49 protein-coding genes and 1 tRNA gene (1 of these 50 cut by a window edge) are annotated in these 55753 nt (G+C 71.6%); 16 read left to right on the top strand and 34 right to left on the bottom strand.

The features are described 5' to 3' along the window. Window positions 1–829 carry the 5' portion of an aspartate aminotransferase family protein gene (locus NON00_RS10945; RefSeq protein ID WP_256020634.1) on the bottom strand. The gene continues 494 nt to the left of window position 1, outside the view, so 829 of the gene's 1323 nt are visible here — the first part of the coding sequence; the start codon lies at window positions 827–829; its stop codon lies beyond the left edge, outside the window. Continuing rightward, window positions 826–1905 carry a phosphotransferase gene (locus tag NON00_RS10940; protein WP_256020632.1) on the bottom strand — a complete coding sequence of 360 codons (1080 nt, stop codon included), beginning with the start codon at window positions 1903–1905 and terminating at the stop codon, window positions 826–828. Before NON00_RS10940 ends, NON00_RS10945 begins: the two co-directional genes overlap by 4 nt. 196 nt (window positions 1906–2101) lie before the next feature. Here NON00_RS10940 and nhaA point away from each other — a divergent pair, with 196 nt between their 5' ends. Then, complete coding sequence (gene nhaA, locus NON00_RS10935) at window positions 2102–3310, top strand: Na+/H+ antiporter NhaA (protein ID WP_256020630.1); 1209 nt, start codon at window positions 2102–2104, stop codon at window positions 3308–3310. Window positions 3311–3400: 90 nt separating this feature from the next. On the opposite strand, the gene NON00_RS10930 is transcribed toward nhaA, so the two are convergent. The 8 genes from NON00_RS10930 to NON00_RS10895 all read right to left on the bottom strand — a co-directional run bounded on the left by NON00_RS10930 (window position 3401) and on the right by NON00_RS10895 (window position 12689). Continuing rightward, window positions 3401–4990: a PhoX family phosphatase gene (locus NON00_RS10930; protein ID WP_256020627.1), complete on the bottom strand. Its 1590-nt coding sequence runs from the start codon at window positions 4988–4990 to the stop codon at window positions 3401–3403. A gap of 167 nt (window positions 4991–5157) precedes the next feature. Next, on the bottom strand, window positions 5158–7452 hold the full coding sequence (locus tag NON00_RS10925; protein WP_256020625.1) for a molybdopterin-dependent oxidoreductase: 2295 nt from the start codon (window positions 7450–7452) through the stop codon (window positions 5158–5160). 219 nt (window positions 7453–7671) lie between these two features. Then, the gene (locus NON00_RS10920; protein ID WP_256020622.1) at window positions 7672–8292 is read right to left on the bottom strand and encodes a CHAP domain-containing protein; all 621 of its coding nucleotides are present in this window, start codon (window positions 8290–8292) and stop codon (window positions 7672–7674) included. A 444-nt stretch (window positions 8293–8736) separates the two neighbouring features. Further along, window positions 8737–9087: a RidA family protein gene (locus NON00_RS10915; protein ID WP_256020620.1), complete on the bottom strand. Its 351-nt coding sequence runs from the start codon at window positions 9085–9087 to the stop codon at window positions 8737–8739. 269 nt (window positions 9088–9356) lie between these two features. Beyond that, window positions 9357–10610 (bottom strand): MFS transporter, encoded by a 1254-nt coding sequence (locus NON00_RS10910; RefSeq protein ID WP_256020617.1) that lies wholly within the window; start codon window positions 10608–10610, stop codon window positions 9357–9359. A 4-nt stretch (window positions 10611–10614) separates the two neighbouring features. Beyond that, window positions 10615–11001, bottom strand: coding sequence for a hypothetical protein (locus NON00_RS10905; protein WP_256020615.1), 387 nt, complete (start codon window positions 10999–11001; stop codon window positions 10615–10617). Between the two features lie 64 nt (window positions 11002–11065). Then, window positions 11066–11608 carry a hypothetical protein gene (locus NON00_RS10900; protein ID WP_256020613.1) on the bottom strand — a complete coding sequence of 181 codons (543 nt, stop codon included), beginning with the start codon at window positions 11606–11608 and terminating at the stop codon, window positions 11066–11068. A 232-nt stretch (window positions 11609–11840) separates the two neighbouring features. Continuing rightward, on the bottom strand, window positions 11841–12689 hold the full coding sequence (locus NON00_RS10895; protein WP_256020611.1) for a LysR family transcriptional regulator: 849 nt from the start codon (window positions 12687–12689) through the stop codon (window positions 11841–11843). A gap of 109 nt (window positions 12690–12798) precedes the next feature. Between NON00_RS10895 and NON00_RS10890 the strand changes: the two genes are divergently transcribed. After that, complete coding sequence (locus NON00_RS10890) at window positions 12799–13860, top strand: bile acid:sodium symporter family protein (protein ID WP_256020608.1); 1062 nt, start codon at window positions 12799–12801, stop codon at window positions 13858–13860. Between the two features lie 47 nt (window positions 13861–13907). Here the strand turns inward: NON00_RS10890 and NON00_RS10885 are convergent, their stop codons facing one another. Next, a complete protein-coding gene (locus NON00_RS10885; RefSeq protein ID WP_256020606.1) occupies window positions 13908–14291 on the bottom strand; it encodes a nuclear transport factor 2 family protein in 384 nt (127 codons plus the stop codon). A 346-nt stretch (window positions 14292–14637) separates the two neighbouring features. Here NON00_RS10885 and NON00_RS10880 point away from each other — a divergent pair, with 346 nt between their 5' ends. Continuing rightward, window positions 14638–15900: an amidase gene (locus tag NON00_RS10880; protein ID WP_256020604.1), complete on the top strand. Its 1263-nt coding sequence runs from the start codon at window positions 14638–14640 to the stop codon at window positions 15898–15900. Window positions 15901–16014: 114 nt separating this feature from the next. Here NON00_RS10880 and NON00_RS10875 read toward each other — a convergent pair whose 3' ends face one another. The 5 genes from NON00_RS10875 to NON00_RS10855 all read right to left on the bottom strand — a co-directional run bounded on the left by NON00_RS10875 (window position 16015) and on the right by NON00_RS10855 (window position 21318). Continuing rightward, window positions 16015–17073, bottom strand: coding sequence for an alcohol dehydrogenase (locus NON00_RS10875; RefSeq protein ID WP_256020601.1), 1059 nt, complete (start codon window positions 17071–17073; stop codon window positions 16015–16017). 125 nt (window positions 17074–17198) lie between these two features. Then, window positions 17199–18263: a toxic anion resistance protein gene (locus NON00_RS10870; protein ID WP_256020597.1), complete on the bottom strand. Its 1065-nt coding sequence runs from the start codon at window positions 18261–18263 to the stop codon at window positions 17199–17201. Continuing rightward, window positions 18260–19027, bottom strand: a complete 768-nt coding sequence (locus NON00_RS10865; protein ID WP_256020594.1) for a hypothetical protein — start codon at window positions 19025–19027, stop codon at window positions 18260–18262. Before NON00_RS10865 ends, NON00_RS10870 begins: the two co-directional genes overlap by 4 nt. Beyond that, entirely contained in the window at window positions 19027–19197 is a 171-nt protein-coding gene (locus NON00_RS10860; RefSeq protein WP_256020591.1) for a hypothetical protein, read from the bottom strand. The genes NON00_RS10865 and NON00_RS10860 overlap by 1 nt, the downstream gene beginning before the upstream one ends. A 138-nt stretch (window positions 19198–19335) precedes the next feature. Further along, window positions 19336–21318 (bottom strand): PhoX family phosphatase, encoded by a 1983-nt coding sequence (locus NON00_RS10855; RefSeq protein WP_256020588.1) that lies wholly within the window; start codon window positions 21316–21318, stop codon window positions 19336–19338. Window positions 21319–21583: 265 nt separating this feature from the next. On the opposite strand from NON00_RS10855, the gene NON00_RS10850 reads away from it, so the two are divergent. Continuing rightward, window positions 21584–22756, top strand: coding sequence for a benzoate/H(+) symporter BenE family transporter (locus NON00_RS10850; protein ID WP_256020586.1), 1173 nt, complete (start codon window positions 21584–21586; stop codon window positions 22754–22756). Between the two features lie 123 nt (window positions 22757–22879). On the opposite strand, the gene NON00_RS10845 is transcribed toward NON00_RS10850, so the two are convergent. From NON00_RS10845 to NON00_RS10810, 8 genes are all read right to left on the bottom strand, one after another. Further along, window positions 22880–22955: transfer RNA gene (locus tag NON00_RS10845), tRNA-His, on the bottom strand. Window positions 22956–23048: 93 nt separating this feature from the next. Beyond that, complete coding sequence (locus NON00_RS10840; protein ID WP_256020583.1) at window positions 23049–23222, bottom strand: DUF1328 domain-containing protein; 174 nt, start codon at window positions 23220–23222, stop codon at window positions 23049–23051. A gap of 151 nt (window positions 23223–23373) precedes the next feature. Further along, window positions 23374–24957, bottom strand: coding sequence for a cisplatin damage response ATP-dependent DNA ligase (locus tag NON00_RS10835; RefSeq protein ID WP_256020581.1), 1584 nt, complete (start codon window positions 24955–24957; stop codon window positions 23374–23376). Beyond that, on the bottom strand, window positions 24954–26033 hold the full coding sequence (locus NON00_RS10830) for a ligase-associated DNA damage response exonuclease (RefSeq protein ID WP_256020578.1): 1080 nt from the start codon (window positions 26031–26033) through the stop codon (window positions 24954–24956). Before NON00_RS10830 ends, NON00_RS10835 begins: the two co-directional genes overlap by 4 nt. Before the next feature lie 78 nt (window positions 26034–26111). After that, on the bottom strand, window positions 26112–27065 hold the full coding sequence (locus NON00_RS10825; protein WP_256020576.1) for a hypothetical protein: 954 nt from the start codon (window positions 27063–27065) through the stop codon (window positions 26112–26114). 192 nt (window positions 27066–27257) lie between these two features. Beyond that, complete coding sequence (locus tag NON00_RS10820) at window positions 27258–27989, bottom strand: peptidase (RefSeq protein WP_256020573.1); 732 nt, start codon at window positions 27987–27989, stop codon at window positions 27258–27260. After that, window positions 27986–28936 carry an alpha-E domain-containing protein gene (locus NON00_RS10815; protein ID WP_256020570.1) on the bottom strand — a complete coding sequence of 317 codons (951 nt, stop codon included), beginning with the start codon at window positions 28934–28936 and terminating at the stop codon, window positions 27986–27988. Before NON00_RS10815 ends, NON00_RS10820 begins: the two co-directional genes overlap by 4 nt. A gap of 5 nt (window positions 28937–28941) precedes the next feature. Then, the gene (locus NON00_RS10810) at window positions 28942–30462 is read right to left on the bottom strand and encodes a circularly permuted type 2 ATP-grasp protein (protein ID WP_256020647.1); all 1521 of its coding nucleotides are present in this window, start codon (window positions 30460–30462) and stop codon (window positions 28942–28944) included. A gap of 317 nt (window positions 30463–30779) precedes the next feature. Between NON00_RS10810 and NON00_RS10805 the strand changes: the two genes are divergently transcribed. Together NON00_RS10805 and NON00_RS10800 are read left to right on the top strand one after the other, a co-directional pair. After that, the gene (locus NON00_RS10805; protein ID WP_256020566.1) at window positions 30780–31517 is read left to right on the top strand and encodes a DUF1194 domain-containing protein; all 738 of its coding nucleotides are present in this window, start codon (window positions 30780–30782) and stop codon (window positions 31515–31517) included. 251 nt (window positions 31518–31768) lie between these two features. Next, window positions 31769–32350: a transglycosylase SLT domain-containing protein gene (locus tag NON00_RS10800; RefSeq protein WP_256020564.1), complete on the top strand. Its 582-nt coding sequence runs from the start codon at window positions 31769–31771 to the stop codon at window positions 32348–32350. Between the two features lie 172 nt (window positions 32351–32522). Here NON00_RS10800 and NON00_RS10795 read toward each other — a convergent pair whose 3' ends face one another. Continuing rightward, window positions 32523–33812, bottom strand: coding sequence for an NCS2 family permease (locus NON00_RS10795; protein WP_256020561.1), 1290 nt, complete (start codon window positions 33810–33812; stop codon window positions 32523–32525). A gap of 229 nt (window positions 33813–34041) precedes the next feature. Between NON00_RS10795 and NON00_RS10790 the strand changes: the two genes are divergently transcribed. From NON00_RS10790 to NON00_RS10775, 4 genes are read left to right on the top strand one after another with little or no spacing between them, the layout of a single operon-like run. Next, window positions 34042–34884 carry a transporter substrate-binding domain-containing protein gene (locus NON00_RS10790; protein ID WP_256020559.1) on the top strand — a complete coding sequence of 281 codons (843 nt, stop codon included), beginning with the start codon at window positions 34042–34044 and terminating at the stop codon, window positions 34882–34884. Between the two features lie 59 nt (window positions 34885–34943). After that, window positions 34944–35606, top strand: a complete 663-nt coding sequence (locus tag NON00_RS10785; protein WP_256020556.1) for an amino acid ABC transporter permease — start codon at window positions 34944–34946, stop codon at window positions 35604–35606. Between the two features lie 18 nt (window positions 35607–35624). After that, window positions 35625–36395: an amino acid ABC transporter ATP-binding protein gene (locus NON00_RS10780; RefSeq protein ID WP_305123304.1), complete on the top strand. Its 771-nt coding sequence runs from the start codon at window positions 35625–35627 to the stop codon at window positions 36393–36395. A 3-nt stretch (window positions 36396–36398) separates the two neighbouring features. Next, window positions 36399–37529: an enolase C-terminal domain-like protein gene (locus tag NON00_RS10775; RefSeq protein WP_256020554.1), complete on the top strand. Its 1131-nt coding sequence runs from the start codon at window positions 36399–36401 to the stop codon at window positions 37527–37529. A gap of 255 nt (window positions 37530–37784) precedes the next feature. Here NON00_RS10775 and glnA read toward each other — a convergent pair whose 3' ends face one another. Further along, complete coding sequence (gene glnA, locus NON00_RS10770; protein ID WP_256020551.1) at window positions 37785–39215, bottom strand: type I glutamate--ammonia ligase; 1431 nt, start codon at window positions 39213–39215, stop codon at window positions 37785–37787. Window positions 39216–39375: 160 nt separating this feature from the next. After that, entirely contained in the window at window positions 39376–39714 is a 339-nt protein-coding gene (locus NON00_RS10765; RefSeq protein ID WP_256020549.1) for a P-II family nitrogen regulator, read from the bottom strand. A 371-nt stretch (window positions 39715–40085) separates the two neighbouring features. On the opposite strand from NON00_RS10765, the gene NON00_RS10760 reads away from it, so the two are divergent. Together NON00_RS10760 and NON00_RS10755 are read left to right on the top strand one after the other, a co-directional pair. Next, window positions 40086–41279, top strand: a complete 1194-nt coding sequence (locus NON00_RS10760; RefSeq protein ID WP_256020546.1) for an aminotransferase — start codon at window positions 40086–40088, stop codon at window positions 41277–41279. 170 nt (window positions 41280–41449) lie between these two features. Then, window positions 41450–41719 carry an HU family DNA-binding protein gene (locus NON00_RS10755; RefSeq protein ID WP_256020545.1) on the top strand — a complete coding sequence of 90 codons (270 nt, stop codon included), beginning with the start codon at window positions 41450–41452 and terminating at the stop codon, window positions 41717–41719. A gap of 139 nt (window positions 41720–41858) precedes the next feature. On the opposite strand, the gene NON00_RS10750 is transcribed toward NON00_RS10755, so the two are convergent. The 3 genes from NON00_RS10750 to NON00_RS10740 all read right to left on the bottom strand — a co-directional run bounded on the left by NON00_RS10750 (window position 41859) and on the right by NON00_RS10740 (window position 44497). Beyond that, window positions 41859–42872 carry a tripartite tricarboxylate transporter substrate binding protein gene (locus NON00_RS10750; RefSeq protein WP_256020544.1) on the bottom strand — a complete coding sequence of 338 codons (1014 nt, stop codon included), beginning with the start codon at window positions 42870–42872 and terminating at the stop codon, window positions 41859–41861. Window positions 42873–42965: 93 nt separating this feature from the next. Continuing rightward, window positions 42966–43688: a ribonuclease activity regulator RraA gene (locus NON00_RS10745; RefSeq protein WP_256020543.1), complete on the bottom strand. Its 723-nt coding sequence runs from the start codon at window positions 43686–43688 to the stop codon at window positions 42966–42968. A gap of 23 nt (window positions 43689–43711) precedes the next feature. Next, on the bottom strand, window positions 43712–44497 hold the full coding sequence (locus tag NON00_RS10740; protein WP_256020540.1) for an SDR family oxidoreductase: 786 nt from the start codon (window positions 44495–44497) through the stop codon (window positions 43712–43714). Window positions 44498–44628: 131 nt separating this feature from the next. Between NON00_RS10740 and NON00_RS10735 the strand changes: the two genes are divergently transcribed. Then, window positions 44629–45486, top strand: coding sequence for a LysR family transcriptional regulator (locus NON00_RS10735; RefSeq protein WP_256020538.1), 858 nt, complete (start codon window positions 44629–44631; stop codon window positions 45484–45486). Between the two features lie 99 nt (window positions 45487–45585). Here the strand turns inward: NON00_RS10735 and NON00_RS10730 are convergent, their stop codons facing one another. From NON00_RS10730 to NON00_RS10720, 3 genes are all read right to left on the bottom strand, one after another. Next, the gene (locus NON00_RS10730; protein ID WP_256020536.1) at window positions 45586–45888 is read right to left on the bottom strand and encodes an alkylphosphonate utilization protein; all 303 of its coding nucleotides are present in this window, start codon (window positions 45886–45888) and stop codon (window positions 45586–45588) included. A gap of 138 nt (window positions 45889–46026) precedes the next feature. Continuing rightward, window positions 46027–49074, bottom strand: coding sequence for an FAD-binding and (Fe-S)-binding domain-containing protein (locus tag NON00_RS10725; protein WP_256020535.1), 3048 nt, complete (start codon window positions 49072–49074; stop codon window positions 46027–46029). 13 nt (window positions 49075–49087) lie between these two features. Continuing rightward, window positions 49088–49930, bottom strand: a complete 843-nt coding sequence (locus NON00_RS10720; protein WP_256020534.1) for an enoyl-CoA hydratase — start codon at window positions 49928–49930, stop codon at window positions 49088–49090. Between the two features lie 169 nt (window positions 49931–50099). Between NON00_RS10720 and NON00_RS10715 the strand changes: the two genes are divergently transcribed. The 3 genes from NON00_RS10715 to NON00_RS10705 all read left to right on the top strand — a co-directional run bounded on the left by NON00_RS10715 (window position 50100) and on the right by NON00_RS10705 (window position 53507). Further along, window positions 50100–51119, top strand: coding sequence for an ABC transporter substrate-binding protein (locus NON00_RS10715; protein ID WP_370688702.1), 1020 nt, complete (start codon window positions 50100–50102; stop codon window positions 51117–51119). A gap of 278 nt (window positions 51120–51397) precedes the next feature. After that, window positions 51398–53044, top strand: a complete 1647-nt coding sequence (locus NON00_RS10710) for an iron ABC transporter permease (protein WP_256020532.1) — start codon at window positions 51398–51400, stop codon at window positions 53042–53044. 79 nt (window positions 53045–53123) lie between these two features. Further along, complete coding sequence (locus NON00_RS10705; RefSeq protein WP_256020531.1) at window positions 53124–53507, top strand: DoxX family protein; 384 nt, start codon at window positions 53124–53126, stop codon at window positions 53505–53507. Window positions 53508–53685: 178 nt separating this feature from the next. Here NON00_RS10705 and NON00_RS10700 read toward each other — a convergent pair. Further along, on the bottom strand, window positions 53686–55753 hold a 2068-nt coding region (locus NON00_RS10700), incomplete at its 5' end, for a chemotaxis protein CheA (RefSeq protein ID WP_256020530.1).

The following is a 55753-nucleotide window of genomic DNA, read 5'->3' as shown; positions in this document are numbered from 1 at the left end:
TGACGATGTCCGGCACCAGCCCGTGGCGCTGGAAGCCCCACATCGCCTCGCCCGTGCGGCCGAAGCCGGGCTGCACCTCGTCGGCGATGAACAGCCCGCCCGCCTCGCGGATGGCCGCCACCGCCGGCGCCAGGAAGCCGGCGGGGTCGGCGAAGACGCCGTCACTGGAGAAGATGGTATCGACCAGCAGCGCGGCGGGGGTGATGCCGGCGGCCCGGAGATCGGCGATGGCGGCGCGCACATCGGCGGCGAAGCGCTCCGCCACCCCCGGCCCGCCGCGGTAGAGATCAGGCGCCGGCACGGTGCGGACATTCTTCCCCAGCGTGATGTGCTGGCCGAGCGAGGGCGACATCTCCGAGATCGCCACCGTCACCCCGTGATAGGCGAGGCGGGTGACGATGAAGCCCTCCCCCCCCGTGTAGCTGCGCGCCACGCGGTAGGCGAGGTCATTGGCCTCGCTGCCCGTGCAGGTGAACATGACGTGGCAGAGCTCAGGCGGGAAATGGCCCAGCAGCGCCTCGGCGTAGTCGAGGATGATGGGGTTGAGGTAGCGCGTATGGGTGTTCAGCACCGCCGCCTGCCGGGCGAGGGCGGCCACCACATGCGGGTGGCAATGCCCGACGCTGGCGACGTTGTTGTAGACATCGAGATAGGCGTTGCCATCGGGGTCGTAGAGCCACACCCCCTCGCCGCGCACCAGATGCACGGGGTTGGCGTAGAACAGCCGGTAGGCGGGGCCGAGCAGCTTCTGCCGCCGGGCGATCATCGCCTGCTCGCGGCTGCCGACGCCATTGGTGGCCTTCGGGTCGAAGGCATTGATCATGCTCATGCGTGGAGGGCCTTCCGCAGGTAAGCCTGGGCCTCGGCGCGCGGCAGGGCGCCCAGGCGGCGCAGCCCGGCGAGGCTGCGGGGATAGTTGCGCAGGATATAGGGGGCGTTCTCCGGCTGCCGCGCCGCGCGCCAGCCGCTGATCGTCACCGCCACCGCCAGCCGCGTGGCGATGAGGTCGGCCAGGATCTCCACCTCCTCCGGCCAAAGCGGGCAGACGGCATGGAAGGCGGCGGCCAGCTCCGCCGGGCCTTCCAGCGGGTGCCCCTCGGGCAGGATCTGGTAGGCGGCGGCGGTGGCGAGGTCCTGCACCATCGGCGCCCGCACCATGTCACCAAAGTCGATGATACCGCTGATCCGCCGGTCATCCGCCGGGTCGGTCAGGATGTTGTGCGGGTTGAAGTCGTTATGGATCACCTGCGGGCGCAGCCCGGGCAGCAGTGGCAGGGCGTGCCGTTCGAAGCGCTCCAGCATGGCGGTGGCCAGGGCGCGGTCCGCCGCCTCGGGCAGATGCGCCAGCAGCGGGCGCAGCCGCAGGGCGCGCTGGATGTCCCACATCAGCACATGCCCTTCCGACGGATGCCGGAAGCCCGAAAGCGCCCGGTCCAGCCGCGCCAGGCAGCCGCCGAGCATGGCGCGCTGCGCGCCGCTCGGCGCGGCGAGGTGCAGCGGCTTGCCGGGCAGGTAGTCGAGCAGCCGCACGCGGCAGGGCGTGCCGCCACCCTCGGGCTGCCACAGCGCCTCGGGCGCCGCGCCGGAAAGCGGGCGGTGCAGGCGCGGCACCGGCAGGTCCGGCCCCGCCTCGCCCAGATGCAGCAGGGCGCGGCTCTGGAAATCGGAGACACCGGGTTCCTCGGCCGGGTTGATCACCCGCAGCGCGTAGTCCCGCCCATCGGCGCCGCGCAGGTGGAAATTGCGGTCGCGCTCGCCGGTCAGGGGGTGGACCTCGCCGGTGATGCCGAAGGCCTCCCGCGCCAGCCGCGCGGCCTCCTCCAGGCTGACCGCCGGGGCCGGGGTATCGAGCACCGCCCCCACTTCCACACCGGTTTCCACACCGCTTGCCTCTGTCGCCGTCACGCCGCCTCCTGTCGCAGCCAAGGGGCGCGCATCATGCGCCGGGGCTGGCCGCGCGGCCATATGGGCAACCCGCCGGCCACGGCCGTTTTCCGGCCCTGGATGGCCGATTCCGGGTTGCCCCGGTGCGGCGCAGCCGGCAAAGGACATGAAAAAAATTTCATGATGGCCGCACATGGCCCAGCCAGGAGGTCCCGGCATGTCGCAGACACTTCGCCGCGGGCGCATCGCATCGGCGATGCGGCGCTTCATCGACAACGAGGCCGCCAGCGGGCTGCTGCTGATGGGGGTAGCGGCGCTGGCCATCCTCACCGCCAATTCCCCCCTGGCACCCGCCTATTTCGGGGCGCTGCACGCCTATCTCGGGCCGCTCAGCCTGCAGCACTGGATCAATGACGCGCTGATGGCCGTCTTCTTCCTGATGGTCGGGCTGGAGATCAAGCGGGAGATGCTGGATGGCCAGCTTTCCACCTGGGGCCGGCGGCTGCTGCCCGGGGCGGCGGCGGCGGGCGGCATGGCGGCGCCGGCGCTGATCTACATCGCCTTCAATGCCGGGGATGCGGCGGCGCTGCGCGGCTGGGCCATCCCAGCCGCCACGGACATCGCCTTCGCGCTCGGCGTGCTGTCGCTGCTCGGGCCGCGCGTGCCGGTGTCGCTGAAGGTCTTCCTGGCGGCGCTGGCGATCCTCGACGACCTCGGGGCGGTGGTCATCATCGCGCTGTTCTACACCAGCGGCCTGTCCCTGCCGGCGCTGGGCGGGGCGGCGGCGGTGCTGGCGCTGCTCTTCACGCTGAACCGGCGCGGGGTGCAGTCGCTCACCCCCTATCTGGTGCTGGGGTTCGGGCTGTGGGTGCTGGTGCTGCAATCGGGCGTGCATGCCACGCTGGCGGGGGTGCTGCTGGCGCTGGCCATCCCCATCCGCCTGACGCCCGGCGCGCCCGAGGCCTCGCCCGAGGAATCCCCCCTGCACCGGCTGGAGCATGCGCTGCACCGCCCGGTCTCCTTCGTCATCGTGCCCGTCTTCGGCTTCGCCAATGCCGGGGTGTCCTTCGCCGGGCTGGGCCCTGGCGCGCTGCTGGAACCGCTGACGCTGGGCGTCGCCGCCGGGCTGGTGCTGGGCAAGCTGGCGGGCGTCTTCGGCAGCGCCGCGCTGATGATCCGCCTCGGCGCCGCGCAACTGCCGGCCGGGGCCAGCTGGGGGCAGCTTTTCGGCGTCGCCCTGCTCTGCGGCATCGGCTTCACCATGAGCCTGTTCATCGGCCTGCTCGCCTTCGCCGAGGCGGCGGAGATGCAGGAACGGGTGAAGCTCGGCATCCTGGCCGGGTCGCTGGTGGCCGGGCTGGCGGGCTATGCCGTGCTGCGGGTGGCCCGGCGCGAAGGCAAGGCACCGGGGACGAAAGGAGCGTGAAGCACGTTCTTTTTTGAAAAAAAGAACCAAAAAACTTTTTTCAGGCAGCGTCCCGCCTCCGGCATGAAGCGGGACGCCAAACTGAAAAAATTATCCGCCGACCCGGCCACCGGCCTCCCGCGTGAAGGTGACGAGCGTGCTGCGCGGCGGCAAGGCGGGGTCGAAGGCGGGCCAGCGGGTGCCGGGGCGCTCATAGCTGGCGCCCGGCTCCGCCCCCGGGGTGCGCACCAGGGCGAAGAGAGACAGCCCGTCCGGGCTCATCGCCGCGCCGCCGATCGCGGCGCCGCGCGGGGCGCCATAGAGCGGCAGGGCAAAGCCACGGCCCGGCCCCTGGGCGTCGCAGCCGAACAACCCGTCCGGCGCCGCCCCCACCTGCCCGTCATGGTCGGTGCCGATCCACAGCCGCCCGGCGCTGTCGAGTTCCAGCGTCGCCGGGCAGTCAGGCCAGGCGCGCACGGAGGCAGCGAAGCGCGGCCCCGGCGCGCCACCCACCAGCAGCAGCCCTGCCTCGGCCGTCTCGGCGGCGTGGTCGCCCCCGGCGGGGATGATCTCGACGATATGCCCGCCCCCGCTGCCGGCGCGCGGATTCAGCGCGTCCACCTGGTCCGGCCGGCGGGCGGCATTGCCCTTGCAGGCGAGGTAGAGGCGGCCGCCGCGCGGGTCCACCGCCAGCCCGGCAGGCAGGTCGAAGGCCAGGGCGCCCGCCTGGGCGGCCGCGGCGATGGGGTCGAACGCCGTGCCCGCCCCCTGCGGCAGGGCCACCCAGCGCAGGCGCCGCCCTTCCAGCCGCGCCACGGAGAGGGTGCCCTGGTCCAGCGCATCCGCCGCGCTGGCCGGGCCGGCGGAGATGAAGCGGAAGAGATGACCGAAGGCGCGGTGGTCCGAGAGATAGACCACCGCCCGGCCATCCTGGGTGAGCGCCGCCGCCACATCGCCGCGCGGGAAGCGGGCCAGGGCGGTGCGCTTGGCGGGGACGGAGGCCGGGTCCAGCGGGTCCAGCTCCACCACCCAGCCGAAGCGGGTGCCCTCGGTGAAACGGGCATCGAGGCTGGCGAGGCGCGCCACCCAGGGGGCCGGGTCGTCCTCGGCGAGCAGCAGCGTGCCCCAGGGCGTGGTGCAGCCGCCAGCGAGGCCGAGCACCCCCTGCACCGAACCGCCCAGCGGATCGGCGGCGGGGCCGGTGATGCGGCAGAGGGTTTCCGCCGTCAGCCGGCGGGATTGATAGCCGCCATCGACGATGATCCAGCGCCCCGCCTGAAGCTCGATATTGAGCAGGGAGGCGCCCTGCATCATGGCCGCCACCGCCGGGCGGTCCTGCCCGCCGGGAAAGGCCATGGCGGGGTCCACGGTGGGGTGGGCCACGGCCAGCACGCCGCGCGCCACGCCATCCGCCCCGGCGGGCGGCAGGGCAATGCCGCAGATCCGCCCATCCCAGCCGAACTGGGTGGCGGCGGCCTCGGGGGTCGGGCGGCGCGGGTTCCAGGGCTGGGCGTCGAAGGTCACGCGGTCCCCCCAGCGGACCAGCACATCCCGGCGATAACCGGGGGCCACGCTGTCATCCAGCTTCAACGGCAGGGCGAGCGGCGGCATGTCGAGGGTGACGACCTGCGCCCGCGCCGCGGCGGCGGCCAGCGGCAGGGCGGCGCAGGAACCCAGCAGGGCGCGGCGGGTGAGGGTCATGCGGGAGCCTCCTTCCCAGAAACTGTTTGAAAACGCGGGCCATGAGGGGGCTTTGCCCTCTCAAACACCCCCAGCAGGGGACAGGGTCCCCTGCACCCGCCTTCAGAAAGGGTTTCCAAAGGCCTCAGGCCTTTGGTGGGGAGAGTTTGAGAGGGGCGAAGCCCCTCTCAAGCGGCGGCGGGGCGTGGCGCATGCAGCACGCTCACCGGGGGCAGCTCCCCCACGAAGCGCTCCACCTGCACGAGGCAGGACTGCGCGGCGCAGCCCTGGCCCAGCGGCGAGGTGCCGATATCCTGGGTGAGCACATTGGGGTTGCCATGGCGGTCCAGCCCCGTCTCCGGGTCCGGGTCCCACCAGGCGCCGGTGGCCATGGCGACGACGCCGGGGCGGATCTCCTCCGTCACGCAGAGGCCGGCGAGGCAGGCGCCGCGGTCGTTGAAGACGCGCAGGATATCGCCATCGGCGAGGCCGCGCGCGGCGGCATCGGCGGGGTGCATGCGCAGCGGCTCGCGGCCCTGGATCTTGCTCGCCGCCGCCACCGGGCCGGGGTCGAGCTGGCCATGCAGCCGCGTCACCGGCTGGTAGGAGAGCAGGTGCAGCGGGTAGCGCGCGGCCAGCGGCGCGCCGAGATACTCGGCCGGCGGCACCCAATGCGGATGCCCGGCGACGCCGGCATAGCCGAAGCCGGCGATCGTCTCGGAATACAGCTCCACCTTGCCGGAGGGCGTGGCGAGCGGGTGGGCCACCGGGTCGCGGTGGAACTCGGCGAAGAGGACGTGCTCCTCCTCCGGCGGCGGCACCTCGACATGGCCGGCGGCCCAGAATTCCTCATAGCCCGGCGCCGCGAAGCCCATGCGTTCGCAGGCGGAGCGCCAGCGCTCATAGAGGTGGCGCAGCCAGGCGGCCTCGTCACGCTGCTCGGTGAAGCGGTCGCGGAAGCCCAGATGCTCGGCCATGTCGGCCAGCATGTCGTGGTCGTTGCGCGCCTGGCCCTGCGGCGGGATGGCCCGGTGCATGGCGCGCAGGAAGCGGTCATTGGAGGAGGAGGCGATATCGTTGCGCTCCAGCGTCGTCGTCGCCGGCAGGACGATATCGGCATGGCGGGCGGCGGCGGTCCACCACGGCTCCTGCACCACGATGGTCTCCGCCCGGCACCAGCCGCGCAGCAGGCGGTTGAGATCCTGGTGGTGGTGGAAGGGGTTGCCGCCGGCCCACCAGATCATGCGGATATCGGGCAGGGTGATCTGGCGGCCATTATAGTCCAGCACCGCACCCGGGCGCTCCAGCAGTTCGGTGACGCGGGCGACGGGGATGGCGGGGCCCGCCGGGTTGCGCGTGGCGGGGAGCGAGACGGAAGGCAGGCGGCGGCGCGGCGTGCCCATGCCGTTCAGCGAGCCATAGCCGAAGGCCACGCCCTCCCCCGGCCGGCCGATGCCCCCCAGCGCGGCGGCCAGGGCGACCAGCGCCCACCAGGGCTGTTCCCCGTGCTCGGCGCGCTGGAGGGACCAGGTGGCGGTCAGCATGGTGGGCTGGCGCGCGGCCTCCAGCGCCAGGGCGCGGATGGTCTCCGCCGGCACCTCGGTGATGGCGGCGGCCCAGGCGGCGCTTTTCGGCGTGCCATCCGCCTCGCCCAGCAGATAGGCGCGCAGCCGCTCCCACCCCGTGCAGTGGGTGGCGAGGAAGCCGCGATCCTCCAGCCCCGCCTCCACCAGCGTGTGCAGCAGGGCGAGGATCAGCGCCGCATCGGTGTTGGGGCGGATGGGCACCCATTCGGCACCCAGGAAATCCGGCGCATCGCCGCGGAAGGGCGAGATATTGACGAAGCGCACCCCCGCCGCCGCCACCTGCCGCAGCCAGGGGACATATTCATGCGCCCCGGCGCCGCCGGCGGTGACCAGCGTGTTCTTCAGCGGCAGGCCCCCCAGGCAGAGCATCAGCTTCGTGTGGCGGGCGATGCTGGGCCAGTCCGTCACCGGCCCCTGCAGCACCTCGTTGGTGCCGAGGATATGCGGCATCAGCGTCATGCCGGCGCCGTAGGAGTAGTTCGTCACCTGGGTGGTGAAGCCGCCGCCCAGGCCGAGGAAGCGTTGCAGCTGGCTGCGCGCATGGTGGAAGCGCCCGGCCGAGGACCAGCCATAGGAGCCGCCCAGGATGGCGCTATGGCCATGCGCGGCGCGGATGCGGGCGCTTTCCTCCGCCACCAGGCGGATGGCCTCGTCCCAGGGGACGGGAATGAAGTCGCGGTCGCCGCGCACCGCGCCGCGCCGCTCGCCGCGCAGCCAGCCGGCGCGGATATAGGGGCGGTCGATGCGGCTCGGCGCGTGGACGGCGGCGGGGACGGAGTCGATCAGATGGCCCGGCTGCGGATCCCGCGCGAAGGGACGCACCCCTACCACGCGCCCGTCTTCCACCACCGCGTCGAAATAGCCCCAATGGGCGGCGTGCGGGGTGAGGACGGGCATGCGTGTGTCTCCTGAAGGCCAGCGGGGCGGAGAATGCGCCGCCCCGGCGTGGCGCGCAAATCGGCGCCGCGGGCCGCGCCGTCCAGGGGGGAGCGGCGGGTGGGCCTGAAAAAAGCCGCCCATCCGGCGGGGCGGCGGCGCGGCCACGAAAAAGGCCGCCCTGATGGCAGGGCGGCCTCCGGCAGAGGGTCCGGGGAGAAGATCGGGCCGGCGCGGGGCTCAGCGCGCGTTGAGGTTCAGTTCCTGGAGGGCGCCGGCCATGTGGTCGGCATGGGCGCGGGCGGGGGACGGCGCCTCGGCCACTTCCTCGAAGCCGCCATTGTCGGCGGTGCGCATGGAGCCGGCCGGGCGGTTGTGGATGAAGCCGTTGGTCGGATAGGGGCGGCCGTAATCGCCGCCATGGCCGACCTGCACGCGCACCAGCGTCCAGTCATTGCGGTCGGACACGTCGATGACCGAGACGCCGCGCATGACGGTGCCCTTGCGGATGCCCGGGCCTTCCCAATTGGCGTGGTCGATCAGGATCTCGCGGCTGTTCACCACGCGGGAGACGACAGCGACATGGCCGGAGCGCATGCCGCCCGAGGCGCGGAAGCTGAGCACGGAGCCGCGCTCCGGGCGCTGGCCACGCGCATAGCTGCCGGCGGCATTGGCCCACCAGAGATGGGCATTGCCGCTGATGTCCATGCCGGTGACGGAGCGGACATAGGGCACGCAGGAAATGCCGGAGATGGCGGCCGGGACGCTGGCGAGGCGGCGGTTGCCCGGCTGCGGCTTGACGGTGTGCGGCTTGGCGCTGGCGGTGCGCGCGGCCTGCTGCGTCACGCGGGGCTGCTTCACGGTTTCCCGCGCATTCCGTGTCGTGGCCGCTTCCGCAACCGGAACGGCGCAGAAAGCTCCAAACAGGACGGCGAACGCCACCGCTGTGCTCTTACCCCGCATACGACCCCCGAACCCTGTCTCTCGCTACCCGGCTTTCACCGTGGCTCTCCACCCGGCCATCGCCGTGGTGCATTGCGGGTAGCAAGGCGCTGCATGGGGGGGCAATCCCGGGCGGTGTTACAGCGGGAAATGCGGCGTGATTCGCAATTTCGCGCCTTCTGAGACGCGCGTGAATGAGAGATTAATCCTAGATGCGCCCCGTAACACTTTGAAAGACACAGTGTTGCGGCAAAAATACAACAGTTCGTGCAAGCCTCTGACAAAGCCAACAAAAACGGCGCCGCGAGGGTCTCTCGCGGCGCCGAATCGGGTCATTTTGCTCGCGAAAGCGTGAGTTCGCGCTTAGCGGCAGGCTGTGATCATAATCTCAACCAGGTGGCGAGGATCGGCCATGTTGGCCTGCACGCAGGCGCGCACCGGCGCGCCGCCTTCCGGCAGCCACTCGATCCACAGCTTGTTCATGGCGTCACGGTCCCGGATGTCCTTCAGCCAGACCTGGGCCTGGAGCAGGCGGGTCTTGTCGGTGCCGTGGCCTTCCAGCGCGGCATCGATCTTGGCCAGGACCTGCTTGGTCTGGCCGACCACGTCCTGGCTGAGATCGTCGGCGGTCATGCCCGCCAGGAAGACGAAGCCATGATACTCGACGGCGCCGGAAAGGACCGGGTTCACGTCGTGGCGGGTGATCTTGCTCATCGGGTCTTCGCGCTCCCTGGGTGAGGCCGCGCCGGACAGGCTTTTCCGGCCGCGACATGAGGCCCGCCGCTTCTACGGCGCCCCCGGAAGAGCCGCAAGGTGGCGGCCGCCGGGTTTCCGCCACCCTCTCTTGAGAGGGGCTTCGCCCCTCTCAAACTCTCCCGACCAAAGGCCTGAGGCCTTTGGAAACCCATCCGTTGGTTCCCAACTGAAGGCGGGTGCAGGGGACCCCGTCCCCTGCTGGGGGAGTTTGAGGGGGCAAAGCCCCCTCAAGCCGGCGGCGCCTGCTCCAGCACGGCGGCGATGCGCCCCTGGCGGGCCCGCGCCCAGCCATAGGCCAGCAATGCCAGCGCCACCGCCACCAGGGTGGGCCAGCGCAGCCCGAAGGCCTCGCCCGCCGCGCCGAGCAGCAGGGCCCCCAGCGCCGGGCAGGCGCGGGTGATCATGCCCCAGAGTGCCAGCACCCGGCCGCGCATGGCCGGGTCCGCCGCCGTCTGGGCGAGCTGCTGCACCGAGATGCCATGCAGCGAGGCGGTGCCGCCGATCAGCGCCGCGCTGGCCAGGCCGAGGGGAAACCACCCCGTGGCGGCGAAGCCGGCGGTGGCCAGGGCCTGCAGCGCGGTGGCGCGGATGGCGATGGCCGTGGCCCCCTGCACCCGCCCGCGCGCCGCCAGCCAGAAGCCCGTCACCAGCGCCCCGGCGCCGAAGCAGGTGGTGAGCAGCGCCAGGGATTCCGCGCCGCGGCCGAAATTGCGCTCGACGAAGGGCGGCAGCAATTCCTGCACGCAGCGCAACAGCACGCCGATACAGGCGGCATGCAGCAGCAGCGGCCCGAGCCCCGGATGGCGCGCGATGTAGCGCAGGCCCTCCACCACCTCGCCGAAGAGGCTGCCGGTGGCCGGGTGGCCGCGGCGGTGCGCCGGGTCCACCCGCAGCATCGGCATGGTGATGACGGCACTGCCATAGGCCAGGGCGTTGCAGGCGATGGCGGGCGCCACGCCGAAGGCGGCGATCACCGGCCCCGCCAGGGCCGGGCCGATGAAGCGCGCCACGTTGAAGACCAGGGAATTGCAGGCCACCGCCGCCGGCAGGTCCGCCTTCGGCACGATGCCGGACATCAGCGTCTGCCGCGCCGGCTGGGCGAAGCTGGCGGCGGTGCCGCTCAGCAGTTCCAGCGCCACGAGGTATTCGACGCAGATCAGGTCCGTGGCCACCAGGGTGGCGACCAGCGCCGCCTCCAGCCCGATCACCACCTGGGAGAGGGTGGCGAGCCGCAGGCGGTCCAGCCGGTCCGCCACCGCCCCGGCGATGGGGCTGATCACCGCCGCCGGGGCGAGGTCGCTGAAGGCGACGAGGCCGACCCAGAGGGCGCTTTCCGTCATCTCCCAGGCCAGCCAGGAGACGGCGATGCGGTGCATCCACAGGCCGGTCCAGGAGGTCAGGCTGGCGCCGAAGAAAATGCGGGCATTCCGGGTGGCCAGCGCGCGGGAGAGCGCGCCGAAGGGCGACCGGAAGACCGGCACCGGATCAGGAGCCCCGCCCGCTCCCCGCCGGCGGCGTGGTGGCCGGGCGCGCCGCCCCCGGCTGCGTCCCGCTGCCCTGGCCTGCGCCGTTCTGGGCCTGATTGCCGCGGATGCAGTCCTGGATCATCTGGTCACGCTCGAAACGGGCGCCGAGCTGGCTGCGCTCGATCGGGTTGCCGATGAAGGCCCCGGCGCCGAGGCGCGACTCGGCCTCGTCCACGCGCATGGTCTGGCCGCGCTCGCGGTAGCGCATCTGGCGTTCGGCATCGGCGCGGCAGGCGGCGGCCACGGCGTCGTTCTGCCGGTCCTCAGCGCTGCGGGGGGCGCTGCGGGGGTCCGCGCCGGCGCAGGCGGCCGTCAGCAGCATCAGGGGAAGGACTAGGCGTTTCATGGCGCGCTCCGGCGGGTCATCAGAAGGGGCAAGGCCGGCGCGGCGCGCCGGCGGGAGGAGAGGATCAGCCGGGTTCCCGCTGTCCCTGCCCCATCCTGGCGGGTGCCGCGCCGGCCGTGCCGGCAATGCGGTGGGACAATAGCCGCTTCATGGCGGTTTCGTCGAACCGGGCTCCGGCATCCAGCGGTTCGCTGGCCGCGGCGCCCAGCAGGGCCGGGTGCAGCTCGATCCCCTCCGGCCCGATGGCGAAGAGGCCCCGCATCCAGCCGGCGCGCCCGAGCAGGTCCACCAGCGCCAGCAGGCGCAGGCAGAGGGCGAGGCCGGCGAGGCTGTGCAGCCCCACGGCGCGGTCCACCGCCTCGGCCCAGCAGGCGGCATCGGCATCGGCCAGGGCGAGGACAGGCCCGCCCTCGAAGACCAGGGTGCGGTGGGGGCCCCAGGCCTCGGCGGCGGCGGCGGCGCGGGCGGCGTCCCAGGCGAGGCTCAGCGCCTGGGGCGTGACGGCGGGCAACGCCTCGGGCCGCCCGGGAATGGCGTAGTGCAGGGCGCCATCCCCGGAGACGGCGACGCGGATGGCCTCGGCCTTGGCCTGAGAAGAGCGGGGCATCCGCCCAGGATGACCTCCCGCGCCGCGCAATGCCAGCGCGGGCGTGCCACAAGACGATAGGCCATTGAGGGGGCTTTGCCCCCTCAACCCCCAGCAGGGGACGGGGTCCCCTGCACCCGCCTTCAATTGGCTCTGACAAATGGGTTTCCAAAGGCCTCAGGCCTTTGGTGGGGAGAGTTTGAGAGGGGCGAAGCCCCTCTCAACAACGCGGGGCAGGTTTGCGGGCCGCCTCTCAGACCTGTTCGCGCGTCCCCGCCAGCAGCGCCTCGATGAGGGCAGCGGCCAGGGGATGCTGCGGTCCCGGCCCAATCACCACGAATTCGATGGCGCCAAGCGGCGGCAGGCCCCGCCGCGGCGGCAGCAGGGCGAGCCCGGGCGGCAGCAGCCGCGCCGAATGCGGCGCCACCCCCAGCCCGGCCATGGCGGCGGCGCGCAGCCCGCTCAGGCTGCCGCTGGTGCAGGCCACGCGCCAGCTTCGCCCCGCCTCTTCCAGCGCGGCGAGGGCCAGGGCGCGGGTGATGCTGGGCGGCGGGTAGAGCACCAGCGGCAAAGGCTGGCCGGGATCCGGCTGCCAGCCGGGGCGGCCGACCCAGGCCACATCCTCCCGCCAGGCGACCTGCCCGCGCGGATCGCCGCCGCGCCGCTTGGCGACGATGACATCCAGTTCCCCGGCATCGAAGCGCTCATAGAGCACGCCGCTGAGGCCGACCGTCAGTTCCAGGTCCACCGCGCTGTGGGTGGCGGTGAAATCGGCCAGGATCTCGGCCAGCCGGGCGGAGACGAAATCCTCCGAGGCGCCGAGGCGGATGCGCCCGCGCAGCGGCGTGGCGTCGAGGAAGCGGCGCATGCGCTCCCCCGCCTCCAGCACCTGCCGGGCGAAGGGCAGCAGGGCATCGCCTTCCGGCGTCAGCCGCACGGCATGGGTATCGCGTGCCAGCAGGGAGCGGCGCAGCTGCGCCTCCAGCTTGCGGATATGCTGGCTGACGGTGGATTGCCGCAGGCCCAGCCGCTCCGCCGCGCGGGTGAAGCTGCGGGTCTCGGCGACCGTGAGGAAGGAGCGCAGGAGGGTGGGCGAAACCATGATACCCCGCCTGTTATCACAAAACGCACTGGCTGATATCGGGTGCCTCCGCCTCGCCGCCACGGGGGCCGGGGCCTAGTCTGGCGCCATTCCGCTGGAGCCTGATCCCATGTCCGCGCTGTTCCGCCGCCTCGATCCCTTCATGCTGCAATTGCTGACGGTGGTCAGCTTCGCCGCGCTGCTGCCCGCCCGGGGCGAGGCGGCGGAGTGGGTGGGCTACGGCACCTCGGCCGGCGTCGCGCTGCTGTTCTTCCTGCATGGCGCCAAGCTGGCGCCGCGCGCCGTGCTGGGCGGGCTGCTGCACTGGCGGCTGCAGGGGCTGGTGGTGCTCGCCACCTACGGCCTCTTCCCGCTCTTCGGCCTGGGCATCACCACGCTGCTCGGCGGCTGGCTGCCGCCGGCGCTGACGCTCGGGCTGCTCTATGTCTGCGTGCTGCCCTCCACGGTGCAATCCTCCATCGCCTTCACCTCAGTGGCGGGGGGCAATGTGCCGGCGGCGCTCTGCGCGGCCACGCTGTCCAACCTCGCCGGCATGCTGCTGACGCCGCTGATGGTGGCGCTGCTGCTGAACAGCCAGGGGGCGGGCGGCTTCAGCGGGCAGGCGGTGATCGATATCTGCCTTCACCTGCTGCTGCCCTTCGCGCTGGGGCAGGCGGCGCGGCCGCTGATCGGCGCCTTCCTGACGCGCCACAAGCCGGTGGTCTCGCTGGTGGACCGCGGCTCCATCCTGCTCGCCGTCTATTCGGCCTTCTCGGAAGGCATGGTGGCGGGCATCTGGCACCAGATGAGCACCGGTACGCTGGCGCTGGTGATGGCGCTCTGCGCGGTGCTGCTGGCGGGCGTCATGCTCTGCACCTGGGGGGCCAGCCGGGCGCTGGGCTTCCGCCAGCCGGACGAGGTGGTGGCGGTGTTCTGCGGCTCCAAGAAGAGCCTGGCCAGCGGCATCCCGATGGCGAACATCCTCTTCCCCGCCGCCAGCCTCGGCATGATCGTGCTGCCGCTGATGCTGTTCCACCAGATCCAGCTTTTTCTCTGTGCCTGGCTGGCGCGGCGCTATGCCAGCCGCGCCGAGGCGATGGCCAAGGCCGCCGAAGCCCCAGCCAACCAAGCCCCAGCCAACCAAGCCCCAGCCAACCAAGTCCCGGCCACCGCGCAGCCAGGGATGGCCTGAAGCGGCCAGGGAAAGGCGGGGTTTCCCCCGCCACCCAGCCCTTTCCCTCAGGCCGTGGGCGGGTCCAGACGGCGCTCGCCCATCCTGAACCAGGCGCGGGCGATCTTCCCGCCCTCCACCTCATAGAGGCAGATCACATCCACCTCGCCCGGTCCTTCGGGGAAGCTGCGGCGGACGGTCTCGTGATCCACCACCAGATTGCCGACCACGGCGCGCGACAGCAGCCGGCCGAACAGCCCCGGCTCGCGGAAGCGCTCGATATGCCGCGCGCGGATCTCGGCCGCGCCCTCGGCCAGCAGCGTGTCCGGGAAGGCGTAGCAGCGGCAGTCCTCCGCCCACCACGCCATGAAGGCGTCGATGTCGCGGGCATTATAGGCCTCCAGCTGCATCCGCACGGGGTAGGCGGGGTCCTGCATCGGGGCTTCGTTCATCGGGTCACCTCGGCAACAAAAAAGCCCCGCGACGGCTGTCACGGGGCGTTCCAGTCTCCCGGAGGGAGGGCGGGGCGAGCGGGAGGCTATCCCTCTCCTTCCCTTCCTCCGCGCACCGGGCACAGGGCCACGCCACCGCGGATCCCGCGGCGTCGGGTGGTGCGTCGGGCGTGCGGGGCGCGGCTCGGGGTCATGGCGCGCAGAGCCTGCCGCGCCACGCGCCGGATGGTCAAGCAGGCCGATCGGGCAGGCGCACCGGGCCAGCGCGCCGGGCAAGCGGGGCGCCCCCACTCTCCTCCGCCCCGCCATCTATGCCCCACCCGCCACGCGGTCTAGCATCCCCGGCATGACCGATCCCGCCGATCTCCCCGCCACCGAGGCCGCGCGGCGCATCGCCGCCGGCAGCCTCTCCCCCGCCGCCCTCGCCGAGGCCTGCCTGGCGCGCATCGCCGCGCGCGAGGCCACGGTCCGGGCCTTCGTGACGCTGGAGCCGGAGCGCGTGCGCCAGGATGCCACCAGCCCCGCCCTGCGGCCCGGCCCGCTGCACGGCCTGCCCCTCGGCGTGAAGGACGTGCTGGACACGGCGGAGCAGCCGGCGGAATACGGCTCGCCCATCTGGGCCGGGCACCGCCCGCGCGCCGATGCCGCCGCCGTCGCCCTCGCCCGCGCCGCCGGGGCGGTGGTGATGGGCAAGACTGTCACCACCGAATTCGCCACCCGCCAGCCCGGCCCCACCACCAACCCGCATGACCCGGCGCGCACCCCCGGCGGCTCAAGCCAGGGCTCGGCGGCGGGGGTGGCGGCGGGCTTCTTCCCCCTTGCCTTCGGCACGCAGACGGCGGGCTCCATCCTGCGCCCGGCGGCCTATTGCGGCGTCACCGGCTTCAAGCCCGGCTTCGGCCTGATCCACCGCGCCGGCATGAAGGTGATGAGCGAAAGCCTCGACACCATCGGCGTCTTCGGGCGCGGGGTGGCCGATTGCGCCCTCTTCGCCGGGGCGCTGACGGGGCTGGATTTCTCCGCCCTGCCGGAAGGCGCGCCGCGCATCGCCTTCTGCCCCGGCCCGGCCGAGGACCGGCTGAGCCCCGACACCCTGGCCCTGCTGGAGCGCGTGGCCGCCGCCCTGGCCCGCGCCGGGGCACGGGTGGAAAGCTTCACCCTGCCCCCCGCCCTGCGCGCCGCCGATGCCGCCCATGCCCTGGTGATGAATGGCGAGAGCGCCCAGGCACTGGCCTGGGAACGCATGGCGGCCCGCGGCCAGATCTCCGCCACGCTGAATGAGCGGCTGGACTGGGCCGAAAGCCACCCCGCCACGGCGCTCCAGGAGGCGCGCGCGGCCTTCGCCACCGCCCGCGCCACCTTCGCCAGCGCCATGAGCGGCTTCGACCTCCTGCTGACGGCCTCCGCCCCCGGCGAGGCACCGCCCGGGCTGTCCTCCACCGGCGAGCCGGTGTGCAACGCGCTGTGGACGGCGCTGCATGGCCCCTGCATCAGCCTGCCCGCCGGTACCGGGGCGGCGGGCATGCCGCTCGGCGTGCAGCTCGTCGCGCCGCAGGGGAAGGATGCGGCGCTGCTCGGCTGGGCGCGCTGGGTGGAGAAGCTTTTGTAGAAAGATTCTTCTTTTTCTGAAGAAAAAGAAGCAAAAAGACTTTTCCGGTCTGGCGTCCCACTTCAGGGATGAAGCGGGACGCCTATGGGAAGGCGAGCGTTTTGCAGGAAAAACTCAGGCGGCGGTCAGCACCACCCGGCCCTGCACCTTGCCATCGCGCAGGCGGTTCAGCACGAGATTGACCTGCTCCACCGGCTCGGTGCTCACCGGCAGCGGGGAAAGCTTGCCCTGCTGCGCCAGTTCCACCACCTCGCGCAGTTCCTGCGGATTGCCGACATAACTGCCGCGCACCGTCAGCGCCTTGGTGGCCATCAGCGGCAGGGGCAGGTTCAGCTCGCCGCCGAACAGGCCGACCTGGATCAGCTTGCCGCCCTTGGCCAGCGCGTCGAAGGCGAAGCGCGCCGTGCTGGTGCCGTTGACAAGGTCGATCACCGCCTCCACCGGCCCGCCACAGGCGGCGATGAGGCGCGCCGTGGTGTCGTCACCGCCCGCCTGCACGATGTCCGAGGCGCCGGCGCGCTGGGCCAGTTCCAGCTTCTCGGCGGAGATATCGACGACGACGATGCGCTTGTGGCCCAGCGCCTTCAGCATCTCGATCGCGTTCAGGCCAAGGCCGCCCGCGCCCACCACCACCACCGGCGCCTCCGGCGGCATCGGCATCACCTTGCGGATGGCGGAATAGACGGTGATGCCGGAACAGGCATAGGTGGCGGCCACCGCCGGGTCCAGCCCGTCAAAGGCCACGAGGTGGCGCGGGCTGCGCGCCATCACATGCGTCGCATAACCACCATGCTGGAAGACGCCCAGGCTGCGCGCCGCCACGGCGCACATATTGTCCTCGCCCGCCTGGCAGCGCGCGCATTTGCCGCAGCCCAGCCAGGGGAAGACAATCCGCAGGTCGCCCACCGCCACGCCCTTCGCCTCCGGGCCCAGCCTGACGACGCGGCCCACCACCTCATGGCCCATCGCCAGCGGCAGCACCACGCCACGGTCCTTCAGCGACATCTTGCCCCGGCTGCCCAGGTCGTAGCTGCCCTCCCAGATATGCAGGTCGGAATGGCAGACGCCGCAATGCGTCACCTCGACCAGCACCTCCTCGCCCACCGGGTCGGGCATGGAAAGCTCGACATTCTGCAGCGGTTCCCCGCACTCGATCACGGCCCAGCCACGCATCGGGTTGCTCCCCCCTGTTTCTTGGACGGAAGGAATGGGAGACCCGCAGGGCAGCGCGGTCAAGGGGGGAGAGAAGAAGCGTTCTTTTTTGGAAAAAAGAACCAAAAAACTTTTCCCGGGCGGCGCTATGTCCGGGGCGCGGGGCGGGCGGCGGAGAGGGCGCGGCGGATCTCGGCCTCGGCCTTGACCAGTTCCTCCGTCGCCTGGCGGCGGGCGGCGCGGCCCTCCTCGGCGATGCGCAGGCTGTCCTCCAGGGTGGCCACCAGGGCGGCATTGGCCTGCTTCACGGCGGCGATGTCGAAGACGCCGCGCTCCAGCTCCACACGCGCCTCGGCATTGCCCTGGCGCAGCGTCTCCGCATTGGCGGTGAGCAGGCGGTTGGTCAGGTCCGTCGCGGCGCGCACCGCCTGCCCGGCCTCGCGCATGGTCTGGATGGCCAGCGCCTGCGCCAGCTGCGTCCGCCACAGCGGCACGGTATTGGCCAGGACGGAATGGATCTTGGCGGCCAGCGCCTTGTCATTCTCCTGGATCAGCCGCAGCCCGGGCAGGGATTGCATCGCCACCTGCCGCGTCAGGCGCAGGTCGTGCACGCGGCGGTCCAGCTCATCCCGCGCGGCGCGCAGGTCGCGCAGCCGCTGCGGCGCCAGGGTATCGGCCGGGTCGGCGGCGGCGCGCTCGGCGGCGGGAATGGCCTCGGCATCGGTGCGGGCCAGCACCGCCTCGCCCGCGGCGATATGCTCGGCCAGGGCGTGGAACCACTCCAGCGTGGCGCCATAGAGGCGCTCCAGCCGCTCCACATCCTCCAGCAGCCGGGTGCGGTGGCCATCGAGCCGGTCGCCGATCACCTCGATCTGGCTGCGCACCGTCTCATAGCGCTGGAGGATCGCCACCGCCTCGGCCTTGCCGCGCTGGAAGAGGCGGGCGAGCCAGGAGGGTTTTTCCCCGAGCTGCGTCACATCGAAGCCGCGCAGCGTGGCGAGCAGGCCGGAGAGGGCATCCCCCGCCTCCCCCGTCGCCTGGTTGCGCGCGGCGCCGAGCATGGCATCCGCCGCCGCCGCCGCGCGGTTCTGCGCCTCCGCGCCGAAGCGCAGGATGGTCGAGGGGTCGCGCAGATCAATCCCGGCGGCGAGTTCCTCAACGCGCGCGGGCGGAATGGTGGCCGCCGCCTCCCGGGTCATGTCGCCGCTCATGATGCATAGCCCTCCTGGCGCAGGCGGTCGGCCAGCACCTTCACCTGGATTTCCAGCGCCTCGGTCTCGGCGGCGCGCAGGCGGTCGCGCATCTGCAGGCTGCCGCGCGCCATGTCCTCCACCAGCAGGGGCAGGCTCTCCGGCGGCTCGGCCCCGGCGCGCAGGCGGGTGTCGATGCGCTCCAGCCCGTCCAGTTGCAGGTTGAGGAAGCGCCGCGCCTCATGCAGCTGCGCCGGGCGCAGGGCCAGCTCGGCCAGCAGGTCGCGCAGCGCCGCCACGGCCGGGCGCAGCCGCGCATCGGCGGCGGCCAGTCCGGCGAGGCGCGCGCGCGGCACCTCCAGCAGGTCCGGCGGCGGCGGGGCGGCGGCTTCGGGCGGCGGGGGCTCGGCCCGCGCGGCCTCCTCCTCCGCCTCCTCCTCCTTCGGCCGGACATAGAGCAGGCGGGCGCCGAAGCCGGCGATCAGGCCGAAGCCGATGCCACCGGGCACAGGCACCCCGGCCACCATCACGGCGAGCAGCGCCGTGGCCACCCCCACCATGACGGCCGCGCGCCGCCCATGCCGCCGCTTCAGGCTGCGCCGCAGGGTGCGGATCGCGGTGGCCAGCAGCAGCAGCCCCAGCAGCAGCCCGGTGATCTGCCGCCCGGACCCCTGGATGAGCGCGAGCAGGAGGGTGGGCAGCAGCGGCAGGGCGAGGAGGATGAGCAGCCCGCCCCGCAGGCGCCGCGCCTCGTCGCGCAGGCGGGACAGCGTCTCGGCCGGCATCAGGAGAAGAACCGCATGATGACGCGGAACAGCGCCAGCACCGAGACCAGCCAGAGCGACAGGCCGAGCAGGGCGAAGCCCGCCACCCGGCGCAGCGTGGTGTGGCTGGAGGGGATGAGGTCCGGCAGGGCCGCGCGCGGCCGCTGCCGGGGGGGGAAGGCCCGGTTCATGCCGGTCAGATTGCCTCAGCGCGCCGCAAAAAAAAGTCCCCCCCCGATTCGCCCGCGGATTTCGGCCGCGAGGTCCAGGAGGCTCAGCCTCCTGGCGGGGGTCCAGGGGGCAGCGCCCCCTGGTCTTCTACCGCCGCCTCAGCTCCCGATCACCCCGCCCCCCTTGCGGGTGATGGCGATGACGCTGGGCCGCGGCGGCATGGCCGGGTTGAAATCCGGCCAGCGGGTGGAGGGGCTGGCGAAGTTGCTGCCCTTGTCATCCCCCGGATGCTGGATGGAGAGGAAGACCGTCTCATCATCCGGGGTGAAGCAGGGCCCGCAGACCTCAGCCCCGGTCGGGGCCTGGTAGAACAGCTTCGTCAGCCCGCGCCCGGGGCCGGAGGTATCGGCGGCATAGAGGCCATCGGCCACCTTGGAGGTGCCGGGGGCGCCGTCGGTGGCGATCCAGATGCGGCCCTTGGCATCGAAGGCGCAGTTGTCGGGGCAGGAGAGCCAGCCCTCGGCGCTGGTCCCCTGGTGATACTGCGCGCCCGCATCGACGCCGGGCCGGCCGGCGATGAGGAAGATCTCCCACCGCCCCTCGGTGGCGGCGTGGTCCACCCTGTCCGTGCCGGCGCCGGGCGGGATCATCTCGATCACGTGGCCATGCGCGTTGCTCGGGCGCGGGTTGATCCTGTCCACCTGTTCCGGCTTGCGGCGGGTGTTGTTGGTCAGCATCGCATAGACGCGGCCATTGGCCGGGTTGGGCTGCACATCCTCCGGCCGGTCCATGGGCGTGGCCTTCAGCAGGTCGGCGGCGCGGCGCGTCTCGATCAGCACATCCGCCTGGCTGGCGAAGCCATTGGCCTCGGTCAGCGGGCCCTGGCCATGCACCAGCGGCAGCCACTCCATCCGCCCGTCATCCAGGAAGCGGGCGACGTAGAGCGTGCCCTCGTCCATCAGGTCGCGGTTGGCGGCGGGGTCGTTCGGGTTCCAGGGCCGGGCGGTGACGAACTTGTAGACATAGTCAAACCGCTCATCATCGCCCGAGTAGAACACCACGCGCCCATCGGCGGAGATGGCGTAGGTGCAGCCCTCATGCTTGAAGCGGCCGAGGGCGGTGCGCTTCACCGGCACGCTGTCGGGATCATACGGGTCGTATTCGACGATCCAGCCGAAGCGGTTCGGCTCATTCGGCTCGATGTCGAGGTTGAAGCGCCCGACATGCTGGCCCCAGCCATAGCCGGCCTTGGCGACGATGCCGTAGCGCTTGTAGGCGGCGGCCTGCGCGCCCGTCTCGGCGGCGGCGCCTCCGAAATACTGGTTGAAGTTCTCCTCCGCCGTCAGCACCGTGCCCCAGGGGGTGCTGCCGCCGGCGCAGTTGTTGAGGGTGCCGAGCACCTGGCGCCCGCTGGGGTCGGCCTGGGTGCGCAGGCGGGGGTGGCCGGCGGCCGGGCCGCTGATGCGGATCGGCGTTTCGGCGGTGATGCGGCGGTTCAGGCGGCTTTCGCGCACCGGCGCCCAGCGGCCATTCTCGCGCCGGATCTCCACCACCGACATGCCATGCGCCGCCATCTCGGTCAGCGCCTGCTCGCGCGTCGGCTTCTGGCGGGCGGCTTCCTCATCGGTCAGGCCGGGGAACATCAGGTGCGGATCGGTGTATTCGTGGTTCACCGCCAGCAGGCCGTGGGTGCCGCTGCGGCTGCCGCGCGGCAGCGGGAAGAACTCGATGAAATCGTTGTTGTAGCCGAACTGCGTCGCCTGGGCGGCGGCGCTCTGCCGCTGCGGGTCGAAGGCCGGGGCGTCGGGCAGCACGGCGTCGCCCCAGCGGATCACGGGCTGGATCTCGTAGCCTTCCGGCACCGCGTCGCGCTCGGTGAGCTGGTGGGCGATCTCGCGGAAGCCGAGGCTGGAGGGCGAGGCGGCCGGGGCCGGCGCCTGGGCGGCGGCCGGCGTGGCGGAGGCCAGGAGCTGATCGGCGAAGGTCAACCCGGCGGCGCTGCCCATCAACCCGCGCAGTGCCGCGCGGCGGGAGAGGCGGCGGGCGATCAGGCTGCCGATGGTCTGCTCCGGGCTGGGATTGCTGCCGATATCCTCAAGCTCGATGCGCTCGCGCGCGGCAGGCTGGTTGGTGTCGCTCATGGTGATGTCTCGTCCCGCTCAGGCAGCGGCGCCCCGGGGTGAGCGCCACGGGCGCATGAACACCGCGCAACGCGACGAGCCGATGACGGTTCGATGATGCTTCCATGACGCTTCCTCAACAGAAAAAAGTTTTTTGGTTCTTTTTTCCAAAAAAGAACATTTCTCCTCTCTTTCTTTCACCCCAGCCCCCCGCAAACCGCCCGTTGATCGAATCCCGGATGGCGATAGCTTCCCCCGCCCAACGCCAGACCAGGACAAGACCCGTATGACGACCGAGCCCGCGCCAAAGACGGGCCTTCTGCAACCCGTGGTGGCCGGCACGCTGGCGGCCATTGTGGGCTTCGCCAGTTCCTTCACCATCGTGCTGCAGGGCTTCCGCGCCATGGGCGCGACGCCGGGGCAGGCGGCTTCCGGCCTGCTGGCCCTCTGCGTCGTGCAGGGCCTTGTGGCGCCCTGGCTGAGCTGGCGGCGGCGCATGCCCATCATCACCGCCTGGTCCACGCCGGGGGCGGCGCTGCTGGTGGCCACCGGCCTGCCGGAGGGCGGCTTCGCCACGGCGGCTGGCGCCTTCGTGGTGGCGGCGCTGCTGATCATCCTGGCCGGGCTGTGGAAGCCCTTCGGCCGCACCGTCTCGGCCATTCCGCCGAGCCTCGCCAATGCCATGCTGGCCGGCATCCTGCTGGAGATCTGCCTTGCCCCCATGCGGGCGGTGGGCGCCATGCCGATGCTGGCGCTGCCGGTGATCCTGGCCTGGGCGCTGGCCTGGCGCTTCGCCCGGCTCTATGCCGTGCCGGTCGCCGTGGCGGTGGCCGCGGTGCTGATCGTGCTGGCCACGCCGCTGCCGCAGGGCGCGCTGGCCGATATCCTGCCCCGGCTGGAATGGGTGACGCCGCATTTCTCGGCCAGCGCCGCCATCAGCATCGGGCTGCCGCTCTTCCTGGTCACCATGGCCTCGCAGAACGTGCCGGGCCTCGCCGTGCTGCATGCCAATGGCTACCGGCCGGAGCCGGGGCCGATCTTCACCGCCACGGGGCTGGCCAGCCTGGTGATCGCCCCCTTCGGCGGGCATTCGCTGAACCTCGCCGCCATCACCGCCGCGCTCTGCGCCGGGCCGGACTCGCACCCGGATCGCGGGCGGCGCTGGGTCTCGGCCGTGGCGGGCGGGGCCTGCTATGTGGTGCTGGGGCTGGGGGCGAGCTTCGCGGTGGCCTTCATCGCCGCCTCGCCGCCGCTGCTGATCCAGACGGTGGCGGGGCTGGCGCTGCTGGCCAGCCTGGGCGGCGCGCTGACCGGCGCCCTGGCCGATGAGCGCAACCGCCTGCCGGCCATCCTCACTTTCACCACCACGGCCTCGGGGCTGGCGCTGTTCGGCATTGGCGCTGCCTTCTGGGGGCTGGTGGCGGGCGGCATCGTCATGCTGCTGGACCGGGTGCGGTAAGCGGGTGCGGTAAGCGGGCGGCCAGTGGGGGGGGTGGGGCGCGCCCCGCCCGCCGGGCCGGCGGGGATGTGACAGCCGCAACAAAAAAGGCCCTCCGCGGGGCGGAGGGCCTTTTTGAAAGAGTGGGGCGACCTACGGGACTCGAACCCGTGACATCCAAGACCACAACCTGGCGCTCTACCAACTGAGCTAAGGCCGCCACAGTCTCTTACCCCTCACCGTCCGGTGCGGGGTGGCGCGGGAAATAATCCGGCGCGGCGCCGCCGTCAACAGGCGGAGACACAGGATTTTTTCAGAAGATCAGCTCGCCGGCCATCACCGCCATCACCAGCACGATGACGAAGAGCAGCAGGAAGATCCCGAAGATGATCTTCGCCACACGGCCCGCCACCGCCGAGACGCCGGTGAAACCCAGGGCACCGGCCACCACCGAGATCACCAGGAAGATCAGGGCCCATTTCAGCATCGCGCTCTCTCCTGCCGCCGCATGGACAGGGGAACGCGCCGGACAGGCGCGGGTTGAGGGAAAAAAGCCGGGGCCGCGCCTTGTCGCCCGGCAGGAAGAAAGCGCTGGGGTGGCAGGGCCACCCCAGACCCCGCCTTCAGTGTTCCCCGCCTCAGTGTTCCACCAGGGCCAGCAGGGTCTCCAGGCGGTCCGCCTCGGCCGCCGGCTTGTCCGGGCGCAGCCGCGCGATGCGGGGGAAGCGCAGGGCCACACCGGATTTGTGGCGGGAGGAGAATTGCGCGGCATCGAAGGCCACTTCCAGCACCAGCGCCTTCTCCACCTCGCGCACCGGGCCGAAGCGCGCGGTGGTATGGGCGCGGATCCAGCGGTCCAGCCAGACCAGTTCCCGGTCCGTGTAGCCGGAGTATGCCTTGCCCACCGGCACCAGCTCCCCATCCGCACGCCACAGGCCGAAGGTGTAGTCGCTGTAGCTGCTGCTGCGCCGGCCATGGCCGCGCTGGGCATACATCAGCACGGCATCCACCGTGAGCGGGGCACGCTTCCACTTCCACCACAGCCCCTTCGGCCGGCCGGCGAGATAGGGGGCATCGGCGCGCTTCAGCATCAGCCCCTCGATGCCCGCCGCGCGGGCGCCCTCGCGCAGCGCCCGCAGCTGCGGCACAGAGGCAAAGGCCAGCTGGGGGGAAAGATCCATCCGCGCCGGATGCGTGCGGGCGAACCATGCCTCCAGCCGCGCCCGGCGGGTGTCGAAGGGCAAGGGGCGCAGATCCTCCCCCGCCTCGAACAGCATGTCGTAGAGCCGCAGCGCCACCGGGAAGTCCCGCAGCATCCGGGCGCTGACCAGCTTGCGGTTCAGCCGCTGCTGGAGATCGGCGAAGGGGGCCACCACGCCTTCCCGCACCACCAGCAGCTCGCCATCCAGCACGGCGTGGAAGTCCATGGCCTCCAGGATCTCGGGGAAGGCCGGGGAGATATCCTCGCCGCTGCGCGACCACAGGCGGCGCCCGCCCGGGCCGGCGGCGGCCTGCACGCGGATGCCATCCCATTTCCACTCGGCGCGGAAGGCGGCGGGGTCCAGCGCGGCGGCCTCCGCCTCCTCCAGCGGCTGCGCCAGCATGGGGGAGCGGAAGACCGGCGCGTCCCGCGGGTCCGGGCGCGGCCCCTGCCCTTCCAGCCAGGCGAAGAGCGGGCGGTAAGGCGGCGCCAGGCCGTGCCAGACTTCTTCCAGCTCCTCGATGGGCTGGCCGGACCATTCGGCCAGCGCCTGCCGCGCCAGCCGGCCGGAGGCACCGACGCGCAGCCCCCCCGTCACCAGCTTGATCAGCGCCAGCCGGCCGCCGGGCTCCAGCACGTCCAGCCAGCCCTCCAGCAGCGCCGGCACCCCGGCGCGCGGCGCCAGTTCCAGCGCCTCCACCACCTCGGACAGCGCGGGGGGCGGGCGGTTGGGGCGCTCCGGCGGCTCGGGCCAGATCAGCGCCACCGTCTCGGCGAAATCGCCCACATAGTCATGGCTCCAGGCCAGCAGCACCGGGTCCACCCGCGTCGCCACCAAGTCCCGCACCAGGGCGGGCCTGGCGGTGCTGAAGGACAATTCGCCGGCGAGGGCGGCGAGACCCAGGCCGCGCTCCGGGTCCGGCTGGGTGGCGAACCAGCGGCGCAGCAGGGCCAGCTTGGCGTTGCGGCCAGGGGAGAAGAGCAGGCGCTCCAGCAATTCGGCGAAGGCGGGCAGGCTCATGCCAGCCCCATGGCGGCGGGGGCCTCCGCCTCGGGCGCCTCGGGCGGCGGCGCCTCCTCCTCCTCCTCGCGGCCGATCAGGTGCAGGGCGCGGCCGCGCACGCCGCGCGCCGCCAGAGCGTGGATCAGCGCCTCCTCCCGCCCATGCGTCACCCAGACCTCGGGGGCGGCGGTCTCGGCGATGGTGTGGAGCAGGTCATCCCAATCCGCGTGGTCGCTGAGCACGAGGGGCAGTTCCACCCCGCGCGCCCTGGCGCGCTGCCGCACGCGCATCCAGCCGGAGGCCAGCGCCGTCACCGGCTCCGCCAGGCGGCGCGCCCAGGGGGTGGCGGCGGCCGAGGGCGGGGCCAGCACGATCTCCCCGGCCAGCACGCCCTCCCCCCGGCGCTCCGGCCGCGGCACGGGGCGGAGCTCGCCCAGCGCCACGCCGAAGCGCGCATAGAGCGCGCACATCGCCGCCTGGGCGCCATGCAGGTGGATCGGCCGCTCCCACCCCGCCGCGCGCAGCAGGGCGATCAGCCGCTGGCACTTGCCGAGGGCATAGCAGCCGACGAGATGCGCCCGCCCCGGAAACAGCGCCACGCTGTCCAGCAGCCGCCGCACCTCCTGCCCGGCCGGCGGGTGGCGGAAGACCGGCAGGGCGAAGGTCGCCTCGGTGACGAAGACGTCGCAGGCCACCGGCTCGAAGGGCGCGCAGGTGGGGTCCGGCTGGCGCTTGTAGTCGCCCGAGACGACGATGCGGCTGCCCTGCCACTCCAGCACCACCTGCGCCGAGCCGAGCACATGCCCGGCCGGCACCAGGGTGACGCGCACCCCGTTCTGCACCAGCGGCTGGCGGTAGCCGAGCGGCATGGGCCGCCGCCCCGCGCCCCCCTCGCCCAGCCGCGCGGCCATGATGGCCAGCGTCTCCGGCGTGGCCAGCACCGCGTCATGCCCCGGCCGGGCATGATCCGCATGGCCGTGGCTGATGATGGCGCGCGCCACCGGCCGCGCCGGGTCGATATGGAAATCCCCCGGCTCGCAATAGAGCCCCTCGGGGGTGACACGGATCCAGCTCTCAGGGTGCGGCGCGGCCATGATGGACTGACAGCTGGGGCCGGGGGAAGGTTGCACAAGGGCGCCCCGCCCCTCCCGGCGCCTCGCGGGCCCGCGCGGTCAGGCCGTCGTCTGGCGCAGGCTGTCCAGCACCATCTGGATGCCCTTGTTCTGCGGCGCCAGGGCCTGCCCCTCGGTGGCGCAGGCCAGGGCCTCGCGCTCGCGCCCCTGGGCCAGGAAGGCCCGGGCGATGGCCGCGAGAATGACCGCCCCCTGGCCATGGCCGAAATCCGCCCGCCAGTGCCGGAAATAGGACAGGCCAACCTCCGGCCCCCGCCGCTGCAGCAGGCGCTTGGTCAGGTAGCGCCGCCGCACCGGCGAGTTCACGGACAACTCGGCGGCGAAGCGCAGCATCCCGGCATGGTCCTCCGCCAGCGCCAGCTCGAAGAGGCGCGCGGTCTTCTCGGTGCCGGCGAAGAGTTCCAGCGTGGAATGGCCCGTCGTGCGGGCCGGGACCATTTGCAGGCGCGGTGCCCGCGCCCGGATCATCTCGACGTTGCGGCGGTCCATGCGGAAATTGGGGTCGAGGAAGACATAGGCGTTGCGCGCCACATCCGCTTCCTCGATGCGCATGCCGTCATGCCGGGCGGGCTCGTAGTGGCTGAGGAAGCGGCGGTCGAAAGCCCCGACATCGGCCGGCGCGATCGAGTATTGCGGCACGAAGGAGAGCACGCTGCTGGCCCCGACCGCCGCGCTGAACTTGAGGGCGGCATATCCGCCCATCGAGGAGCCGAAGCTGATGACCTTGCGGAAGCCCGCCAGCCGCGCGCGCGCCGCGGCCAGGATGGCCGGCATGTCGGGGTTGCAGAACCAGTCATTCCGCCGGGCGACGATGCCCACCGTGGTCAGGTCCAGATTATCCGCCAGGCGCCGCCCCCAGTAGTCCAGCCTCTCCCCCGTCCAGTTGGAATGGGAGAAGGTCACCAGCGCGTAGTCCGTCTTTCCCGGCCGGTAGAGCACCTTCATGTTCTCGGACGAGAAAACCAGCTTGGCTTGCCACACAGGCAGGGACATTGCGCGTAACCTTTCAGGGCCAGGGCGTGAAGCGGCGGCGAGGGTGCCAGCCTGCGGTGGAGGCCTGCCACCGCCGCGTCCTTACCCGCTCCGCCCCCCGCCAGGCCATGCACTCCGCGGCGCCGGGGGCGGCGCCGGGGGAGGATTGCCCGCACGCCGGGCCATCCCCCCCCGCGCGGCCACGCGGCGGCCTCAGAACCAGTCCGGCCCCGGCATCCGCCGATAGGCCTCGCGCAGGGCGGTGGACCAGTCCTCGCGCAGGGCGCGGAAATAGGGGTCTTCCTCGGTGATGCGGCGTTGCAGGCGGATCTCCTGCGTCCCCGCCTCATAGACCAGCAGGTCCAGCGGCAGCCCGACGGTGAGGTTGGAACGCAGCGTGCTGTCCATGCTGACGAGGGTCAGCTTCACGCCATCCTCCAGGCCCGTCTGGTGCGTCAGGGCACGGTCGAGGATGGGCTTGCCGTATTTGTGCTCGCCGATCTGGAGGAAGGGCGTGTCGACCGTCGCCTCGATGAAATTGCCGGCGGCATAGACGAGGTAGAGCCGCACCGGCCCGCCCGCGATCTGCCCGCCCAGCATGATCGAGACATCGAAGCCCACGCCCTGCGCCTTCAGCACCGGCCCGTCCGCCTCGAAGACCGAGCGGATGGCGGCGCCCACCAGCTGCGCCGCGCGGAACATGCTGGGGACGGTGAGCAGCGTGTGCCGCTCCCCCTCCAGCATGACGCCCTCGGCCAGGCGGTTCCACACCGCCTGGGTGATGGCCAGGTTGCCGGCGGAGAGCAGGCAGAGCATGCGCTCCCCCGGCACGGTCGCCGTGTACATCTTGGAGAAGGTGGAGATGTGGTCGACCCCCGCATTGGTGCGGGTGTCGGACAGCATCACCAGCCCGCGCTCCAGCCACAGGCCGACGCAGTAGGTCACGGCTGGCGGCCATTCAGGTAGAAGCGCGCGATCTCCTGGCCCAGCACCATGTTCTGGTCGATGACGCCGGTGAGGAAGTCATGCAGCCCCCCCTCCAGCACGGCATCGATGCGGCCATAGCGCAGCCGCGCATGCAGCGCGCCGGCCATGCGGTGGCACTCGCCGCGCCCGCCGCCATTGGCCTTGGCGATGGATTCCAGCGTCTGCTCCACGCGGCTGTAGCAGGCGAGCAGGGAGCGCGGCAGTTCGGGGCGCAGGATCAGCAGTTCGGCCACCGGCGCCGGGCTGAGCCGCGCGTGATAGACATGCTGGAAGGCGCGCAGCGCGGAGATGGAGCGCAGCACCGCCTGCCACTGGGCGTAGTTGGCGGCATCGGCGGCGGCATCGCTGGCGAAGGCGGCGTGGCGCACATCGAGCAGCCGCGCCGTGTTGTCCGCCCGCTCCAGCATGGTGCCGAGATGGCAGAAGCGCCAGGCATCGTCGCGCAGCATGGTGTCCGCCGCGGCGCCGTTGAACAGCAGCGTGCGGGACTTCACCCAGTCCAGGAAGCCCGGCAGGCGGTCGCCCTTGATGGCGCTGGAGTCGAGGCGGCGGAACTCGATCCAGGTGTCGTTGATCGCCTCCCACATATCCACCGTGAGCGCGGTGCGGACGGCGCGGGCGTTGCGGCGCGCGGCCTCGACACAGGCGGCGATGCCGGAGGGGTTCTCCGGGTCCAGCGCCAGCCACTGCACGGCCGCGTCCTGCGACAGCACGGGGTGGCGCTGGCGGAAGCCCGGCTCGCAGCCGGTGGCGATCATCAGCGCGCGCCATTCCTCATCAGCGGCGCTGAGCGGGTTGGCGAGCAGCGCCATGCGCAGGGTGGCGGCGAGGCCGCGCGCCACATTGCCGGCGCGCTCGGAGTAACGGCCGAGCCAGAACAGGCAATCGGCGGTGCTGGAGAGCATTTTTTTCAGTTCTCCCCGGGGCCGGGCAGGGGGCCGGGCACGGCGCCGGCCGGCTGGGTCTGTGTCTGTGTCTGTGTCTGCGTCTGCGTCTGGGAGGACTTCCCGCGGGCGGCCGCGCCCTGGAGGCAGCGCGGCGCGTCGTCGAGCACCCAGGTGTCCTTGGTGCCGCCGCCCTGGCTGGAATTGACCACCAGCGAGCCCTCGCGCAGCGCCACGCGCGTCAGCCCGCCCGGGACCATGCGCACGCTCTTGCCGAACAGCACGAAGGGCCGCAGGTCGACATGGCGCGGGCCGATGCCGCTTTCGCACAGCGTCGGCACGGTGGAGAGGGCGAGCGTCGGCTGCGCGATATAGTCGCCGGGCCGGGCCTGGATGCGGGCGGCGAAATCGGCGCGCTGCTCCTGCGTCGCGTGCGGGCCGACGAGCATGCCATAGCCGCCCGAGCCGCGCGCCAGCTTCACCACCAGCTTGTCCAGATTGGCCAGGACGTAGTCGCGATCCGCCTCGCGCTCGCACATGAAGGTGGGCACGTTGGAGAGGATCGGCTCCTCGCCCAGGTAGAAGCGCACCATCTCGGGCACGAAGGGATAGACCGCCTTGTCATCGGCGATGCCGGCGCCCGGCGCATTGGCCAGGGCGACATTGCCGGCCTTGTAGGCCGCCATCAGGCCCGGCACGCCCAGCACGCTGTCAGGGCGGAAGGCCTCGGGGTCGAGGAAGTCGTCATCGATGCGACGGTAGATGACATCGACGCGCTGCGGCCCGGCGGTGGTGCGCATATAGACCACATGGTCGCGCACGAAGAGGTCCGCGCCCTCCACCAGCTCCACGCCCATTTCGTCGGCGAGGAAGGAATGCTCGTAATAGGCGCTGTTGTAGGGGCCGGGGGTCAGCACCACCACCTTCGGGTCACCCTGGCAGGTGGCGGGGGCAATGCTCTTCAGCGTCTCCAGCAATTCCTCCGGGTAGTGGTTGACCGGGGCGATGCGGTGCGCGGTGAAGAGATCGGGGAAGAGGCGCAGCATCGCCTCGCGGTTCTCCAGCATGTAGGAAACGCCGGAGGGTGTGCGGCAATTGTCTTCCAGCACATAGAATTCATCCGGCCCGGTGCGCACGAGGTCGATGCCGGAGATGACGGTATAGACCCCGCCCGGCGGGGTGAAGCCCTCCATCTGCTTCAGGTAGCCCTCATTCTCCAGCACCAGTTCGGCGGGGATGCGGCCGGCCTTGAGGATCTCCTTCGGGCCATAGACATCGGCCAGGAAGGCGTTCAGCGCGCGCACGCGCTGTTCCAGCCCCTTCGACAGGCGCTCCCATTCCTCGCGCGAGAGGATGCGCGGGATGACATCGAAGGGGATCAGCCGTTCCGGGTCACCACCCTCGGTATAGACGGCGAAGGTGACGCCGATGCGCCGGAACAGCACTTCCGCCTCGCGGCGCTTCTGGTCCAGGGCAGCCTGACCCGTGGCTTCCAGGAAGCGGGCCATTTCGGCATAGGGGGGACGGATGCCGCCATCGGCACGCATCTCGTCGAAAGCAGAGGCAGGGCGTTCGGCCACGTTGTTTCCGGCGTCCTTGGTCATTGCGCGGCGTGCCGGTCGGCGCGGTGGGTCCTGGTCCCGCAAGCGCCGGGCCGGACCGGCACGTTAGGAATTGAGCAAGGCATTGCCCCTTCGCGCAAGCCACCAAGCCGCGGCTTCGTGCCGGATTGCGACACAAGCCCCACCCTTGTGCCCAAGCCCAGGGCAGCATTGCCCGCCAGAGGGGCGTTCCGCCCTTCGGGCTTGACCGCCCCCCCGCCGGGCGTGGACGATTCGCTCCCCCACCGACAGGGAGCGACAGGATGTTGCGCCGCCATCTGCTCGCCTTGCCCCGCCTTGCCCTTCCCAGCCTTGCCCTGCCCCGCCTTGCCCTTCCCAGCCTGATCCTGCCCAGCCTCGCCACGCCCCCCGCCCTCGCCCAGTCCGCCCCCGCCCCCATTCCCGTCGATGTGGCGCTGGTGCTGGCGGTGGATGCCTCGGGCAGCATCGGGCCGGAGGAATTCCGCCTCCAGCGCGAGGGCTGCGCCGAGGCCGTGACCCACCCCGCCGTGCAGGCGGCGATCCGCGGCGGGGCGCTCGGCCGGGTGGCCATCGCCATGGTGGAATGGGGCAGCCCCGGCGGGGCGGCCACGGTGGTGCCCTGGCAGGTGGTGGGCAGCCCGGCCGAGGCCGAGGCCCTGGCCGGTGCCTTCCTGGCCGCGCCGCGCTCGCCGCAGAGCTGGAACGCCATTGGCGACGCCATCGACCACGCCGCCGCCCTGCTGGCCGCCGCCCCGGTGGAGGCGGCGCGGCAGGTGATCGACGTCTCAGGCGATGGGCCGGATCTCCGCGGCCTGCGCCCCGCCCCGCTGGCGCGCGATTCGGCGGTGGAGGCGGGGGTGGTGATCAACGCCCTGGCCATCCTGCGCGGCCGGCCGGACCTGGCGGAGCGCTATGCCCGCGAGGTCATCGGCGGCCCCGGCGCTTTCGTGCAAGTGGCGGAAGGCAGAGGAGATTTTGCCCGCGCGCTGCGCGCAAAGCTGGTTCGTGAGATCGCCTGAAGCGTCTCATAAAGACATTTTTATATCTATATGAACCAACTGGTTGCCGAATCGCAGCGAGTTTTTCTTTTGTCAGCCTGCCGCGCTGTGGTAGCGACAATGTCATGACGTCCGCGATTAGCAGGCCAGTGCCCCCGCACCGGCCACGCCCCGCGGCGTTCCCGGGCCATGAGGCCCGGAGCGCCTTCACGCCTCGCCACAGAGGCAACCTGCAACACCCCCGCAAGGTGCCACCAAGAAGGTGGTCGGGGATGATCCTGGGAGCGCTGGTCCTCGCCGCTCCTGTTGTGTCAACCCGTCCGGCCGAGGCCGGGCCGCGCAATGCCTGCCTGGCGGCCGTGCGCACCGCCGAACTGAAATACGACCTGCCGGAGGGGCTGCTGGTTGCGGTTGCCCTGGCGGAGTCCGGGCTTCATGCCCATGCGTTGAACATCGGTGGGCGCGCCTACTACCCGCAGAGCCGGGCTGAGGCGCGTGCGATCCTGGCCCGGGCTCCGGCCAAGGCCTCCGTGATGGCGGGATGCGTGCAGGTGAATGCCCGCGTGCATGCCCGTAACGGCAATGACTGGCCGCTGGACCCGGAGCGGTCGGCGGATTGGGCGGCGCGCTATCTGCGCATGCACTATGACGCCGCGGGCAACTGGGCCGTGGCGCTGCGGCGGTGGAACGGGGGCGGCCATGCCGCCGTGCTGGTCTGCCGTGTCGATGCGAAGCTCCAGGTGGTCAAGCCTGGCAGCGGCGCCCTGGGCCATCCGGCCTGTGGCGGCGCGCGCATCGCCCAGGTCCGGCGCGACGGCGCCGCCCTGCTGGAACTGGCCGAGGCCGGTGAATGAGCCTCCGGGCGCCACCCCCGGCGCCCGGTCCCGTCACACGCAAAAAAGAGAGCCAAGGGAGTCCCCTCCCTTGGCTTTTTTCTTTCCGGCTGCCGCCGTCTCCCGTCCAAGCGGGAGGCTGCACCGGAAAAAGTTTTTTGGTTCTTTTTTTCCAAAAAAGAACGCTGCTTTTTCAGCCCTGAAGATAGAACTTCACCGCCGAGGCCGCCGCGATCACCCAGACGGCGCCGCCCACCTCGGCCGCGCGCCCGGCCACCACCTTGACCAGCGCGTAGCAGATGAAGCCGAGGCCGATGCCCGTGGCGATCGAGAAGCTGAAGGGCATGGCCAGCGCCGTGACGATGGCGGGCAGGTATTCGGTGGGTTCCTCCCAGGCGATGTCGCGCAGGCCCTGGGCCATCAGGCAGGCGACGAGCACGAGCGCCGGCGCCGTGGCGAAGCCGGGGATGCTGGTGGCGAGCGGCGCCAGGAACAGCGTCAGCAGGAAGAGCCCGGCGACGGTCAGCGCCGTCAGCCCGGTGCGGCCGCCGGCCTGCACGCCGGCCGCGCTTTCGATGTAGCTGACGGTGGTGGAGGTGCCGAGCACGGCGCCGATCATCGCGCCGCCGGAATCGGCCATCAGCGCGCGGCCGAGGCGCGGCAGGGAGCCATCCTTGTTCATCAGCCCGGCGCGGTGCGTCGTGGCGATCAGCGTGCCCGCATTGTCGAGCAGGTCGACGATGAAAAAGGTGAAAACGATCCCGGTGATGCCGAGGCTGAGGGCGCCGGCGATGTCCATCTGTAGGAAGGTCGGCGCCAGGGAGGGCGGCAGGGCGAAGATGCCGTTGAACTTCGTCAGGCCGAAGGGCACGCCGAGCAGCGCCGTCACCAGGATGCCGATGACGATGCCGCCGGTGACGCCGCGCGCCACCAGCCCGGCGATCAGCACGAAGCCGATGCAGGAGAGGATGGTGGAGACTTCATGGAAGGAGCCGAGCCCCACCAGCGTCGCCGGGTTGGCGACGACGAGGCCCATGCCGCGCAGCCCGATCAGCCCCAGGAAGAAGCCGATGCCGGCGGCGATGCCGAGCTTGAGGGAGAGCGGGATGGAATTGATGAGCCACTCGCGGAAACCCGCCAGCGAGACGGCGAAGAAGATCAGGCCGGAGATGAAGACGGCGCCCAGCGCCACCGGCCAGGGCACGCCCATGCCGCCCACGACGGCGAAGGCGAAATAGGCGTTCAGCCCCATGCCCGGGGCCAGCGCCACCGGGTAATTGGCCAGCAGCGCCATCAGCGCCGAGCCGATGGCCGCGGCCAGGCAGGTGGCGACGAAGGCGGCGCCCGGGTCGATGCCGGCGGCGGCCATGATGCCGGGGTTGACCACGACGATATAGGCCATGGTCAGGAAGGTGGCGAGGCCGGCCAGGACCTCCCGGCGCGGCGTGGTGCCGCGCTCGGCCAGCTTGAAGAATTGTTCCAAGGGGGCATGCTCCGCGCGTGCTGTGATGCAGCATGATACAGGCTGCAAGCATCTCTTAACAATTGTCCGGCTTGCACAAGGCGTCTCTCCCCCCAGGGGCTCCCGCCAGGGGCCAGGGGCGGCTATGAAGGGGAAAAGCCGCGTCGCGACGGCACACGCCAGAACCGAACGGGAAGCATCACCCACCGGCCGGGGGCACACGCCCCGGGCCGCCGCAGGAGACAGGATCATGGTTTCTCGCCGTATGATGGGCACCGCCGCCGGCCTCGCGCTGGCGATGGGCGCGAGCCTCGCCACCCCGGCCCTCGCCCAGGGCCCGGCCAATGAATCCACCTTCGACCGCATCCGCCGCACCAAGAAGCTGCGCAGCGCCGCGGTGGTGGGTGGCGCCCCCTATTACCACAAGGACCTGGCCACCGGTCAGTGGCGCGGCTTCTACATCGACCTGCTGAAGATGCTGGCCGAGGAGCTGGAGGCCGAGCTGGAACTGACGGAGACCACCTGGGGCAACTCGGTGCTCGACCTGCAGTCGAACAAGATCGATATCTTCTTTGGCCTGAACCCGACGCCGAAGCGCGCGCTGGTGGTGGATTTCTCCGTCCCCTGCTTCAGCAACGCCTTCAGCTTCCTGGCCAAGCGCGGCTTCTCCCCCAAGACCTGGGACGAGCTGAACGACCCGGCGGTGAAGATCGCCGTCGACAGCGGCTCCTCGCAGGACCAGGTGGTGACGCGGCTTTGCCCCAAGGCGCAGATCAGCCGCTTCAAGACCGCCGACGAGGCGACGATGGCGGTGCAGTCCGGCCGCGCCGATGCGCAGTGCCTCGTGCTGCTGCTGGCGCTGACGGCGACGAAGAAGAACGCGAATGTCGGCCATGTCGTGGTGCCGACGCCGCTCTTCGCCACCACCTCCAACGCCGGCTTCCGGCGCGAGGCGGACAAGACCTGGCGCGACTTCGTCAACACCTGGATCGACTTCAACAAGGGCCTCGGCGCGGTGCGCGGCGCCATCCTGAAGAACATGGAGCTGGTGGGCCTCTCCGAGGCCGACTTCCCGCCGGGCGTCACGCTCTGAGGTGGCCGCCGGGGCGCGCAGCCCGTGCCCCGGCCCCGCCCGCTTCCGGGAATCCATAGATGTATCAATGGGATTTCGCCGTTGTCTGGAGCTATCGCTGGCTCTTCGTCAACGGCCTCTGGGTGACGCTCGCCTTCACCGCGGCCATCGTCGCGCTCGGCCTCGCGGTCGGGCTGCTGTCGGGGCTGATGCGGCTGTCGCGCCTCGCGCCGCTGCGCTGGACCAGCCAGGGCTATGTCGAGGTGTTCCGCTGCACGCCGGTGCTGGTGCAGCTCGTCTGGTTCTACTATGCCATGCCGATCCTGACCGGCGTGGAGATGAGCGCGACGACGGCCGGCGTGCTCTCCCTCGCCCTCTATGGCGGCGCCTTCTATTCCGAGATCGTGCGCGGCGGCATCGCCTCGATCGAGACGGGGCAGAGCGAGGCGGCGCTGGCGCTTGGCATGACGCCGGCGCAGTCGATGCGCCGCATCATCCTGCCGCAGGCGCTGAAGCGCATGGTGCCGCCGCTGATGAACCAGTCCATCATCCAGCTCAAGAACACCTCGCTGGTGTCGGTGCTGGCGGTGCCGGACCTGCTCTACCAGGGCCAGGCGGCGGCGCATGACAGCTACCGGCCGCTCGAGATCTACACCATCGTGGCCGTCATCTATTTCGCCGTGCTCTTCCCGCTGACCCTGCTGGTCGGCCGGCTGGAGCGCCGCCTCGCGCGGTCGGACTGAGGGGAAGGCGCGATGTCCATGACACAGCCGATGATCGAGGTCGCCGCGCTGCGGAAGACTTTCGGCGCCAATACCGTGCTGCGCGACGTGAACCTGCAGGTGCGGAAGGGCGAGGTGGTGGCGCTGATCGGCCCCTCCGGCTCGGGCAAGTCCACCCTGCTGCGCTGCCTGAACCTGCTGGTGGTGCCCGATGGCGGCCGCGTGCGGGTGGGGGAGCAGAGCTTCGCCTTCGGCGGCGCCTTCTCCCTGCCCGGCACGGCGGCGATGGCGCGCTTCCGCGCCGCCACGGGCATGGTGTTCCAGCAGTTCAATCTCTTTCCGCACATGACGGTGCTGGCCAATGTGATGGAAGGCCCGCTGACCGTCCGCCGCCTGCCGCGCGCGCGCGCCGAGGAACTGGCGCGCGGGCTGCTGGCCAAGGTCGGCCTGGCGGAGAAGGCGGAGCAATACCCCGCCCGCCTCTCCGGCGGCCAGAAGCAGCGCGTGGCGATCGCCCGCGCCCTCGCCATGGAACCCGCCGTCATGCTCTTCGACGAGGCGACCAGCGCCCTCGACCCGGAGCTGGTGGGCGAGGTCCTGGCCGTCATGCAGTCCCTCGCCGCGGAGGGCATGACGATGGTCACCGTCACGCATGAGATCGCCTTCGCGCGTGAGGTGGCGCACCGCGTCGTCTTCCTGCGGGATGGCGTGATCGTCGAGGACGGCCCCGCGCGGCAGGTGATCGACACACCGCGGGAGGAGGCGACACGCGCCTTCCTCGCCCATTTCCACCGCCAGCGGGAGGGCTGAAGGATGAGCACCGGACCGGTCATCGAGCGCATGCGGGTTTTCCTGGTGGAAAGCCCGATCAAAATGGCCCGCGCCCAGGGTGTGGGCTCGGTCAGGGGCAGCGTGCGCCGCGTGCTGCTGGAACTCACCGCCAGCGACGGCACGGTGGGCTGGGGCGAGGCGGCGCCGTGGGAGGTCTTCACCGGCACGCCGGAGGGCGCCTTCCTCGCGCTCGACGCCTATCTGCGCCCGCTGGTGCTGGGCGCGCCGGTGCGCCGCCTGCGCAGCCTGATGGCGGCGATGGACCGCGCCCTGGTCGGCCACCCGGAGAGCAAGGTGGCGGTCGAGATGGCGATGCTCGACATCCTCGGCCACCAGACGGGCCTGCCCGTCTCCGAGCTGCTCGGCGGCCGGGTGCGCGACACCATCCCCCTCTCCTTCTCCATCGCCGACCCCGATTTCAGCGCCGATATGGAGCGGATGCGGGAGATGGTCGCGCAGGGCCACCGCCTCTTCAAGGTCAAGACCGGCGTGAAGAGCCATGCCGAGGACATGGCGCATCTGGAGGCCATCCGCGGTGCCTTCGGCGACGCCATCGACCTGCGGCTGGACTACAACCAGGCGCTGGAGCCCTTCGCCGCCATGACGGTGCTGCGGGATGTGGACCGCTTCCGCCCCACCTTCATCGAACAGCCGGTGCCGCGCCGCCACCTGGACGCCATGGCGGCCTTCTGCACCGCGCTGGACACGCCGGTGCTGGCCGATGAAAGCTGTTTCGACGCCACGGATCTTCTTGAAGTGGTGCGCCGGCAGGCGGCGGACGCCATCAGCGTGAAGCTGATGAAATGCGGCGGCCTGCTGAAGGCGCAGGCGCTCATGGCCATCGCCGACACCGCCGGCATCCCCGGCTATGGCGGCACGCTGTGGGAAGGCGGCATCGCGCTCGCCGCCGGCACGCAGCTCATCGCCGCGACGCCGGGCATCTCCCTGGGCTGCGAATTCTACATGCCCCACCACGTGCTGACCGAGGACGTGCTGGAAGAGCGCATCCCGCAGGAGAAGGGCGAAGTCGTCGTCCCCACCACCCCGGGCCTCGGCATCCGCATCAGCGAAGCCTCCCTCCGCGACGGCGCCCGCACCCTCGCCGAGGCTTAATTTTCTTTCAGGCTGCCGCTCCAGCGTTTCTTTCAGGCTGCCGCTCCAGCATTGGCAGGTGGGGCGCGGCACTTGGCCGGGGAGCACCCCCGGCCAAGTGGCAGGGGGCTGCGCCGCTGGGCCGGAGCGCCTTGGCCCGAGTGCAGCACCCGCCGTCCCGGCCCTGACCGGCAGCTGACAAAAAACCGGCAGCTGACAAAAAAACCCAGGCGCACGGGGCGCCTGGGCTCTTTGTGTCGGCTGATCCGGGAGGGATCAGACGGAGTAGTACATCTCGAACTCGACCGGGTGCGGGGTGTGCTCGAAGCGATACACATCCTGCCACTTGAGTTCCATGTAGGACTCGATCTGGTCCTTGGAGAACACGTCGCCGGCGAGCAGGAACTCGTGGTCGGCGGCGAGGGACTCCAGCGCCTCGCGCAGCGAGCCGCACACCGTCGGGATGCCCTTCAGCTCTTCCGGCGGCAGGTCGTACAGATCCTTGTCCATGGCTTCGCCCGGATGGATCTTGTTCTTGATGCCGTCGAGGCCGGCCATCAGCATGGCGGCGAAGGCCAGGTAGGGGTTGGCGGTCGGGTCGGGGAAGCGGACCTCGACGCGCTTGGCCTTCGGGTTCGTCGCATACGGGATGCGGCAGGAGGCCGAGCGGTTGCGGGCCGAGTAGGCCAGCAGCACGGGGGCCTCGAAGCCCGGGATCAGGCGCTTGTAGGAGTTGGTCGACGGGTTCGTGAAGGCGTTCAGCGCCTTCGCGTGCTTGATGATGCCGCCGATGTACCACAGCGCGTAGTCGGACAGGTCGGCATAGCCATTGCCGGCGAAGAGCGGCTTGCCATCCTTCCAGATCGACTGGTGCACGTGCATGCCCGAGCCGTTGTCGCCATAGATCGGCTTCGGCATGAACGTCGCGGTCTTGCCGTAGCTGTGCGCGACGTTGTGGATGACGTACTTGTAGATCTGCATGTGGTCGGCCTGCATGACCAGCGGGCCGAACTTGGTGCCGAGCTCATGCTGCGACTGCGCCACCTCGTGGTGGTGCTTCTCGCCGACGACGCCCATCTCGATCATGGTCGAGAGCATCTCGGCGCGCAGGTCGACTTCGCTGTCAACCGGGTTGACCGGGAAGTAGCCGCCCTTCACGCCCGGGCGGTGGCCCATATTGCCTTCCGGATAGTCCTTCAGGCTGGCGCCGGGGCCCTCGATGCTCTCGAGCTGGTAGATGCCGTAGTTGCCGCCCGTGCCGAACTTCACGTTGTCGAAGATGAAGAACTCAGCCTCGGGGCCGAAGAAGGCGGTGTCGCCGACGCCGCTCGACTTCAGGTAGGCCTCGGCCTTCTTCGCCGTCGAGCGCGGGTCGCGCGAATAGGACTGGCCGGTCGAGGGCTCGATGATGTCGCAGAACAGGATCAGCTGCGGCTTCGCGGCGAACGGATCCATGCAGGCGGACGTGGCGTCCGGCAGCAGGATCATGTCGGACTCGTTGATCGCCTTCCAGCCGGCGATCGAGGAGCCATCGAACATGATGCCGTCCGTGAACATCTCCTCCTCGATGGTGGAGACGTGCTGGGCGGTGTGGTGCCACTTGCCGCGCGGGTCCGTGAACCGGAAATCCACGTACTCGACGCTGTTCTCCTTGATCATCTCCATGACCTTGGAGACGGCGCTGGGCGCTGCGGTCTTCTTCGCCATCGTGTGTGGTCCTGTTCCCCTAACGACACTCTGTCACAGTAGCCGCGTGGCGCGGGCCTCGCCCCCGCCGCGCGGAGCGGGGTGGCACGCGGTGCCGCCCCCGCCAAATTCCATGCAGGCCGCGCGCCAGAGACGGCGCCGCGGCCTGGAGATCACGCGGTCAGACCGCGTCCTCGCCCCGTTCGCCGGTGCGGATGCGGATCACCTCATGCACCTCGGAGACGAAGATCTTGCCATCACCGATGCGGCCCGTGCGCGCGGCGGCCTGGATGGCCTCGATCGCGCGCTCCGCCAGATCATCGGAACAGACAACTTCGATCTTCACCTTGGGAAGGAAGTCAACGACGTATTCGGCACCGCGATACAGCTCGGTATGCCCCTTCTGGCGCCCGAACCCCTTCGCTTCCACCACGGTCAGGCCCTGCAGCCCGATCTCATGCAGCGCGTCCTTCACCTCGTCGAGCTTGAAGGGCTTGATGATCGCCTCGATCTTCTTCATCGGCTCCGTCCACGGCGCGAACCTCGGTTTGAGGCCCGTCCCGTCCTTCCTTCCTCCCGGGTTCCCGTACCCCATACCGTCTCGGCGGCGGGTCGGCTCGTCGTGCTGTGTTGCATGCCCCACCCCAACCCGGCAATGGCATGCCAGCGGATTTTCCGTGGAATGATACAGGCTTGCGCCTGCTTACCGGGCAGGCTGCCTGCCGAAGTGGCAGGCATGCACCAAGCACGGTTGCGCGCGGCGCCCGGGGCTTCCATTATCACGCCGCGCCCGGGGCCGGGGCGGGGGGCAGCGCCATGCCCCCGGAGCAGCGGGCCGCCCCCTCCCCTGCCCGCGCACCGGCAGGGCCGTGCTGGACAGAACAACCGCCCATGAAGCCGCAGAACGACCTGCTCTCCGCGACCGGCACCACCATCTTCACCGTCATGTCGGCGCTGGCCGTGCAGCACGGCGCGGTCAATCTCGGCCAGGGCTTCCCCGACTATGAGGGGCCGGAGGATGTGGTGCGCGCCGCGGCCGATGCGCTGCTCGACAACCGCAACCAGTACCCGCCGCTGACCGGCCTGCCCGAGCTGCGCCAGGCCGTCGCCGCCGCGAATCGGCGCTTCTACGGGCTGGAGATCGACCCCAACGCGGAAGTCGTCGTCACCTCCGGCGCCACCGAGGCCCTGGCCGCCAGCCTGATGGCCGTGCTGAACCCGGGGGATGAGGTCGTCCTGCTGGAGCCGCTCTACGACACCTATCTCCCCGTCGTGAAGCTGCTCGGCGCCGTGCCGAAGCTGGTGCGCCTCTCCCCGCCCAAATGGGAATTGCCGCGCGCCGAGCTGGCCGCCGCCTTCGGCCCGAAGACCAAGGCCATCCTGCTCAACTCGCCGATGAACCCGGCGAGCAAGGTCTTCACCGCCGCCGAGCTCGCCTTCATCGCCGAGCTGTGCCAGCGCCATGACACCTACGCCATCTGCGACGAGGTCTATGAGCACCTCACCTTCGACGGCTGGCGCCATATCCCGCTGATGACGCTGCCCGGCATGCGCGAGCGCTGCCTGCGCATCGGCTCGGCCGGCAAGACCTTCAGCCTGACCGGCTGGAAGGTGGGCTACATCACAGCCGACCGCTCGGTGGCCGCGAATGTGGCCAAGGCGCACCAGATGCTGACCTTCACCACCCCGCCCAACCTGCAGCGCGCCGTGGCGCTGGGGCTGGCGAAGGATGATGCCTATTTCGAGGGCCTTTCCGCCGAGCTCCAGGCGCGGCGCGACCTGCTGGCGGAGGGCCTCGCCGGCCTCGGCTTCGGCGTGCTGCCGGCGCAGGGCAGCTACTTCATCACGGCCGACATCACCCCGCTCGGCTTCGCCGGCGACGACGTGGCCTTCTGCCGCCACATCACCGAGGTGGCGAAGGTGACGGCCATCCCCGTCTCCGCCTTCTATGCCGGGGCGGAGGCGCCCAAGCATTTCGTCCGCTTCGCCTTCTGCAAGCGGGAGGAGGTGCTGCGCGAGGCGCTGCGCCGCCTCACCGAATGGAAGGCGGCGCACGGCCCCGCCGCGCTGGCCGCCGCCGGCTGACACGGCCCCCGCGCCCGGTGGAGCCACCTCCGCCGGGCGCACACGCTGTTTTTCCCAGGGGAAGGCACAAGAAGAACCCTGGCGCGCTGGCCGCCGGGCGCCTGAATTGGTAAGCAGACGCGATACGCCTGCAAATAAAACCCCTCGGTCACACAGCGAGTCACAGCAAAATGTCGAAGGCCTTCATTGCGCAGGTGCTCCAGGAATCCCTGGGCTGCACCGGCGTCGCCGCCAACAGGGCGGCGGGCGACCTGATCGCCGCCATCGTCAAGGACATGAAGAAGAATGGCGGGTTCACCCTGCCGAGCTTCGGCACCTTCACCGTGCGCAAGACCAAGGCGCGCAAGGGCCTCAACCCCCGCACCGGCGAGCCTGTGAAGATCAAGGCCGGCAAGACCGTGCGCTTCAAGCCCTCCCCCAATCTCCGCAAAGCGGTTTAGTTTTAAAGATCCTTCTTTTTCTGAAGAAAAAGAAGCAAAAAGACTTTTCCAGTTAGGCGTCCCACCTCAGGCCCGAGGCGGGACGCCAACTGAAAAAAGTTTTTGGTTCTTTTTTCAAAAAAGAACGCTTCTTTCCCTTCTACTGATCCCGCCAGGGCTTGCGCGCCCACATCTCCTTCAGCCGCCCATCCAGCCCCAGCACGGCCTGCCGGTAGACGGCACCGGTCTGCGGTTTCAGCGGCATGGCGGCGCGCTGGGCCTCGGCCTGGAAGCCGGGGTCGGCCATGGCGGCGGCGAAGGCGGCCTCCAGCTTCGCCAGGATCTCCGCCGGCAGGCCCGGCGGCGCCAGGATACCGCGCGAGGCCCCGGCCACCACGGCCACCCCCTGCTCCACCAGGGTGGGCACCTCGGGCAGGCTGGGCTCGCGCGCCGCGCCCGCCTGGGCCAGGCCGCGGAAGCGCCCGTCCCGGTAGCCTGGCCCGCCCTCGCTGACATTGAAGCAACCGACATCCAGATGCCCGCCCAGCACCGCCGTCTGCAGCGGGGCGGAGCCGTTGAAGGGCACATGGCTGAAGCGGAGGCCGGGCAGCGCCTGCTCCAGCTCCAGCATCACGAGGTGATCATCCGAGCCGATGCCGGTGGTGCCGAAGCTGAGCGTGCCCGGTGCCTGCCGCGCCCGCGCGATGAGGTCGGCGAAGTCGCGGATGGGCGAATCCCGGCGCACCCACAGCGCGCCCGGGTCGTCCACCACATTGGCGATGTAGCCGAATTCCTGCACGCGGTAGCGGACGGGGCGCTCGATCGGCATGGTCATCAGCACCGGGGCGCTGATGGCGCCCAGGGTATAGCCATCCGGCCGGGCGCTGAAGAGCGCCTCCAGCCCGATCTGGCTGCCGGCGCCGGCGCGGTTCTCCACCACGAAGCTGGCGCCCGGCAGGGCCTTCTGCACAGCGGGCAGGAGGAGGCGCGCCATCTGGTCCACCCCGCCCCCCGGTGGAAAGGGCACGATGACGGTGATGGTGCGCTCCGCCGGCCAGGATGCGGCACGGGCGGGGCGCGCGGCGAGCAACGCGGCGCCGGACAGGCCCAGACTCAGGCCCAGGCCACGGCGGGAAATCGGCGCGGCGGGGCCGCGGCCGGTCGGGGTGGTCATGCTTCGTCTCCTCCTCCTGCGGCGTGCCGCGCCCGCCCCCCTCATTGCGCGGGGGGGCGTGGCGCGGGGCCGGATGGTGTGCAGCCCTTCTGATCAACCCTTCTTCTGGCGGCTGGCCTCGTAGCGCGCCTTGTTCTCGGCATTGGGCGGGTAGAGGCCGGGCAGCGCCGCGCCCTTCTCCACCTCGGACATGATCCAGGATTCCTGGGCTTCCTGCTCGGCGGCCTGGGCCGCCACCTCCTCCAGCAGCGCCTGGGGGATGAGCACGGCGCCGTCATCATCCACCACCACGACATCATTGGGGAAGACAGCGACACCGCCGCAGCCCACCGGCTCCTGCCAGTTGATGAAGGTGAGGCCGGCGACGGAAGGCGGCGCGGCATGGCCCTGGCACCACACCGGCAGGCCGGTGGCGATGACGCCGGCGCCATCGCGCACCACGCCATCGGTGATCAGCGCCGCCACCTTCTTCTTCGCCATGCGGGCGCAGAGGATATCGCCGAAGATGCCGGCATCGGTGACGCCCATGGCATCGGCCACCACGATCACGCCTTCCGGCATCGCCTCGATGGCGCTGCGGGTGGAGATCGGGTTGGACCAGGAGGCGGGGGTGGCGAGGTCCTCGCGCGCCGGGACGAAGCGCAGGGTGAAGGCGCGGCCGACGAGGCGCGGCTGCCCCGGCTTCAGCGGGCGGGTGCCGCGCATCCACACATTGCGCAGGCCCTTCTTCAGCAGCACCGTGGTCAGGGTGGCGGTGGAGATGCCCGCGAGCGTCTCAATGATCTGCGGGTCGAGCGGGGCGACTTCGACGGTCATGGCAAAACCTCCGATGCTGGCGATCAGATGCTGGCGATCAGCCCGCCATCCACGCGGATGACCGAGCCGTTGATATAGGAAGCGCGTCCGGAGGCCAGGAAGGCCACCACGTCGCCATACTCCTCCGGGCGGCCATAGCGGCCGGCGGGGATGGAGCCGGTGCTTTCCGCCGCCACGGCCTCGACCTCGCGGCCCTCGCGTTTGGCTTTCTGCTCGTCGAGGAACCTGATGCGGTCGGTGGCGATGCGGCCGGGCAGGATGATGTTGGCGGTGATGCCATCACGCCCCACCTCGCGCGCCAGCGTCTTGGACCAGCCCAGCAGGGTGGAGCGCAGCGCGTTGGAGAGGCCGAGATTGGGGATGGGCGCCACCACGCCGGAGGAGGTGCTGGTGATGACGCGGCCCCATTTCGCCGCGCGCATCCCGGGCAGGACGCGGTCCGTCAGCGCGATGACGGAGAGGACCATGGCGTTGAAGTGCTTTGCCCAGAGCGCCGGGTCCTGGCCGGCGGCGGGGGTGGGCGGCGGGCCGCCGGTGTTGTTGACCAGCACGGCGACGGGGCCGAGCTCCGCCTCGATGCGCGCCACCTGCGTCTCGATCGCGGCGAGGTCGGCGAGGTCCCACACCAGGCTGATCGCCTCGGCGCCTTTTTCTTTCAGTGCCGCCTCGGTGCGGGCCAGCCCCTCGGCGCTGACATCGGCCAGCGCCAGCTTCGCCCCTTCCGCCGCGAGAGAAGCGGCAATGGCGCCGCCCAGGCCGCCACCGGCGCCCAGCACCAGCGCGACCCGACCCTTCAGGCCCAGATCCATCTTTTTTCCAGTCTTTTGGCTTTTTGGCGGAACGGGGCGGAACATGCCCCGTCCGGTGGGCCAGTGTGGCGGCCGGCCCAGCCACAGAAAACCCTTCCTTTCCTGCTTTCGGACGATAGTTTTTCCATCCGATGGACACGCGCTTCCTGGACAGTTTCGTCACCGTGGTGGAGGAGGGCTCGATCGCCGCGGCGGCGCGGCGGCTGCACCTGACGCCCGCCGCCCTGGCCCAGCGCATCCAGGCGCTGGAGGCGGAGATGGGGGCGAAGCTGCTGCTGCGCAGCGGCCGCGCCGTGGCGCCCTCGGCGGCGGGGCTGGCCATCCTGGAGCGTGCCCGCGCCCTGCTGCGGGAGGTGCGGGACCTGCGCGACCTCGCCACCGGCGGCGGGCTGGCGGGGGAGTTGCGGCTGGGCGCCATCGCCACCGGGCTGACGGGGCTGCTGCCGCCGCTGCTGGCGCGCATGGCGGAGCGCTACCCGGCGCTGGAGGCGCATATCTCCCCCGGCATCTCGGCCGAGCTTTATCGCCGCGTGCTGGTGGGGGAGCTGGATGCGGCGCTGATCGTGCAGCCGGATTTCACCCCGCCCAAGAGCTGCGCCTGGCACCTGCTGCGGGAGGAGAAGCTGATCCTGCTGGCCCCCGCCGCGCTGGCGGGGGAGGAGCCGCATGCGCTGCTCTCCACCCGCCCCTTCATCCGCTATGACCGGGCGCAATGGGGCGGGCGGCTGGCGGACCGCTATCTGCGCGAGGCAAGGCTGCGCCCGCGCGAGCGCTATGAGCTGGACGCGCTGGATGCCATCGCGGTGATGGTGGATCGCGGGCTGGGGGTGGCGCTGGTGCCGGACTGGGCGCCACCCTGGCCGGAAGGGCTGCGGCTGGCACGGCTGCCCCTGCCCCGCCCCTGCCCGCCGCGCCGCCTGGGCGTGCTGTGGCTGCGCAACGGGGCCCGGGCGCGGCTGGTGCAGGCTTTCCTCAGCCTGGAGGGGTGAGGGAGCTCTGGACGACCCTGGGGATGAGGGGGCTTTGCCCCCTCAAACTCCCCCAGCAGGGGACAGGGTCCCCTGCACCCGCCTTCAGGGGGGGATCGGCTACCGCTTGCGGACGAATTCGGTGCGCAGCACGAGGCCCTTGATGGTGTCGTGGCGGCAGTCGATCAGGTCCGGGTCGTCGGTCAGGCGGATGGAACGGATGACGGTGCCCTGCTTCAGCGTGGTGTTGGTGCCCTTCACCTTGAGATCCTTGATCAGGGTGACGGCATCGCCATCGGCCAGGGCGTGGCCGGAGGCATCGCGCGCCACGGGCTTCGCGGCCTCGGCGGCGGCGGCGACCTCGCTGGCCGGCCGCCACTCACCCGTGGCTTCGTCGTAGACATACTCATCCTCACCGGCCATGCGGCCCTCCAACAAAAAAGGCGCCCCGCCCCCCGGGGAGACGGCGGCAGCCTGACAGAAAAAGATGATGGGGGTTCCAGGGGGAAGAATTCTTTCTTCCCCCTGGCCTTCCCCCTGGCCTTCCCCCTGATTTTTTGTTCAGGCCGCCTTCGACATCTCGGAAGGCGGCGCCGCTTCGCGCAGGCGCAGCAGCAGGGCCTGCACCGGGTGGCGCAGGGCGATGCCATCGAAGCGCTTCACCTGGCTGCGGCAGGAATAGCCGGTGGCGAGGAGGCGCTCTCCCTGCCGCGCCACATGCCCGCGCCAGGAGAGGTCATAGAGCCGCTCGGATGTCTCGCGGTGCTCGGCCTCATGCCCATAGGTGCCGGCCATGCCGCAGCAGCCGGAGGCCAGCAGGGTGAGCGGCGCGCCGAGGCGCATGAACACCGCCTGCCAGTCCTTCAGCGAGGCGGCGGCGTTGGTCCGCTCGGTGCAGTGGGGCAACAGGGAAAAACCCTCGCCGGGTGAAAGCTGGGGCAGCAGCGGCAGGCGGCTGGCGAGGAATTCCTGGGGTAACAGCACGGGCGGCGCCTCCAGCCCCTGGTATTCGCCGCGATAGGTCAGGGTCATGGAGGGGTCGAGCCCGACCAGGGCGATGCCGCTGGCGGCGAGGCCGCGCAGCATGGCGGCATTGTCGCGCGCCTGGCGGCGGAAGGCGGCGAGGAAGCCATGCACGTGCAGCGGCTTGCCATTGGGCCGGTAGGGCGCCAGCCAGGGGGTGAAGCCCATGCGCGAGAGGGCCTCGGCGAGGTCGAGGACCAGACCCGTCTCGAAATGGCTGGTGAAGGCGTCCTGCACCAGCACCACATGGCGCTCCCGCTCCGCCTGGGGCACGGCAAGCAGCGCCTCGGGCGAAGCGAGCAGAATGCCGCGCGCCGCGGCGGCGTCCAGCAGGTCGATGCCGGTGAAGAGAGGCGCATCCACGAGGCCGAGGCGGCGGCCGATGGCGCGGCCGGGGGCGCTGCCCAGCACGGCGTTCATCAGCCCCGGCAGGCGGGCGGCCAGCGGCAGGGCCGCTTCCAGCCCACCCAGCAGGTAGTCGCGCAGCGGGCGCAGGTAGCGGCCGTGGTAGATCTCCAGGAACTTCGCGCGGAAGCCCGGCACATCCACCTTGATCGGGCACTGGCCGGAGCAGGATTTGCAGGCGAGGCAGCCATCCATGGCCTGCTTCACCTGGTGGGAGAAATCCGCCTCCCCCCGCCGCAGCGCCAGGGTGTTGCGCAGGCGGGCCGGGAACTCCCGCCAGAGGCTGGCGGATTGCAGCCGCGCCGCCTCCGCCGTCGGGTCCACCCCGGCGGCGGCGAGCTGGCGCAGCCATTCGCGGAACAGGCTGGCGCGCCCCTTCGGCGAGTGGCGGCGGTCGCCCGTCACCTTGAAGGAGGGGCACATGGCATCCTGCGTGTCGTAGTTGAAGCAGGCGCCATTGCCGTTGCAGTGCAGCGCCTCGTCATAGGCGGCGCGCACGGGGGCGGGGATGGTGCGGTCGAGCTGGCCGCGCATCGGCACGCGGTCGATGGCCAGCAGGGCCTCGCCATCCGGGGCGGCGATCTTGCCGGGGTTGAGCTGGTTGCGCGGGTCGAAGGCCGCCTTCACCGCCTGCAACGCCGGGTAGAGCGGGCCGAAGACCTCCGGCACGTATTCGGAGCGCACGCCCTTGCCGTGCTCGCCCCAGAGCAGCCCGCCATATTTGCGGGTCAGGGCGAAGACCTCGTCCGAGACCTCGCGGATGAGCCGCTCGGCCCCCTCGGCCTTCATGTCGATGGCGGGGCGGACATGGAGCACGCCGGCATCGACATGGCCGAACATGCCGTATTCCAGCCCGCGCCGGTCCAGCGCCGCCCGGAACTCGGCGATGTAGTCGGCGAGGTTCTCAGGCGGGACGGCGGTGTCCTCGACGAAGGGGATGGGCCGCTTCTCGCCCTTCATGTTGCCGAGCAGGCCGACACCGCGCTTGCGCATGCCCTGGATGCGCTCGCCCGCCGCGTCCCAGGCGAGGGTGTGGCCGCGGCGGCCGAAGGCGCGGCCCTCCGCCGCCAGCAGGGCCTCGACGGGGCCGAGCTTCGCGCGCACCTCCGCCTCGCTGTCGCCGACGAATTCGATGAGGTTGATGCCGGCGGCGGGGCCTTCCGGATCATCCGGGAAAAACTCGGCGATGCCGCCCCAGACGATATCCCCGCGCGCGAGGCCGAGCACCTTGGAATCCACCGTCTCCACCGAGGCGGCGCCGAGCGCCATCAGGGTGCGGGCATCGCGCAGGGCGGCGTCGAAACTGTCGTAGCGCAGGTTGATCAGGGCGCTGCGCTTTGGGATGGGCAGGACGCGGATCTTCGCCTCGGCGATCATCGCCAGCGTCCCCTCCGCGCCGCAGAGCAGGGAGTTCAGGTTGAAGCGCCCCGCCGCATCGCGCAGATGGGCGAGGTCATAGCCCGTCAGGCAGCGGTTGAGCGGCGGGAAGCGCTCGGCGATCAGCGCCGCCTGCTCGCGGGCGATGCCGTCGGCCACGCGGTGGATGGCGCCCACCATGTCCTGCCGCCGCGCCACGCGGGCGAGCTCCTCCGCCTCCAGCGGCCGGCTCTCCCACAGCGTGCCGTCCATCAGCACGACGGAGAGCGCCAGCACGTGATCCCGCGTCTTGCCATAGAGGCAGGACCCCTGGCCGCAGGCATCGGTGGAGATCATGCCGCCGAGCGTCGCGCGGTTGCTGGTGGAGCATTCCGGCGCGAAGAACAGGCCGAGCGGCTTCAGCGCGGCGTTCAGCGCGTCCTTCACCAGGCCGGGCTGCACGCGCACCCAGCCTTCCGCCGCGTTCACCTCCAGCAGCCGGTTCATGTGGCGGGAGACATCGACGACGATGCCCTCCGTCAGCGACTGGCCATTGGTGCCGGTGCCGCCGCCGCGCGGGGTGATGGCGACGCCGTGGAAGCGCGGATCGGCCGCCACTTTGGCGATGCGGGTGAGATCCTCCGCCCCGCGCGGGAAGACGACGGCCTGGGGCTGGCGCTGGTAGATGGAATTGTCGGTGGCCATCACCAGCCGGTCGTCGAAGGCGGCGGAGAGGTCGCCCTCGAAGCCCCGCAGGCGCAGTTCATCCAGGAAGGCCAGCGCCGGGGTGGCGGGGGCCGGCAGGTCCGAAAGGCGGGGGATCATCGCGTCGCTGCTCTCACTCGCCCTTCCAGACCGGCGGGCGCTTGTTCAGGAAGGCATCCATGCCTTCGCGGAAATCCTGGCTCATGTAGCACATCAGGATGAGGTCCCGCCCCTCCTCGGAGGTGATCTGCGGGCGCAGGCGGGACACCGCCTCCTTGATGGCGCGCAGCGTCAGCGGCGCGTTGGCGGCGATGGCGCGGGCCATCTCCAGCGCGCGGGCCTGCACATCGCCGCCCTCGGGCACCACCTCCTGCACCAGCCCGGCGGCCAGGGCCTCCCCGGCGTCGAGCAGGCGGGCGGTGAAGATCATCTCCTTGGTCCGCGCCGGGCCGACCAGCGCCACCAGCCGCGACAGCGCCCCCATGGACAGCGTGTTGCCCAGCGTGCGGGCGATGGGGAAGCCGAAGCGCGCATTGGCGCCCGCGATGCGGATGTCGCAGGCCGCGGCCAGGGCGCCGCCGCCGCCGGTGCAGGCGCCCTCGATGGCGGCGATGGTCGGCTTCGGGCAGGCCTCCAGCGCGGCGATGACGCGGCCCACGCGCTCCTCATAGGCGATGGCGTCCTCCGGCGTGCGGAAGGCGCGGAACTGGTTGATGTCCGTCCCGGCGGCGAAGGCCCTGCCCCCCGCCCCGGTCAGGATGATGGCGCGGGTGGCGCGGTCCTCCGCCACCTCGGCGCAGAAGGCGGCCAGGCGCTCATACATGGCGAAGGTGAAGGCGTTGCGCGCCTGCGGCCGGTTGAAGGTGACGCGCCGCAGGCCGCCCTCCAGGGTCTCGAACAGGATGTCGTCTTCCCGGGTCTCGTCTGGCCCAGTCGTGTCTGGCCCAGTCGTGTCTGGCCCAGTCGTGTCTGGCACGCCCATTCCGGTCCCTCCCGCCTGCTGCCTCCCTCATTAGGTGCGGCCTCCCCGGCTGTAAACACGCGCGGGAGTCACTGAAACTTCACGCGCCCCCCCTGCACGGGCGGCACCTCTGCCGCTAGGTGAGGCGCCAGCGAGACCCACGCAACGAGGACACCCCGGAATGATGCGGCGCGCCAGCTTCCTCCTCCTTGGCCTCTCCACCCTGGCCGCGCCCTGGGTCGTCTCCGGCCGGGCGCGGGCGCAAGGGGCGGGGGCGGGGGCGGGCGAGCCCTCCGGCCGGCTCGTGCTCTACACCAGCCAGCTGGAGCCGGACGCGGCCCGCACGGTGGAGATGTTCCGCCAGCGCCACCCGCAGGTGCAGGTGGAGTGGATCCGCGGCGGCACCAACCAGATCCTGCCGCGGCTGCGCGCCGAGATCGCCGCCGGCGCGCCCAGGGCCGATGTGCTGCTGCTGGCCGACAGCCTGACCTTCGAGGGGCTGAAGAAGGAAGGGCTGCTGCGCCCGAGCCCGGAGGTGGACATCGCCGGCACCCCGGCGGACCGGCATGATCCGGGGCGCAGCTATTTCGGCACCAAGCTGCTGACCACCGGCATCGTGATGAACACCCGCGCCCCCTTCACGCCGAAAAGCTGGGCCGACCTGCTGCGGCCCGAGGCGCGCAACCTGACGGCCATGCCCTCCCCCAGCGTCTCCGGCGCGGCGGCGATCCATGTGCAGGCGGTGGCGCAGACGCCGGGCCTGGGCTGGGCCTACTGGGAGAAGCTGGGCGCCGCCGGGCTGCAGCCGCGCGGCGGCAATGGCGCGGTGATGCAGGCCGTGGCGGGGGGCGAGCGCGCCTTCGGCATCGTCGTGGACTACATGCCGATCCGCGAGGCGGCGAAGGGCGCGCCGGTGCGCTTCATCGTGCCGGAGGAAGGTGCCAGCGCCATCACCGAGCCGGCGGCCATCCTGAAGAGCAGCCAGAACCCGCGCGCGGCGGCGGCCTTCATTTCCTTCCTGCTGTCGCGGCCGGGGCAGGAGCTGGCGGCCAGCCAGGGCTTCCTGCCGGCGGACCCCGCCGTGGCGCCGCCGGCCGGCTTCCCTGACCCGAAGACGCTGCGCCTGCTGCCCTTCGACGCCGCCCGCGCCAGCGCGGAGGCCGAGGCCGATCTGAAGAAGTTCAATCAGATCATGGGGCAGTGATGCAGGGGGCTCCGCCCCCCGCACCCCCCGCCGGGGTGGCACGGCCACCCCGAGTTTTCCCTGGGGGGACCCCGCGTTCAGTTCGTTACCCACTGATGGCGGGGTCCGGGGGGACCCTGTCCCCCCGGCCGGAGGGTCTGGGAGGGCGGAGCCCTCCCAGGAACAATGATCCGGGTCTGGGAGGGCGGAGCCCTCCCAGGAACAACGATCCGGCCCCCCGGTTGACCGCCCCCGCCCCGGCCGCCATTCCCCCTGGGTCGCCGGACCGGGGATGGCGCATGCCGAACATGTTCAACCGCCTCCCTGCGCTGGGCTGGGTGGCCCTGCTCTGGCTGGCGGTGGTGGGCCTCGCGCCCTCACTGCGCCTGCTGGCGGAGGCCGCCGGCCCGGCCCTGGTGGCGCTGGCGCAGGATGCCGCCGTCTGGCGCGCCGCCTGGCGCAGCCTGCTGGTGGCGGGGGGCGCCGCGCTGCTCGCCGCCGCGCTGGGCGTGGCGCAGGCCGGGCTGCTGCTGCTGCGCGCCGTGCCGGGGCGGCGGGCGCTGATCTTCTTCTGCATCCTGCCGCTGCTGGTGCCGCCGCAGATCCTGGCGCTGGGCTTCAGCCAGATGGGCGGCCCCTCCTCTCCGCTGCTGCTGGCGCTGGGCCTCGCGCCGCCGCTCGGCACGCCCAACCCCTTCCACGGGCCGGGCGGCATGATCCTGCTGCTGGGGATCCAGGGGGCGCCGCTGGTGCTGCTCTCCCTGGCCGCGCTGGCGCGGCGGCTGCCGGGCGAGCTGGTGCAGGCGGCGCAGAGCCTGGGCGCCGGGCGCGGCTTCCTGCTGCGGCGTGTGATCTGGCCGCTGCTCATGCCGGGGCTGCTGGCCGGGCTGGGGCTGGCCTTCGTGGCGGCGCTGGGCAATTTCGGCATCGCCGCGCTGCTCGGCATCCCGGCGCGCTACCCGCTGCTGACGGTGCTGATCTGGCAGCGGCTTTCCGCCACCGGCCCGGCGGCGCTGGCACAGGTGGCGGCGCTCTCGCTGCTGCTGGCGGCGCTGGCCCTGCCGGGGCTGCTGGCGCAGTTCCGCGCCGCGCGCGGCGCCACGTGGAAAGCGGGAAAACCCTTCCAGCCGCTGCCCGCCACGCGGGGAAGCCGCCTCGCCCTGCTGCCACTCGGCCTCTATCTGCTGGCGGTGCTGGCGCTGCCGATGGCGGCGCTGCTCTGCGCCGCGCTGGTGCCGGCCATGGGCGTGCCGCTCTCCGCCGAGAGCGCCACGGCGCGGCATTTCGCCGCTGCCCTGGCGCCGGGGGCGCATACGCTGGCGGCCTTCGGCAATTCGCTGCTGCTGGCCTGTGGCGCGGCGCTGCTGCTGGCGCTGGCGGCGCTGCCGGTGGCGCTCTCCCTGAACCGGCGGGTGGTGCGCTGGGCCAGCCTGGGGGCCGACCTGCCCTATGCCCTGCCCGGCGCCTGCACCGCCGTGGCGGCCATCCTGCTGGTGCTCGGCCTGCCCGGCGGCGGCATGGTCTATGGCACGCTGGCGCTGATCCTCTTCGCCTATCTCACGCGCTTCCAGGCGCTGGCGCTGCGCCCCGTGGCGGCGGCGGCGGCCCGGCTGGACCCGGCGCTGGACCGCGCGGCGCAAAGCCTGGGCGCCGGGCCGCTGATGCGCCTGCGCGCCATCCATCTGCCGCTGCTGGCCCCGGCGCTCGCGGCGGGCGCCCTGCTCGTGGTGCTGCTGGCCGTCAATGAGGTGACGGTCAGTTCCCTCCTCCAGGGGCCGGGGACGCAGACGCTGGGCCTGCTGGTGTTCAACCTCCAGGATGGCGGCCAGGGGGCGCAGGCGGCGGCGGTGTCCTGCCTGGCCCTGCTGCTGGTGGCGGGGCTGATGGCGCTGGCCACCCTGCTCGGCCGGCGCCTGCCGGCGGGGACGCTGCCCTGGCTGAACTGAGAATGGTTTTCATCTTCCCCCTGCCGCCCTATCTGGAGCGCGGCGGGGCAGCGGCTCCGCCCTCGATCGGGAGACATCTGTGACCGCAAACCTGAACCGCTTTGCCCCCTATGTGCTGGCCGCCCTGCGCATCATGAGCGCCCTGCTCTTCATCGCCCATGGCACGCAGAAGCTGTTCGGCTTCCCGGCCCCGCCGCCCTGGGGGCTGTCGGGCACCTTCACCCTCACCTGGTTCGCGGCCCTGCTGGAGATCGGCGGCGGCGCCCTGCTGGTGCTGGGCCTGTTCACCCGGCCGGTGGCCTTTGTGCTGTCGGGGCTGATGGCCTTCGCCTATTTCCTCTCCCATGCGCCGAAGAGCTTCTACCCGGTGCTGAATGGCGGCGATGGGGCGGTGCTGTTCTGCTTCGTCTTCCTCTACCTCGTCTTCTCCGGCCCCGGCGCCCTGGCGCTCGACAAGCGCTGAGCCGGCGGCCAGCGGCCGCTGGCCCTGGCAGGAAAAAGAAGGGGGCCAAGGGGAGGTTATTGGGAGGTTATTGGGAATTCATTCCCCCGGCCTGCCTCCCCAAAAAAACAGGGAGGGCGCTGCCCTCCCTGGCCCTCCCGCCGGGGGAACTGAGTTCCCCCGGACCCCCACCTCCGTTTTACAGGGCGTCGGGTTCCAGCAAGACCACGGGCTCGCCATTGCCCAGCACGCCCACGCCGCCGATGCCAGGCAGGGCCGCCAGGGCCGGGTGCAGGGGGCGGAGCAGCAAATCCGAACGGCGCTGCACGCGGTCCACCGACAGGCCGATAAGCCGCCCGCCGCTGCGCAGCATCACCACGCCGCCCTCCCCGCGCCGCGCCTCCGGCAGGTGCAGCAGGGTGGCGAGGTCGCGCATCTCCGTGCCCGGCGGCACGGCGGCGGCCTCCAGCACCGCCTCCACCCGGCCGGCGGGCAGGGCATAGGGGTGCCCCCCCGCCTCCACCAGCAGCACCGACTGCACCGCCGCCGAAAGCGGCAGGCGCAGCGTGAAACGGGTGCCCTGGCCCGGCTCGCTCTCCACCTCCAGCGTGCCGCCGGCGCGGCGGACGGCCTCCTGCACCACATCCAGCCCGACGCCGCGGCCGGAGGTTTCCGTCACCGCCTCGGCGGTGGAAAAACCGGGGTGGAACAGCAGGGCATGCACCGCCTCAGCCGGCAGGGCGGCGGCACGGGCGGGCTCGACCAGCCCGCGCTCCACGGCGCGCGCCAGCACGCGGGCGCGGTCGATCCCCGCCCCGTCATCGCTGACGCGGACGCGGATCTGGCCGGTGCGCCGGGCGGCGGAAATACGCAGCGTGCCGCGCTCCGGCTTGCCGGCGGCACGGCGGGCGGCGGGGCTTTCCAGCCCGTGATCCACCGCGTTGCGCACCAGATGCAGGAGCGGGTCGGCCAGCAGTTCCACGAGGCCGCGGTCGATGGCGACCTCCTGCCCCTCCAGCACCAGATCCACATCCTTGCCGCTGGCGCGCGCCACGGCGCGGGCGACGCGCGGCAGCCGGGCGAAGAGCGTGCCCACCGGCACCACGCGCAGCTCCATCACCGCCTCGTCCAGCCGGCGGAGGGAGAGGGTCAGGCGGCTCTCGGCCGCCTCCATCGCGTCCTGGTGGCGGCGCAGCCGGTCCAGCACCTCGGCCAGCTGCCCGGCCATGCTGGCGGGCAGCCATTGCTCCAGCGCCGCCAGCCGGGTGAGGCCGGCCCGCGCCCCCCCCTCCTGCAACGCCTCGGCGAGGGAGAGCGCGGCGGCGCGCAGCTCGGCCTGGAGGTTGATGATGCCGTCGATCGTCTCCTGCCGCACCCGCATGGTCACCGGCCCAGCCTCGACAGACGCCTCGACGGAAGCCTCGGCGGGGGTCTCGGCGGCGGGTTCGGGCGCGGGATCGGCAGGCGCCCCGGCGGCGGGTTCCGGCAGGGGCGAGAGATCGCGCAGCACATGCCCGCGCGGGTCCAGCGCGGTGGCCTGGGCGACGAGCGCCGGATGCGCCCGCGCGCTGGCGAAGAGGATCTCCAGCGCCGGCGGGTCGCTCTCGGGCAGGTTGCGGCTGGCCAGGACCTCGGCCTCGTCATGCAGCCAGGCGCCGATGGCATTCTCCGCCGCCGCATCGCGCCCCAGGGCGAGGCGGGCGACGAACAGCGCCTGCCCGGCGGCCAGGGCGGCCAGCGCCCGGCCCCGCGCCGCGCCGCCCATGCTCGCGCGGAAGGCGGGCGGCAGGCGCGGGTCGGCCACCCCGGCCTCCTCGGCGGCGGGCCAGGCACGCGGGGTGGCGGGCAGGCCCTCGGCCAGGGCGTGCAGCCGCTCGGCCAGGGCGGGGCCCTGGAGGGCCAGGGCCGTGGCGGCATCCGGGTCGGCGGCGCGGTCGGCGAGGTCCTCCAGCGTCAGCAGCAGGGCCTCCAGCGGCTCCTGCCCCAGGGCGCAGGCGGCGGCGGCGGCCTCACGCGCCTCGGCTGCCAGGGTGGCGGTGTCCTCCACGCCGCCCTCCGCCGCCCCGGCGGGGGCCTCCCCGGCCAGGGCGGTGAGGCGCGCCGCCAGCCCCGCGAGCCGCGGCCCGAGATCGCCACGCGTGGCGGCCGGCAGGGCGATGGCCAGGGCGGCGGGCAGGGCGGCGGCCCCGGCGGGCTCCCCGGCCTGGGCTTCCAGAAGCTCAAGCTGGCGGCGCAGGCGGCCGAGCGTGGCCAGCGCGGCCACACCG

The sequence above is a fragment of the Roseomonas sp. GC11 genome, assembly GCF_024437745.1.
GTDB lineage: Bacteria > Pseudomonadota > Alphaproteobacteria > Acetobacterales > Acetobacteraceae > Pseudoroseomonas.
Note: the sequence above shows the minus strand (reverse complement) of the source record. Positions and strands in the feature narration are given on the sequence as shown.

Bases quoted from the DNA above. Each gene is read 5' to 3' on its own strand.
- nhaA (WP_256020630.1), top strand. From the start codon at position 2,102: ATGTCGCAGACACTTCGCCGCGGGCGCATCGCATCGGCGATGCGGCGC.
- NON00_RS10930 (WP_256020627.1), bottom strand. From the start codon at position 4,990: ATGACCCTCACCCGCCGCGCCCTGCTGGGTTCCTGCGCCGCCCTGCCG.
- NON00_RS10925 (WP_256020625.1), bottom strand. From the start codon at position 7,452: ATGCCCGTCCTCACCCCGCACGCCGCCCATTGGGGCTATTTCGACGCG.
- NON00_RS10915 (WP_256020620.1), bottom strand. From the start codon at position 9,087: ATGAGCAAGATCACCCGCCACGACGTGAACCCGGTCCTTTCCGGCGCC.
- NON00_RS10905 (WP_256020615.1), bottom strand. From the start codon at position 11,001: ATGAAACGCCTAGTCCTTCCCCTGATGCTGCTGACGGCCGCCTGCGCC.
- NON00_RS10900 (WP_256020613.1), bottom strand. From the start codon at position 11,608: ATGCCCCGCTCTTCTCAGGCCAAGGCCGAGGCCATCCGCGTCGCCGTC.
- NON00_RS10895 (WP_256020611.1), bottom strand. From the start codon at position 12,689: ATGGTTTCGCCCACCCTCCTGCGCTCCTTCCTCACGGTCGCCGAGACC.
- NON00_RS10890 (WP_256020608.1), top strand. From the start codon at position 12,799: ATGTCCGCGCTGTTCCGCCGCCTCGATCCCTTCATGCTGCAATTGCTG.
- NON00_RS10885 (WP_256020606.1), bottom strand. From the start codon at position 14,291: ATGAACGAAGCCCCGATGCAGGACCCCGCCTACCCCGTGCGGATGCAG.
- NON00_RS10880 (WP_256020604.1), top strand. From the start codon at position 14,638: ATGACCGATCCCGCCGATCTCCCCGCCACCGAGGCCGCGCGGCGCATC.
- NON00_RS10875 (WP_256020601.1), bottom strand. From the start codon at position 17,073: ATGCGTGGCTGGGCCGTGATCGAGTGCGGGGAACCGCTGCAGAATGTC.
- NON00_RS10870 (WP_256020597.1), bottom strand. From the start codon at position 18,263: ATGAGCGGCGACATGACCCGGGAGGCGGCGGCCACCATTCCGCCCGCG.
- NON00_RS10865 (WP_256020594.1), bottom strand. From the start codon at position 19,027: ATGCCGGCCGAGACGCTGTCCCGCCTGCGCGACGAGGCGCGGCGCCTG.
- NON00_RS10860 (WP_256020591.1), bottom strand. From the start codon at position 19,197: ATGAACCGGGCCTTCCCCCCCCGGCAGCGGCCGCGCGCGGCCCTGCCG.
- NON00_RS10855 (WP_256020588.1), bottom strand. From the start codon at position 21,318: ATGAGCGACACCAACCAGCCTGCCGCGCGCGAGCGCATCGAGCTTGAG.
- NON00_RS10850 (WP_256020586.1), top strand. From the start codon at position 21,584: ATGACGACCGAGCCCGCGCCAAAGACGGGCCTTCTGCAACCCGTGGTG.
- NON00_RS10840 (WP_256020583.1), bottom strand. From the start codon at position 23,222: ATGCTGAAATGGGCCCTGATCTTCCTGGTGATCTCGGTGGTGGCCGGT.
- NON00_RS10835 (WP_256020581.1), bottom strand. From the start codon at position 24,957: ATGAGCCTGCCCGCCTTCGCCGAATTGCTGGAGCGCCTGCTCTTCTCC.
- NON00_RS10830 (WP_256020578.1), bottom strand. From the start codon at position 26,033: ATGGCCGCGCCGCACCCTGAGAGCTGGATCCGTGTCACCCCCGAGGGG.
- NON00_RS10825 (WP_256020576.1), bottom strand. From the start codon at position 27,065: ATGTCCCTGCCTGTGTGGCAAGCCAAGCTGGTTTTCTCGTCCGAGAAC.
- NON00_RS10815 (WP_256020570.1), bottom strand. From the start codon at position 28,936: ATGCTCTCCAGCACCGCCGATTGCCTGTTCTGGCTCGGCCGTTACTCC.
- NON00_RS10810 (WP_256020647.1), bottom strand. From the start codon at position 30,462: ATGCGTGCCGATGGCGGCATCCGTCCCCCCTATGCCGAAATGGCCCGC.
- NON00_RS10805 (WP_256020566.1), top strand. From the start codon at position 30,780: ATGTTGCGCCGCCATCTGCTCGCCTTGCCCCGCCTTGCCCTTCCCAGC.
- NON00_RS10800 (WP_256020564.1), top strand. From the start codon at position 31,769: ATGATCCTGGGAGCGCTGGTCCTCGCCGCTCCTGTTGTGTCAACCCGT.
- NON00_RS10790 (WP_256020559.1), top strand. From the start codon at position 34,042: ATGGTTTCTCGCCGTATGATGGGCACCGCCGCCGGCCTCGCGCTGGCG.
- NON00_RS10785 (WP_256020556.1), top strand. From the start codon at position 34,944: ATGTATCAATGGGATTTCGCCGTTGTCTGGAGCTATCGCTGGCTCTTC.
- NON00_RS10780 (WP_305123304.1), top strand. From the start codon at position 35,625: ATGACACAGCCGATGATCGAGGTCGCCGCGCTGCGGAAGACTTTCGGC.
- NON00_RS10775 (WP_256020554.1), top strand. From the start codon at position 36,399: ATGAGCACCGGACCGGTCATCGAGCGCATGCGGGTTTTCCTGGTGGAA.
- glnA (WP_256020551.1), bottom strand. From the start codon at position 39,215: ATGGCGAAGAAGACCGCAGCGCCCAGCGCCGTCTCCAAGGTCATGGAG.
- NON00_RS10765 (WP_256020549.1), bottom strand. From the start codon at position 39,714: ATGAAGAAGATCGAGGCGATCATCAAGCCCTTCAAGCTCGACGAGGTG.
- NON00_RS10760 (WP_256020546.1), top strand. From the start codon at position 40,086: ATGAAGCCGCAGAACGACCTGCTCTCCGCGACCGGCACCACCATCTTC.
- NON00_RS10755 (WP_256020545.1), top strand. From the start codon at position 41,450: ATGTCGAAGGCCTTCATTGCGCAGGTGCTCCAGGAATCCCTGGGCTGC.
- NON00_RS10750 (WP_256020544.1), bottom strand. From the start codon at position 42,872: ATGACCACCCCGACCGGCCGCGGCCCCGCCGCGCCGATTTCCCGCCGT.
- NON00_RS10745 (WP_256020543.1), bottom strand. From the start codon at position 43,688: ATGACCGTCGAAGTCGCCCCGCTCGACCCGCAGATCATTGAGACGCTC.
- NON00_RS10740 (WP_256020540.1), bottom strand. From the start codon at position 44,497: ATGGATCTGGGCCTGAAGGGTCGGGTCGCGCTGGTGCTGGGCGCCGGT.
- NON00_RS10735 (WP_256020538.1), top strand. From the start codon at position 44,629: ATGGACACGCGCTTCCTGGACAGTTTCGTCACCGTGGTGGAGGAGGGC.
- NON00_RS10730 (WP_256020536.1), bottom strand. From the start codon at position 45,888: ATGGCCGGTGAGGATGAGTATGTCTACGACGAAGCCACGGGTGAGTGG.
- NON00_RS10725 (WP_256020535.1), bottom strand. From the start codon at position 49,074: ATGATCCCCCGCCTTTCGGACCTGCCGGCCCCCGCCACCCCGGCGCTG.
- NON00_RS10715 (WP_370688702.1), top strand. From the start codon at position 50,100: ATGCGGCGCGCCAGCTTCCTCCTCCTTGGCCTCTCCACCCTGGCCGCG.
- NON00_RS10710 (WP_256020532.1), top strand. From the start codon at position 51,398: ATGCCGAACATGTTCAACCGCCTCCCTGCGCTGGGCTGGGTGGCCCTG.